Below are 57671 nucleotides of genomic sequence, written 5' to 3'. Positions count from 1 at the left end.
ACTAGGCTATGCAATCATTCAAAACTATAAAACCCTTTGGGGTTGCTTAAAATTGCCTTTTATTCTTGCTTTTATTGCTTTGAAACACAGGCAAGAAGCAAGATTTTATGCGCACATCATTGCTAAATCCCCTCATTTAAAACTCCCTCCTTTGAAATCTTATGATGACTATAAAAGCGCAATCTACGAAAAGCAAACTTTCTCTTATCGTTTGGGTGCAAGCTTAATTCAAGCCTGCAAAACAATCCACAAAGGCGGAATGATAGAATTTTATAAACAAGCCAAAAAACTACAAAAAGAATCGCGGGAAAAGAATGCGCCTAAAATCCTTTCTTAGTCTAGCATTTTTTGTCTTTTTGCTTTGTGTTTTGCTTCGGCTTTATTATCCTTTTGTGCTTAGTGCCTATCCACAATATTTTTACAATCAAGCCCCTTTGCTCAACACGCACGATGGCTATTTCTACGCACAAGGCGCAAAAGAACTTTTAAAACTTTATCAAGAATTTCAGCAATCTTTTGCTTTGGAGTTTGGGCAATCTCCTATTTGGCATCTTCCAAATTTTTTGCAAGATTTTTTTACTCTTTCTATCTCCTCTCATCTGCCCCTTTATAAATCCACAAGCGAGATTCTTTCTATCTTAACCGCATTCCTCACCCTTTGTCTTCCCTTTAATTTGGAGCAAGTCTTATTCATTCTCCCTGCAATCTTTGGAAGTTTGATTGTTTTTCCCCTTATGGCTTTGACGCGCAACTTCGGAGCAATTCCCTGTGCATTAAGCGGATTTTTAAGTGCAATGAGTGTGAGTTATTATAATCGCACAATGTTTGGTTATTATGATACAGATATGCTTATCATTGTTTTAGGTTTGAGTATTGGAGTGATAATCCTACGCACTCTTAGAACACAAAAAGCATTAGATTTTGCGATTCTATTTTCTTTGAGTGCTTTTTCCCTTTTGTATTATTCCCATTTACGCTATGTTTTATTGGGTTATCTTTTAATTTTATTATGTTTTTTCTTGAAAGACTTATACAACAAATCGTCAAAAGAATCCCCAATGCAATGGATTATTTTAGGTTTATTTTTCATCTTAACTTTAGTGATTTTTTTTCCAAAATTCACTTGGGTTTGGATATTTTTAGGATTCTTTTTAGGGTTTTTCTTGGATATTTTACATAAAACCTTTCCAATCCATAAAATTTTATTTTTTCTTTACTTTTTATGTAATCTAAGCCTTTTGCTGTGGAAATTATTACCCAATTTCTTACAGAGCCATTATTTAAGTGATTATCTTGCCGACACCACAAATATAGGATTGCATTATTTAAATGTTTTGGATTCCATTGCGGAGGTTTCAAATATTGATTTTAGCGAGTTTGCTTATCGCATCAGCGGTGGAATCTTTTGGTTTATTTTGGCAATTTTAGGTTATTTTGGATTGATTTTTAAGGACAAAAGATTCACCCTTTTTCTACCCTTTTTGGCTCTAGGTTGTTTTGCTCTTGTGCAAGGCTTGCGTTTTAGCTTTTATGCTGTGCCAATCTCTGCGCTTGGAATGGGATTTTTGTTTTTTAAGATTCAAACAATTTTAGTGAGTTTTCAAAACAGAATCCTAAAATCTCTTTTGCTTGCTTGTTTGGTTTTGCTTGTGATTGCACCGCATTTGTGGCATATTAGAAATTATGTCGTTGCACCAATTTTGGAAGCAAGCGAAGCAGAGATTCTGCTCTCTATCCCTGCCAAAAAGGGAGACTTTGCGCTCACTTGGTGGGACTATGGCTATTATGTGCATTACTTTAGTGATTTGCAAACCTTTGTAGATGGAGGAAGGCATTCAGGAATACAAAATTTTCCTATTAGCCTCGCGCTTAGCACAAATGAAGAGAGAATAAGCTACAATCTAGCCAAAATGCTTTTAACAGGCGAGACTTTGGAATCTCATTTTCAAACATTTGGGATTCCAAAAACATTAGAAAACCTTAAAAACAAACAAAAATGGGAGTATTCTCCTCACGCACTTTATTTCATTTTGCCTTGGAGAATGCTTGAGATTTTCCCCAATGTTATGCGCTTTTCTCAAGTGGATTTAAGTAATGGAAAGCCTCAAAAACTTGATTTTTTTGCACTTTCTCTTGAAGCAACAAAGGATAGGATTTATTTCAAAAACAATATTGCCTTAAATCCAAACACAGGCGAAGTTACTACACAAGACTTACATTTTAGGATTTTTAAAAGCATAGATTTAAAGCAGCATACAACACAAATCTTTGATACACAAAGCTCACTTGTAGCTATCCTTTTACCCAATGGAAAAACTCTACTTTGTGCGAAATCTTATTTGGAAAGTTTTTATTTTAAAGGTTTATTTTTTGAAAACTTGGATAAAAATTTATTCCAAAAAGTGCTAAAAAATGACAAAATAACCATTTACAAATTATTATAAAGGATTCGTATGGAGCTTACGCATTTAGATAAACGACAAAATCCCAAAATGGTTGATGTCTCGGCAAAAGATTCCACACACAGAGAAGCAATCGCAAGGGGCAAAATCACAATGAACTATGAAGCCTTTTGCGCAATTAAAGAACAAAAGGTAAAAAAAGGTGCAGTATTGCAAACAGCAATCATTGCAGCAATTATGGGTGCGAAACGCACAAGTGAGCTGATTCCTATGTGCCACCCACTATTCTTAACAAGTGTTAAATGTGAAACAATAGAAATCGCAAATGAAAATGCGTTTATTTTAGAGGTGCGGGTAAAAACCTATGGACAAACAGGTGTAGAAATGGAAGCCCTAATGGGTGTTAATATCGGTCTCCTTACGATTTATGATATGGTTAAGGCAATAGATAAAACAATGGTTTTAAGCGAGATTTATTTGGTAGAAAAAAGCGGAGGAAAAAGCGGACATTTTGTGCGGCAATGAATCCCAATGAATTTTATCTTTTTGCTGGGATTATGTTCTACTACTTCGTTAGTCTTACTTCTTAAGTATATGGATAAAACTCACAATAATTAAAGAAATACAACCTTTGCCTTGTATCATTTAGTAACGCGCCAACAAGAACAATCCAATCAAATTTACCCCAAAAATAAAAACTTTAAGCCTTATTTTGATACCTTTATAAATCATAATTTAATTTTTGGAGGAAATATGAAAAAGAATATTGTCTTTTTTGAAGCAGTAGGCGGTAGTGACAAAGGTGCAGATGGACACAGAAAAGACACAATGCCAATGGTAAATGCCCTTAAAGCAAAGGGTTGGAATGCAGAAGTTGTGCAACTTACAGATGAAGCGTTACGCGATTCTACAAAAAGAGAGGAAATCTACAAAAAAGTGCGTGATACTGCTGATGGCTATGTTTCTCGTGTAAATCCCGGAAATTTAAAAGAAGAAAAACTTTATTTTGATGTTTTACGCAAACTTTGTGCTGACGGACTTGTGGGTATGCCTCACCCTGACGCAATGATTGGTTATGGCGCAAAAGACGCTTTGACAAAATTAGCAGATACTCCTTTAGTGCCTAGTGATACTTATGCGTATTATGACCCAGCAGAAGCAAAAAGAATCGGGGTAACCTTTAGCGATAAGCACGATTTTAAGAAAACCTTTCCTAAAACTCTAGCAAAAGGCGAAAGGGTTTTAAAGCAAAATCGCGGTTCAACAGGTGAAGGAATTTGGCGCGTGAGACTAGAATCTAGCAGTGATTATAATAAAGTAGAATCCCTCCCATTAGATACAAAAATCATCTGCACAGAGGCAAAAGACAATCACACTGAAGAGCGCAAATTAGGTGAATTTATGGATTTCTGCGAACATTATTTAGTCGGTGACAATGGTATGCTTGTGGATATGACTTTCTTACCACGTATTAAAGAAGGAGAGATTAGAATCCTTATGCTTTACAAAACTCCTGTTTATGTTGTACATAAAAAACCAGCCGAAGGAGGCGACGCGTTTAGTGCAACTCTCTTTAGCGGTGCAAAATATCGCTACGATGAGCCAAAAGATTGGCAAACATTGGTAGATTGGTTCTTAGGACAACTTCCACAAATTAAAAGCAAGTTAGGCAATTACGACTTACCACTCATTTGGACAGCAGATTTTATCTTAGACACAGACGAAAAAGGTGCTGACCGCTATATTTTAGGTGAAATCAACTGCTCTTGTGTAGGCTTTACAAGCCCAGAAGAGTTTATGGCAAAAATTGCGGTAATGGTGGGAGACAATATCGTAGAAATCGTAAGCGAAAAGAAAGCTTAATCTACTTTTCACCTTTAGCATTTGGAATCTTTAAGATTCTAAGTGCTAACCATTCTTTCTTAATAAATCCATTAGGGATTCCAAATTTAAATAACTTCTCGCCTAAAAGAATCCAAAAAAACAAGGTTGATTTTTCGCTTTAATTTTACTAAAATTCTCAAAACTCCATTTTAAGAAGAAAAAATGTTTGCTGGAATAGAATCTCAACTTTATAGCCTTTTGCTTATTGCTATTACAATTATTGCCGTCCTCAATCCTTTTGGCAATCTCCCGCAATTCATCTCTATGACAGACGATTTAGAAACTACAATGCGCCAAAGTCTTTTTCGCAATATCCTCTATGTCGCCTTTGTCATTGTGATTTTATTTTTGCTCACAGGTCCTTTTATTATGACTTTTTTGTTTAAAATAGATTTAAATCATTTGCGCATTGCAGGAGGTTTCTTGCTCATTTTGGTTAGCACAAAGGGATTATTACTACCCTCCCACAAAGAAATGCAACAACACGAAGGCTTAAGCAAAAGTGAATTACTCAATCAAAGCATTGTGCCGATGGCGTTTCCTATGCTTGTAGGTCCAGGGACGCTTTCTACGGTGGTTGTTTTATCAGAAGAAAAGGGGTTAATACTAACAATTTTTGCGGTAGTTGCGGCTTTTGCCTTTATGCTTGGGCTTTTTCATTTTGCGGCTAGCATTGAACGCATATTGGGCAAACTTGTATTACATGTTCTTTCGCGCATTGCACTTGTTTTTATTATGGCGATGGGTGTCAAAATGATTCTCATCGGATTAAAAGCTGTATTTTAAAATGGAATCACACGAGCTATTTTCCACACTCTTTAATGCCTTAAATGCAAAAAACGCACAAGAAAAATGTATGCTAACTCAAGAAATTTGGCAAAACTTTCCAAATTTTCACTTAGAACATCAGCAAGCTATTTTGTCGCTAGGGATTCCGACTTTTGCACATTTTTGTCAAATCATTCCACCCTATAAAGTTCCGCAAGGCAAGTATCTCAAAACAGATTTAAATGTCGCACATCTTTTGCATTCCCTTGCGCACATTGAATTTTCTGCGATTGATTTAGCACTAGATTGCGCCTATCGCTTTAGAAATCTACCACTTACATTTTATCGTGATTGGGTGGAAGTTGCCAACGAGGAAGTGAAGCACTTTTTGGCACTCAATGCACTTTTAGAGACTCTAGGCTTCCGATATGGAGACTTTGGTGTGCATACTTTACTCTTTGATTCTATGAAAAATTGCAATGTTTTATTGGATAGAATCGCGCTCATTCCACGCGGAATGGAAGCGGTGGGCTTAGATGTCAATCCTTTTTTATGTGCCAAAGTTCAAAGTAGTAATCACACTATCAAAAAGGAGCTTTTAGGAGCTTTAGAGATGATTTTACAAGATGAAATTTCGCACGTTTTTAAGGGAAATGTGTGGTTTCATTTCGCGTGCGAACAAGAAAGAATTGCCCCACAACAAAGAGCTTTAAAATACTTTGAGATTCTTAAAAATTATCATTTTTCTTTCCCCAAAGCCAACGCGCAATTTAACATTAATGCGCGTTTGCAAGCAGGCTTTAGTGCAGAGGAAATCAAAATGCTAGAAAATGAAATTTTCCTCTCACAAAATCCGAAATAAACTTTATGCTTCGCCTTTGCAATAGAATTTGTCCTTGCAAAATGAGTAACATTCGTGGCGTGCGTGTAAAGCACTCACCCACAAAGCACAAATCTACCCTTTAGAATCTTGCAGTAGAATCTTATTGACAAATTAAGCTTATAGGCTATTTTGGCTTACGATGACTCCAAATCATCTGCCGACATTACTGCACTTCACAATAACGCAATAAAGAATCTTTGCAAACAAGCATTATTCAATATAATGCGCACCGACTGAAAAATCTCTCTTAAGTGCAGATTCTATAATGTTCTTAGCAGTAAGCAAACGCAAGCGCAAAAGTCTTCCCACTCCACTTTGTAACATTACTTCCACTCCACCTAGAGCTTCATTTAAACCAGATTTCTTGCGAATAATACCTACTTTGTGCCACATTAAATGACGCAAAATCGCTTTGAGATTCTCGTCTTGTTCTTTTTGTAATACTTGCGAATGCAAAGGAAATTCCCTCAATTTAGAATCTTGGATTCTATTTCCTGCCCCATAACTTCCTAAAATCTCTTTGGCACTGCGTCTTGAAAACACCAAGCCCTCTAGCAAAGAATTAGACGCTAAACGATTCGCCCCATGCACACCTGTGCAAGCGCATTCCCCCATAGCATAAAGATTTTGCATACCGATAACCCGCCCTATATTGTCCGTCTCAATCCCTCCCATACAATAATGAAATGCAGGAGAAATCGGGATTTTATCCTTTGGCAATTCATATCCAAGTGCGCTTAAGTTGCGTGCGATATTAGGAAAGCGTTCATAAAAAAACTCTTTAGAAAATGGACTTAAATCCAAATAAACTTCCTTTTGCTCTTGTGGAGCGTTTGGATTTCTTTCTTGCAACTTCATCTTATAGTCAAAAATACTACGCGCGACTTTATCACGCGGGGCTAGCTCACCTGAAGAATCATAATCAAACAAAAAGCGATTCCCCCAAAAATCCACGACCCTAGCCCCCTCGCCTCGCAAAGCTTCACTCAAAAGCATTTTGCGCGCACGGGGAGTTTTCACAAACACGGTGGGGTGAAATTGCAACATTTCCATATCTTTAAGTTTTAAACTATTCTCTAAAATCATTCCATGCAGTTCGCTAGAAATCGTATAAGCATTCGTGTGATATTCAAAAAGCGCACCTACTCCTCCGCTTGCCAAAATTACATGTTTGGCATAAAGATTATAACTTCCGCGCTTAGTTAGCACACTCACACCATAGCAATGATTTCCCTCAATGAGCAATTCCGTAACGGCTGCATTTTTCCACAATGTATGGGAAACTTGTGCTATCAAATGCGAATGCAAAACCCTGCCTGTGCAATCTCCTCCCGCGTGGATAATCCGTGAAGTGCTATGGGCTGCTTCTTTGGTGAAGAGTAAATCGCCTTTTTCGTCCCTGTCAAAAGGAGTTTGACGCTCAATCAAATCCTCTAATACCTCCAAACTTTCCTCACTTAATGTCTTAACTGCCTTTTCATCACACATTCCCGCACCAGCGTTTAGTGTATCTTCTATATGCAAAGGAATATCATTGATATCCTTTGCCACTGCGATTCCACCTTGCGCATAAAAAGTATTGCATTCCCAAGGTTGCTCTTTACAAAGAATTAAAACTTTTAGATTTTTAGGTAGATTCAAAGACGCATACAATCCTGCAACACCAGCCCCTACGATAATCACATCAAAATTAAACATTTCTAAATCCTTATTTTAACTCTTGAAATTCCAATTGTGCATAAATTCTGTTCTCTTTTTGGCTTGTTTTGCTTTTTGGATTGTAAGGGTCATCTTTAAATCCACAACCCACACTTAAAAAACTAAGACAAAAAATCTGTGCTATAATTAAAAAATGAAAAATGTATCGGAAGTCTTGTCTCATCTCTTTAGCACTCCTTGCTATCAAAAATATTACGAAGTCAGCCAACTTAATCAGTTTATTCGCTTGCTTCCTCTTAGCATCAAAAGCGGAATTGCTTTTGGCTATATCAAGAATGACATTTTATTTTTGGCACTCAAACACCCAGCTTTTAAACAAGAATTTTATCATAAAATCTCCCTTCTTAAACAGCTCTTAAAAACTTATCAAAAGGAAAAATCCCATCTTACCAATGTGCAAGACATTAAATGCTTTGTAACCTATAATGCTTACCACAAAGAAGTAGAATTTCGGCAAGAAAATGAAGTCGCGCAGTGCTATGGAGAACTTGCTCACGGAAATTTCATTAATTACGCAAAAGATACCGAAATCTTTGAAATCTTTGAAAATATCCGCCAAGTAATTCTACAAAATCAAAATAAATTTTTGTAAGATTTTTATGGAATCCAAAGAGACAACAATCAAGCCCAAACCGCTCTCCAACAATCTTTTGGAGGTTTTAAAAAAGATTCCAAACCAAAGTGGAGTTTATCATTATTTTGATAGTGAGGGACGATTGCTTTATGTAGGAAAAGCAAAGAATCTTAAAAATCGCGTAAAAAGCTATTTTCGTTTCACTCCTACTCTATCTCCCGCACCCAATTTGAGTGCGCGCATTGCACAAATGGTGCAACAAATCGCGATGATACGTTATCTCATCGTAGAAAATGAAAATGACGCTTTGATTTTGGAAAATTCACTGATTAAACAACTCAAACCCAAATACAATATTCTTTTGCGTGATGATAAAACCTATCCTTACCTATGCGTCAATTCGCAAGAGGATTTCCCCCGCATTATTCTAACAAGAAAAGTTTTGAAAATGCAGGGTTTGCGCTATTTTGGACCTTACTCTAGTGGAGCACGTGATTTACTAGAAAGCCTTTATGAGGTTTTTCCGCTTGTGCAAAAAGAATCTTGCAAGCAAGGTAAAAAAGCTTGTCTCTTTTATCAAATCAAAAGATGTCTTGCACCTTGCGAGGGGCGCATAAATGTAGAATCTTATCATCAAATCTTGCAAAACGCACTTCATTGCATAGAAAATCCCAAAAAAATCCTTGTAAAATTAGAAGAAAAAATGCTGTTTTTATCCAATAATTTGCGTTTTGAAGAAGCTAGAATCTTGCGGGATAGAATCACAAAGATTCAGCAGTTAAACCCTATTTCCTCTGTTGATTTTGCACGATTGGAAGATTTAGATGTGTTTGCTCTTGTTTGTGAAGAAAAACGTGCTGCTTTAGTCAAACTCTTTATGCGCAGTGGCAAGATTGTTTCTAGCGCAACACAAATTATCAAAAGTGAAATTGGTTTTGAGGAAAGTGCAATCTACAAACAAGCAGTGCTAAATTATTACAGCAAGGATTTACCTTTGAAACCAAAGCAAATCTTGATTCCTTTTGATTTGGGAGAAATTGCAAAAGAACTAGAAAATTTCTTGCGACAAAATCTTGGCAAAAAGATTCCTTTGTATTATCCAAAAAGCGGAGAGAAAAAGCGATTGTGCGAACTTGCTTTGCAAAATGGTAAAGAGATTTTGCGTTTGCAAAAAGACGAGGAGGAGGAAGTGCTCGGCGAGATTAAAAAACTCTTTTGCTTACAAAATGTTCCTTTCCGCTTTGAAGTTTTTGACACTTCACATCATACAGGTGCGCAATGCGTTGGGGCGATGATTGTCTATGAAAATGGGGCATTCTGCAAGGAATCTTATCGGCAGTACTTGTTAGAAGGCACAGACGAGTATTCCCAAATGCGTGAAATGCTAGAGCGTAGAATCTCGGATTTTAGCAAAGAATCCCCACCGGATTTATGGGTGCTAGATGGGGGAGCGGGGCAAATCAACTTAGCTAGAACCTTGCTTGATAGTGCGGGGGTAAATTTGGAAGTCATCGGAATCGCAAAAGAAAAAGTGGATAGCAAGGCTTACCGTGCTAAAGGAAGTGCAAGGGATATTCTACGTGATGAAGTCCTGCAAGATTATCGCCTCGCCCCTAGCGATAAGCGTTTGCAATTCATTCAAAAACTGCGCGATGAAGCCCATCGTTTTGCAATTACTTTCCATCAAAAACGAAAACGAAAAACAATGCAACAATCAAAAATTTTGGAAATCAAAGGGATTGGCAAAGCAACACAAAATAAACTTTTGTCTTATTTTGGGAGTTTTGAGGAAATTTATCGTGCCAATTTAGAGGAACTAACAAAAGTGCTACCACCAACTTTAGCACAAGCAGTTTTTCAAACATTGCATTTGAAATAATAATCTTATTAAGAGAAGTTACAACCTAATCACGCACTTTAGATACATTCTTATCTCTTGTATTTCTCTTTTAACTTACGCACTTTGCGGATAAAGGTGAGAAATCCCCCCCCCCCCCGCAGAGATAGAAGTAAGGAATGCTTCTCCTAATTGGTAAGAGAAATAATTTTTGATTTTTAAGGCTTGCTTGTAGTCAGGATAGGATTCTAAAGAGGGAAGCTTTAAGCAAGGGTTGTTTGTGATTTTTTCTTGATATTGTTTTTGTTTGTTTTTGTGTTTTAGTATTGTCCATAGAATCTTAAAAGGGAGTTTTGAGATTCCAAAGAAAGATTTAGAATCTTTAAGGAGGATTTGTCCTAATTGGTAGCTAAGATGGTTTTTGATTCTGTCTTTTGCTGTGCCAAAGAGGAGAGATTCTAAGCGGGCAATACGATGTTTATTTATATTTTCTATTTCCATTTTGGAAGCAAGGTTGCCCATATCTTTTCTTAAATGCCAAATAGAAGTCTGCATATAACTTGATTGCTTATAGTTTGTATTAAATAACTGCAAATTAACAATCTTTGCAGATGTTTTAGCTAAAAGTCGTTTGGTTTCTATTTGCTCTAAAGGCAAAAACAAATGCATAGGAGAACCCCCAAAAGTATCCCAATGCACGTATTCTAGCGATTCTAATACGCGTTCTAGTTTAACAAAATCCTGTGAATAATTCGCTTCCGCATAAATCATTGGACGATTTCTCATAATCAACTCTCTTGCGCCTTGAAGCACACGTGATTCCATTCCTTCTACATCAATCTTAATACAAGAAATTTTCTCTTGCACTTTTAGGCTATCCAAAGTCTTAACGACAATCCCAGCCCCACTTTCCCCTGCGCCACTACTTAGGGACATTCCGCCAAAATTACTTGGAATTTCTTTAGCAAAGTGCATTATCCCCTCGCAATCAGACAATCCAAACTCATTGACTTGAATTTTGTTTTCAAATTCATTCAATGCAATACTTTCTTTAGCTATTTTAGACATTTTCGGATTTGCTTCAAAAGCAATCACTCTCAAGCCATTTGCCGCAAGAAACAAAGAATGGTTACCGATATTCATTCCAATATCTAGCACAAAAGAATCTTTAGGAATTCTTAAAAGCATTGCCTGGAGCATTTCATATTCATAAGGTTCTTTTTGTCTGCTCACATATCCTTGAATGAAATCTGTTTTATAAAAAGGCACATACATTTGATAGCAGATACCCTCTGTCTTTAGGTTTAAAGTGATGATATGTTCTTGCTGCATTTTTATCCTTTTTTAATATATCCCATAAACTCTTCACGCGTTCTATGGTCACTTTTAAATAATCCTCGAATCGCACTTGTCAGCATTATGCTATTCTGCTTTTCCACACCGCGCATTACCATACACATATGTTTTGCCTCTGCAACCACCATTACACCTTTGGGCTGCAAGACTTCCATTAAGGTATCTGCAATTTGTGAAGTCATTTTCTCTTGAATCTGCAACCGCCTAGAATACACCTCCACCAAACGCGCTAACTTTGAGATTCCAACAACTTTGGAATCTGGGATATAACCAATAGAAATTTTGCCAAAAAAGGGCAATAAATGGTGCTCACACACAGAATAAAATTCTATATTTTTAAGCACCACCATTTCATCACAAGCCCCCTCTGTGAATACTCTACCTAGAATCTCCTTTGGGTCGCTTTTATATCCACTATATAAATGTTCCCAGCTTTTCACCACGCGCTTTGGTGTCTCTAATAGTCCCTCGCGATTCCTATCCTCGCCGATATAATCAAAAATACAGCGGATTATTTCCTGTAAATCTTGTTGCATAGGATTCCTTATTGTCTTAATAATGCTTGAATGCGATTCTCAATGCTTGGGTGTGTGCTAAAAAGCTCGTTTGCGCTAAAAATATAAAGCGCAGAACGCGTAGGATTTGTATCACTTTGTGAAAAATCTGATTGTGCATAATTTCCACTAATTTTCTGCAATGCTTTAATCATAGGCTTATTATCACCCATTAAATACGCCGCTCCAGAATCCGCCATATATTCCCTAGAACGACTTAAAAACATCTGCAAAACAAGCGTAAGCAAGGGTAAAACAAATTGCAAAATTAACAGAATTGCTCTTGCAAGATTCGCGCCTTTTTCCCTAGAATTTCCCAAAAATAAATACACTGCATAATTCACGACAAGTAGCATAATATTACTTAAAACGCCAACCATTAAAGTTAAGCGAATGTCTCCGTGCCGAATATGGCTTAACTCGTGTGCCATCACTGCTTTTAACTCCTCGCGCGTAAGATTCCTTACTAGAGTCGTTGTTACCGCAATGAGAGAATTATCTGCATTCCAACCACTTGCAAACGCGTTCATAAAAGGTGCTTCCATAAGAAATAATTTAGGGCGAAACGAAAGATTTGCCACCTCTACTAGCTCATCTAAGATTATGCTCATTTCTCGCTCTTGTGCGTTCGATTCCTTGCCATACAGAATCTCTTTGTATTCGTTTCCACTAAGCAAAATACGTTTAAAATTACGAATTACAAACAAAACAACCAAAGCAGCAATGACTAACAAAACGCAAGTAACTATGGGAAATTCCCTGAAAGTTAAAAGCCTATAAATCCCTTCACTGAAATTTGACGCGTTCATACGCACAATATCCACGAGTAAGCCAATAAAAACAAAAATCAGTAAATAAAGAGCAATCACACATTTTGTTTTAAATTGATTTTCTTTGATGATTTTATCAAACATTTGATTCCTTGTAATAATTTTTCAATCGCCAAATAAAATTTCATTTTCGCAAGATTCCAACTCCTCTTTTGTCTCTTCTATAATCTCACGATGTGCGATTTCTCGTAATAAATTCGTAGCATACGCTCCTTTGGGCAAGAAAAAATTCATCTCCCCTTGTGCTTCTTGTTCTTTATAATAAAAGCTTAAATTTTCCGGGAAAATCCACGCATAACGTCTCTGACCTACACTTTTAATTCTAGAATCCAAAAATTTAGACTCCAAAAATCCCGCTTCCTTTTCACTTACTTTTGTTTTTTTGCCACTTAAAAGTCCTGTAATTGCAGTTTCCTTACGCATAAAACGTCCCGATTCTGCAATTAAATCACTTGTTTCATCTAAAATAAAATTTTTTCCAAAAGGATAATGGCACAAAAAATCCCCATAAAATATTTTAAAAAAATGGGGCTGTTTTTGAAGCATTTTACAATAAGCAATATCGTGAAACTCCAATGGAATCTCATCGCAAGAAAGATAAAACTTCAATGCCTTAGATAGTAAATTTGGAGCGGTAGTCGCAATCAGATGAGAAATATCAATACGCAAAGAAAGCCATTGATTAAAAAGATAACTTTGGTAAGCACTAATAAGAAAGTTTTGTATTTTTTTATTGCGAATCTTGCGCTTTCCCTCTATTATTTCCAAACCTAGCCGATAATTATCACTCTCTTTTCCAAAACGTTGATAACTGAAGTAGTTTGGGATTCCAACCTGCGCCACTCTACTGCATACTTCTAGGATTTTTTGCGCATTAAAAGAATTAAGTTTTTTGATGCGAATGAAAAATTGATTCCCTTTTAAATGTCCAAGTTTTATTTTGTTGTTGTGATAAGTTGCACTTAAAATTTTAATGTTTGAATGGCTGAAAGATTCTATTTTAGGTGCTGCCAAATGTCTAGGTAAGCTAATATATTGAATGCTCAAAGCATTTTTATCTTTTAGTCCTGCATAGCCTATTTCACTTTCTTTAATGCCTAAATGCGCAGAAAGAATCTTTAACATTTCAAAAGTCGTTAGGGATTTTTTGCGTATTTTCAAAATCAAATGCGCACCCTCTCCACCAAAGGAATAGAGAGGGATTTCTTCTACGACAAAATCACGAGGGCTTTGCTTAAAATAAAATCCAATTGGAGAATGCGTAGAAGCAAAAGAAAGATTCATAATAACTTATGCAATTGCGAATCTAATGGCAACCACAACTACCGCAACATCCACCATCGCTATGATGATGCTCTTGATGATGCAAGCCACAAGTTAATTCTTTTTCCGTTGCTTCACGAGAATCCAAAATCGTAACAACAAAATGCAACTCCTTGCCTGCTAAGGGGTGATTATAATCTATAATTACCATTTCATCGTTGAAATCTTTTACAATCACTTGAGCTGTTTCACCATTTTCACCTTGACCAAATAAAGTCATTCCTTGTTGCAAATCAATCCCAACAAATTGGTCTCTTGGAACTTCTTGGACATAATTAGAAAAATACTCGCCATAAGCATTGGCTGGAGCAACAATCACTTCTTGTTTGTCGCCAACAGACATTTGAGCAATTGCTTCCTCTAATCCCTTGATAATTTCTCCTGCACCCATAATAAATTCCAATGGCTTACCACCAATATTGGAATCTAAAACACTATCTGTCCCATTTTCTTTTACTTCATATTCAATACTAACAACCTGATTATTTTCTATCATTTTTTCTCCTGATTTTTAGATAAATTGGATTATTTTAGAAGTTTTTTAGCTTCTTTGGCTTCACTAGAATTTGGATAAAGAGAAATGAGTGTCTCTAAAAAACGTTTCGCATTTTCTTTTTCCTTGATTGCATTAAATGATTTTGCACTATTCAACATTAAACGAGGCATATAATCTGCTTTATCATAGCGCGTAGCACTTGTTTTATAGTAATAAATTGCGTCCTCATACCGCTTTTGTGCAAAGGCAACTTCCCCCAGCAGATAATTTCCACGCGCAGGTTTGTAATTGCCTTTAATAGCAAATTGCAAATATTCCTCGGCTGATTCATAATCTTTGCTTTTGACAAACTCTTCACCCTCTTTGAAAACTTCCGACAATTTTTTATTTTTTAAATCTGTTTTAGATTCTTTATTTTCTTGAGGTTTAGTTTCTTTTGTGTCCTTTTGAATTTGTTCGGATTTGGGCTTTTGCTCCTTAACACTTATTTCAGAATTTTGTGCTTTGGTTGCATTATTTTCTTGAATATTTTCTGTTTCCAAAGGCTTTACTTGCGTGCTATTACTTTCCAAATTTGCAATCACTGCATTGATTTTTGCATTCGTTGTAGCCACTTCTTTGGAATCTTCTGAAGCTTCCTTTAATGCCTCTTTGGGTGTAGAACGACTGACTTGGGATTCCTTGACTGAATTATTTTTTTCTAAAGCAGCAATTTGTCCTTTTAACGCGTCAATTTCGTTTTGCATTTGCGTATTTGTCTTTTGAATCAAAGCACCCAATGCAGAAATACTATTTTTTAATTTATCAATATTTTCATTTTGCAATGCAAAATTAGAATCCACGTGCTTTTTAATATCCATAGATGTGGCATTGCTTTCACCTTGAACTAAAGCAATTTTGCCAGTAAGATTCTGTATTCTTTGTATTTGCCCTTCAAAAATACTTTTTAAGCCCTCTTGAGATTCTTCTACCACCTGAACTCTATTAGAAAGATTAAAAAGTTTTTCATTAATGATTTGAGATTCGCTCTTTGGCGATGTGCTACCACCAGCATTAAAAGCTGATGGTTCTTGCCCGAGCAACAAACTTGCAAGAAATAAGCTTGAGGCAATTAATTTTTGCAACATAAGACCCTATGGCAACATTTTAAAAGTTACTTTTCTATTTTCAGCCCAGCACTCTCTTGTTTTAGCGGTGCAAGTCGGCTTACTTTCGCCATAACTTACAAGTGTAGTTTTGCTTGCTTCAACTCCTTGAGAAACTAGTGCATTTTTCACAGCAACTGCTCTTTTAAGTCCTAACGCATAATTGTATTCATCAGTTCCCCATTCGTCTGTATTTCCTTCAACTCTAACACTCAATGTTCCTGCTGAAATAGAAGTTAATATTTTAGCATCTCTTTCTACCACTGCTTGCATATCTGGACGTATTGTGAATTGATCAAAATTGAAAAACACATTTCTCAAGCCATCTTCTACATAGTTAATTCTCTCTTCAAGATTTACAAAATTGTCTCTATTGTAATCATAGCCACTTCCATCACTTCCATAATATCTGCCATTCTGAACATTCGCGTCAGATTCTACATTGCTTTTGTTGCTACAACCCGTTACCAATAATGCGGCTGCTAATGAGCCTAAAACTAGAAATTTTTTCATTTCTGCTCCCTGATTTTAATTAAAAACGCAAAATTATACCAAAAAAAATGTAATTTAATATAAAACTTTTCTTTACCAATCCATAGATTGAATCGTGCTGCCACTTAGTGGGAAAAGTAAAGTCTTATTGTAATTTAAACGGATAATGCCCAATGCGCTTTGATTTCCTTCGTGTTTGATATACATAATTGTTTCGCCATCTTTAGAAAAACGTGGCAACTGATTCACTCCATTTGCGCTTAAACGACGAATAAAATCGCTTTTTGTAGAAACTAAATAGAGATTAAAAGTATTGCGGTTAAACTCATCACTTGTTTCGCGACTAGAATAAACAATGTAATTACCATACGCACTTGCTGCATTATTATTGCGTCCATGATAAACCATTTGCTCTACTGCTCCGCTCACCTCTCCGCTAAGTGGAATCGCAAAAACATTGGGGTAACCCAATCTGTCAGAAATAAACATCACCCGTTTTTCATCTTCTATGAAATTTCCACTCACATCAATACCGCTGTATTTCGTAAGCTTGGTAATTTGTTTGCTTGGCACATCATAAAGAAAAATATCCGCTTGTTCGTCTGGAGCCATTGTGAGAAGCAATTTAGTAGAATCGCTACTAACATCTGAAGCAACCAACATACCATTGCTTTCTAAAATTTTATGATTTTGTCCATTAGTTAAATCAAATTTAAAAAGTGTAGGCTTATCTAGGTATTTTGTGTAATAAAAAGCAGTTTGTGATTCATTTGCCCATTTAGGAAAAATATTTAATCCTCCGCTAATTAATTGTTTCTTGTAGGTAAGCGTGTAATCACTAGTTAGAATCTCACTTTCTCCGGGCTTAGTATAATGCGACAAAATCACCATTCTTTCCATCCAATCTACTTTTGGAGCTTTAATATAGTCATTAATATCAATCGCCATTTTATGCGCTAAAAAAGGATAAGATTCTGCATTTGCACTTCTGTATTCTTTACTTAGAGCCAACAAACCTGTATTTGCGTCATAAAGTTGTAATCTTGCCTCCAAATTTTCTTTAGTTATTTCTGCATTTACGCGCGCAATGAGGTCAATTTTGCTTTTACGATATTCGTCAAAATTAAGCACCATTGCACTAGAAACAACTTCTGGGGATTCCTGTGTGGCAAAATGTCCCGTAACCTTTAAATCCGCAATCAACATTTTAAAGATTCTTTGACTATATTCCCTTTGCGAATAATCCTTGCCTGTATTTTGAACTAAAATATTAGGGAGATTCCCAAACTTCTTTACAACTTCTAGTGTTGCATCAATCGGTTCTGCAAACGCAAAACTGATACAAAACAATAAAAGATAGATTTTTTTCATCTTACACCTCGGTTTTAAAAGTTACCATTATTTTGGTTTGAGCTCCACCTTCAAAGCGTGGAAATTCTTGCGTGCGCATTATATCCAAAAACTCTTGCAATGCTTTATCAAAATCTAAATTCCCAGATAATTGAATAATAGAATAAGAAAATTGCCCTAGCGAATTAATGGTGATTTGCACTTCTGCCTTATGCTCTTGCAAAGTGCGAATGGGATTCCAATTCTGTGCCAAAATTTCCTGAACTTTAGCATAAAACGCATCATATTCACCCTTAGGAGTAACAAAACTTAAAGTTTTTTGAGTATCTAGGTTGGACATAATCTTTTCTAGCTCATTACTTAATTCTTCACTTTGAGAAGTTTCATTTGCCTTTTTCTTTTTTGCAACTTTGTCATTTTGACTTTGAGGTTTCAATGATTCCTTTTTAACAGGCATTTTGGAATCCACTTGTTTAAAAAGTTCATTAATCCCTACACCAACATTTGCACTCCTAGAGGCACTTTCTTTTTTGATTGGAATATTTTCAACTTTTTTTTCAACTTTTTTTTGAGCAACTTTGATAGTAGGCTTTGGCTTTGTCTCTTCAATTAAATCAATGCTAAAAGTTGTTTCTTTGTAAGCAGCATAAGCTTTAGGCGATTTTTGCACTACGCTAAACTGCCATATCAAGAATACAATTATCAACGCATAGCTGAAAATAGCGATTCCACCGCTTCCAAAAAATAAAATGATTCTAGCCATCAGTAACGAGTGAAACCCTTGTAAAGCCTGTTTGTTTTGCAATTTTTAATACATAGATAACATCATCATATTTAAGATTCTTATCCGCTCTAATATAAACTTGTGTATTCTTATCATAGGCATTTGCAAACATAATAAATGCATCTGGAAAACTATCAAAAGTCAAAATATCATCTTTAAGATAAATATTACGTTTCAAATCCATACGAATTTCAATTTTGGAATCTTCTTGCATCTTTGCACTTTTTGAGCCCTGCGGCAAAGCAATCTCTTCTTGATAAACAATCACAGGAGCGGTTACCATAAGAATAGCCAAGAGCACAAGCATAATATCTACCAATGGTGTAATATTTAAATCTGGCGTCTCGTCCCAATTATAATGTGTTTTCACTTCTTGCCCTATAAGTTTATAAATTTGTTTTTGGAGAGATTAATACATTAATCTGTAATTGCAAATAAGTGTTCAATTCAAAGACTTTGCGTTTTAAAAATAAATTAAAAGAATAAGCTGGAACTGCAGTCAGAATCCCAGCAGCAGTTGCAACAAGTGCTTTAGAAATTACTGGGGCTATCACATCTAAAGTCGCTTTGGAGTTTGTTCCTAGCTTAGAAAAAGCTTCTAAAATTTCAACCACTGTGCCAAATAATCCAATAAAAGGCGCAGTAGAAGCTACGATTCCAAGAAAGGTTAAACCAATCGTTGCGTCTTTAATGGCTTTGTCAAGCGAATATTGCAACATTGGTTCTGTTAGTTTTTTATCAATACCGATGAGATTAGAACCCAAAAGCGAATTTTTTGGTAAGGCATTGCGCCCACTCAATAAAACTTCAAGACATTTTTTTTCATTATTTAATGCTATATTTAGCACAAGATAACGATAAACAAAAGTCCAAACCACTAAGATAAAATATAAAGAGAGCCAAACCAAAACAACTATGGCTGTAACACCATAGTCACTTAGCAAAGTGGTTAGATTCACAGAGAACTCTTTGCAGTATTTTCAATGCGAGAAACTACCATTGAAACTGCAACATTATTGTCTGTTGATTCTTCCAAGAGTTTTTTCGCATTTGCAATTGCTTGCGCAATTTCACCTTCACTGTTTCCGTTAATATCTACCGCCCCTTCAACTAAGACATCAACACTTTTTTCATCTACCTTTGCATAACCCCAATTAATCGCAACAATTTCTTTTTTATTGTCTTTCTTTTCAATTTCAATTACACCCGCACTAAGTGTAGTTACAACTCCAACGTGTCCGGGTAAAACGCCAAACTCTCCCTCACTACCGGGGAGTGTAACGCTTTTGACATCATTGGAAAAAATCTTGCCCTCTGGAGTTACAATATCTAATTTTAAGGTTTCCATCAAAGCTCCTTAGGCATTAGCTTTCATTTTCTCCGCTTTTTCAAGGACCTCATTAATGTTGCCAACCATATAAAAAGCATTTTCTGGAATATGATCATATTTGCCCTCTAAGATACCTTTAAAGCCTTCCAATGTTTCTTGAAGAGTAACATATTTACCCGGACTTCCTGTAAATACTTCCGCAACAAAGAATGGTTGAGATAGGAATTTTTCAATCTTTCTTGCTCTTTCAACGACTTTTTTATCCTCTTCTGAAAGCTCATCCATACCCAAAATAGCAATAATATCTTGCAAATCTTTATATTTTTGAAGCACTTGTTGCACACTTGTTGCAACTTTATAATGCTCTTCACCAACTACTTGAGGGTCAAGAATCCTAGAAGTAGAATCTAACGGATCTACCGCAGGATAAATTCCTTTTTCAGCAATCTTTCTATTTAACACCGTTGTTGCATCAAGGTGAGCAAATACGGAAGCTGGTGCTGGGTCAGTCAAGTCATCTGCTGGCACATAAACTGCTTGAACAGAAGTAATAGAACCTTTTTTGGTGGAAGTAATACGTTCTTGCAATTTACCCATTTCGCTTGCCAATGTGGGTTGATAACCAACAGCAGAAGGGATTCTCCCAAGAAGTGCCGACATTTCTGAACCACTTTGCGCATAACGGAAAATATTATCAATAAACATAAGAACGTCTAATCCTTTTTCATCACGGAAATATTCTGCCATTGTTAAACCTGTAAATGCGATTCTATTTCTTGCACCTGGTGGTTCATTCATCTGACCATAGCACAAGGCAACTTTATCCAAAACTCCCGATTCTTTCATTTCGTGATAAAGATCATTTCCTTCGCGTGTTCTTTCACCAACACCTGCAAATACAGAATAACCACTATGTTTAAAAGCAACATTGTGAATCAACTCCATAATAACGACGGTTTTACCAACACCTGCACCACCAAAAAGTCCAACTTTACCACCTTTAGAATAAGGAGCAAGCAAATCAACCACTTTGATGCCTGTTTCAAACATTTCTGTTTTTGTGCTTTGGTCTTCAAAGCTTGGAGCTGTTCTGTGGATAGACCATTTTTCAGGATTTTTTAGTTCTTCTCCTCCATCTACTACTTCACCAATTACATTGAAAATTCTTCCTAAAACCTGCTCACCTACTGGCACAGTAATAGGATTACCTCTTGCAACAACTTTCTCACCTCTTGTAAGTCCTTCTGTCATATCCATAGCAATTGCACGCACTCTATTATCTCCAATATGTGCTGCAACTTCTAAAACTAATTTGTGATTCCGCCCATCTACTGCGAAATCAATATCTAACGCCTCATTGATTGCTGGTAGATAAGAATCAAAATCTACATCTACAACAGGACCCATTACTTGAATGATTTTTCCTACCATATTTTCTGACATTTAATATACTCCTTATTTCATTGACTCAACGCCAGTATTAATTTCAACTAACTCTGTCGTAATTGCTTGTTGTCTTGCTTTATTGTAGGCAATTGTAAGAGTTCTAGCCATCTCTCCTGCATTATTTGTTGCCGCATCCATTGCCTGCATGCGCGCACTGTGTTCTGCTGCCAAGGAATCCACAAGTGCATAATACATACTAAACTCTACATATTTGTTTGCCAATTCGTGCAGAATCTCGTTTTCCTGTTCATTTGGTTCTACCTCCAAAATAGAAGAGCATTCTTCCGTCAGAACAATACCCTCAATAGGTAAAAGTTGAGAAACTTTCATTTCTTGTGAAATCATATTCTTGAATCCATTATGAACCAAAATCACTTTGGAAGTAATACCGTTAAGATAATCTGCTACCGCCTTATTGATAAATTCTGCTGCTTGAGCATATTGCGGTGTAGCACTCAAACCCACCACACTATCTAGCACTTCAATTTCATTAAATTTATAATACTCTACTGCTTTTTTACCAATTACGCGCAAACGCACTTTCATATTTTTAACCTTGTGCTCTGCAATAATCCGATTCACTTCTTTAATGGTATTAATATTGAATCCACCACATAAACCTTTATCGGCTGTAACTAGCACAATATCTACAATTTTAGATTCTTCATTGCCCGCACTAAAATAAGGATTATCTTGCACATTCTCACCGCTCACGACTTTTACTTTAATTTCTGACAAGACCTCTACAATTTTATTTGCATACATTTTAGAACGTCTCGCCATTTCATCGGCTTTTTTAAGCTTAGAAGTAGAAACAAGCTTCATTGCACGCGTAGTTTTTTGAGTATTTAAAACGCTTGAAATCTGTTTTCTAATATCTTTCAGGTTGTTTCCCATAACAAACTCCCTATTTTACACCGCAAAACTAGATTTAAATTCTTCTAATGCTTTACAAAGAGTTTCTTCAATATCTTTATCTAACATTTTTTTAGAGCGAATATCTTCAAAAATTTGTGGATATTTAGCCTCTAAGAATGGATATAAATCAGCTTCAAATTTTGTAATATTTGCTGTTGCAATGTCGTCCATATAACCTCTTGCACCAGCAAAAATAATTACTACTTGACGTTCAATTGGTAGCGGAGAATAAGGAGGTTGTTTCAATACTTCAACCATTCTTTGACCTCTATCCAATTGCTTTCTACTTGATTCATCTAAATCAGAAGCGAACTGCGCAAATGCTTGCAATTCACGATATTGAGCCAAATCAAGTCTTAAAGTTCCTGAAACTTGTTTTGTTGCTTTAATCTGTGCTGCACCGCCTACGCGTGAAACAGATAAACCGACATTGATTGCAGGACGAATTCCAGAGTTAAACAAATCTGTTTCTAGAAAAATTTGACCATCTGTAATAGAAATAACATTTGTTGGAATATACGCCGCCACATCTCCCGCTTGTGTTTCAATAATTGGCAATGCAGTAAGCGAACCAGCTCCAAGTTCATCACTCACTTTTGCTGCACGTTCCAATAATCTTGAGTGCAAGTAAAATACATCACCGGGGAATGCTTCACGACCTGGAGGACGTCTAAGAATCAAAGACATTTCACGATAGGCAACAGCATGCTTACTTAAATCATCATAAACAATTAACGCGTGTCTTCCATTGTCTCTAAAATACTCACCCATTGTTACACCAGCATAAGGAGCTAGATATTGCATTGCAGCAGAATCGGAAGCAGGCGCATTAACAATAATAGTATATTCCATTGCACCATGTTCTTCCAATTTTCTGACTACTTGCGCAATTGTAGATTCTTTCTGACCAATTGCAACATAAATACAAACAACATCTTGCCCTTTTTGATTAATAATTGTATCAATTGCAACTGTTGTTTTGCCCGTTTGTCTATCACCAATAATTAGCTCTCTTTGTCCGCGTCCAATTGGAACGAGTGCATCAATTGCTTTTAAACCTGTTTGGAGTGGCTCATGCACTGATTTTCTAGCCATAATTCCGGGTGCTTTTTCTTCCATAAAACGATACTCTTTCGTATCAATTGCACCTTTACCATCAATTGGCTCACCAAGAGCATTAACAACGCGGCCCATTAGTCCATTACCCACAGGAACACGCAAAAGCTTACCAAGACGTTTAACGGAAGAACCTTCTTTGATTTCTTTGCCAGCTCCTAAGACGACAACACCAACACTACCTTCCTCCAAGCTTGAAGCCAAACCTTTATCGCCTGTTTCAAATTCAACCATTTCATAGCTCATTGCATTTTTTAGTCCATAAACCTTTGCAACACCATCAGCATACGCAATCACTTTACCTGTTTCGGCGATATTTAAATCAAGTTCAAAATTATCAATTCTTTCTTTGATGATTGAACTAATTTCATCTGCTTGTAACTTTGCTACCACTATTACTCCTTATTTAAAATTAAAATGCTTTTAAAATATGATTTCTTAAATCACTTGCAAATTTCTCTTGAGAAAAAGAAACTTCAACACCTAAATCTTCCACTACTAATCTGATTCCAGCATTTGCTACAATTTGCTGCTTCAACAAAAGATTAACACCAAGTTTTTTGCTAAATTTATCTTGAATCTCTTTCAACTTTACTTCATCGTAGCTCTCACTCACAATAAGTTGTGCAATGTATTCTTTATTTAGAGTAGCTAAATAAGAAGTTAATTCCCTATAAAGCTCCTCAAATAAATCTAACCGCTTATGTTCTGCTAAAATTTTAATAAAATTAGCAAATTTTGCATTGAAATCATTATCTAAAATATTTTCCAGAACAAATTCAGTTTTTTTCTTTTGTTCAACATATGGGGATTCTACAATTTCTCTAAATTTTGCAACCTTATAAGCCCCAGCAAGTTTCCCTAGAGATTCTGCAATGTCTCTTAATTCGGCTTCAGAAGCAGTTTTAGCTAATGCCTTAATATATCGTTTTGCAATTAAATCTTTCATTTACGCTGCCTTTTTGAGTAAAGATTGCATTAAAACATCTTTGCTTAAAGCAATAGAATCTTTGTTTAAGAATTCAGATAAGATTTCATCTACAATCAACTTTTCAGCTTTTCTTTGCTCAAACGCAATATGGTCATTGTATTGACGCACCAAATTCTCCAGCTCATTTTTTGTGTTTTCTTCAATTTTTTGCACAATAATTGCAGATTCTTTATGTGCGGATTCTACAATATCTTTTGCGGTTTTTTTTGCTTCCTCTAGCTGATTTAGTGCCTTTTGTTTTGCTTTTTTAGAATCCTGTAATTTCTCTTGAATCTTAGCCAAAGAGTTTGCGATACTATCTCTACGAGCTTTAAAAATATCTTTAATTGCATTTGCTGCAAAATAATAGACTAGCGCAAAGAAAATAATAAAATTGATTGTTCTTTCAATTATATCATATTCTCCACTCCCTTCTGCTGCAAAGAGTATCCCAGGTGCAAACAATAAAGCCAACCAATAAACATTTGTTCTCATTATCCGCTCCTTTTTATAACTTCTCAAGCTTAACTTTTAAGCTTTCTTTAAAAAGTGGAATCTCGGATTCTAAAGAAGCCTTTAATCTAGCTTTTTCTTCTTCCAAACCTACAACAAATGCACTATATTTTTGAGCTAATTCATCTTTCTTTTGAGAAATTTTCATTTCAGCGGTTTGCTTTGCGCTGTCTTGTGCTTTGTTTTTAATCAAAGCTGCTTCAGCTCTAGCATTTTGCAAGATTTCATTTGCTTCTTTTTGTAAAGCCTTAATATCTGCTGTATTGCCCTCTATTCCTTCGCCATCTTTCTTGATAGAAGCATCACGTGTATCCATAAAACCAAGTAAAGGCTTATAGAGTATGCGATTAAGTAAATATACCAAAACAAGAAAAACAACAAAAACTAGTGCCATTACCCAAGGAGTTGGGATAATAGTCATTTGCACTCCTTTCTTTTTATCTAAAATATATTTTATTTTACCACGACTTTTTCTAAGTTTTTCTTAAAAACTATGATTCGGTAAAATTTTGCTAAACTTTTCTACCTCCTCATCGTTACCAAACTCTACAATTAATTTATTTTTAAATAAATTCGCACTAATAGATTTTGACTGCAATGTCTTACAAATCTTCTTCAGTTGAGAGATAGAATTGGGATTGAGACTATTTACTACTCTTAAATCTTTTACTTCTTTAAAATCTTTGATATTTTTTGCATCTTCTTTGAATTTTTTGGCAATCTTTTCTGTCTCATGCACACTTAGTTTTTGTCCTATAATAGAATTTGCAATCAATGTTTGCTGTTCTTTTGGCAATGTTACAAGCACTTTTGCATGTCCTTGAGAAATTTTATTTTCCAAAATTAAACTTTGCACTTCTTCGCCTAATTCTAAAAGACGCAAAGTGTTTGTAATTTGCGCACGAGATTTCGAAAGTCGTCTTGCAACCTCTTCGTGTGTAATACCATAATCCTCAATTAATTCCCTATAAGATTGCGCAAGGTCAATGGGATTCAAATCTTCTCTTTGGATATTTTCAATCAAAGCCAATTCGCGCAACTTTTCTTCTTGCACATCTACAATAATAGCTTTAATACTATCTTTTTTTGCTAATTTGCTTGCACGCAATCTACGTTCGCCCGCAATCAAGAAATAATAATCTGGAGATTTGCTATCCTCATAAACCAAAATAGGCTGCAATAAACCATGTTCCTCAATGGAAGTAGCAAGCTCTTGCAAACTAGTAGCATCAAAAACCTTACGTGGCTGCAATGGATTAGGTTTAATTTTATCTATATCAATCTCTACTACCAATCCAGAATTATCACTTGAAGCATTTTGATAAGCTTCCTCTACTTCACCTAATATAGCACTTAATCCGCGTCCTAAGCCTACATTTTTTTTTGCCATTAAGCCCTCTTTTCTAAGATTGCTCGCGCTAAACTTTGATATGCAATATTTCCCTGTGAGCGCACATCATACAAAATCACAGGCTTTCCAAAACTTGGAGATTCCGCAAGTTTGATATTTCTAGGAATCGCAATCGCGTCCTTAGAATCATCTTCTTTAATGAGTTGCCCATTAAAATGCTGTAATAAATCCGCATAAACTTGACGAGAAAGATTATTTTGCGCACTATACATTGTAGGCAACAATCCTTTGATTTCCAAAGTAGGATTAATCTCTTTTCTCAATAATTTGATTGTATTCAGCAATTGTGCCAAACCCTCCAATGCAAAAAACTCACACTGAATCGGAATAATGACAGAATGCGCTGCACTTAATGCATTGATTGTCAATGGTCCAAGTGCTGGTGGAGAATCTATGATAACATAATCATAAACATCCATTACATCTTCAATTTTCTTTTTCAGAATCAATTCACGTCCATTGCGTTTTTGACTATAAAATTCTTTCTCAATTCCTACTAAACCAATATTTGAGGGTGCTAAATAAAGAGTGGGAATTGAAGTTTTTTGAATGATTTGCGAAATCTTCTTTGTTCCAATTAAAACATGATAAATATTAAATTCAATGCTATTACGATGGAATCCCAAACTTGTTGTAGCATTTGCTTGCGGATCTACATCCACTAAAAGTACTTTTTTTTCTTCCACTGCAAGTGAAGCAGCAAGATTGACAGCGGTTGTTGTCTTGCCTACTCCACCCTTTTGATTTGCAATACAAATCACTTCACACATTCTTTTGCTCCACTATCTCAAACTATAAATCTTTTCACCCTCAATAAGAATTGCACCATCTTCACAAAGCGAAGCATTGCAAAGAGAGATAAGTTTTCCGTTGTAATGAAAAGTATGATTAAAATTATTTGTAAATTCTAGCGAATATTTACTAAAAATTTGCTTCCAACTAGATTTTTTTTTGTCGTTTTCCAATCTCCTTATAAAAGATTCTAAAATTTTTTCTTTAGAAATTTTTATATCCAATCCACAAAATCCTTGATTCGTAACCTCCAAATTCAATCCAATTCCACAAATCATTACATCTCTTAGCCTTGCACATAAAACCCCTCCTACTTTTTGCTTACCTATATACAAGTCATTAGGCCATTTTAGCCAAACTCGCGACCCCTCTTCTTGCAATACTTCTTTAAAGATGAACCCCATATAAATTGAAGTAGATTCTAAAGGCAAATCTTGCGGTAATGTTTCCATTGGAAGCGCAAAAGAAAAGTATAATCCCTCTTTGACATTTTCCCAAAGATTCCCCCGACTGCCGATTCCGCCACTTTGCCTCTTTGCAACGACCATTATAGGCGGTTTCAATTCGCCCTTGCGGATTCCCTCATTCAAAAAAATTTGTGTAGATTCTATGCAATCAAATTCTAAAATCTGCATTTATTCCAAAATATCGCCTATTTTTAGACGTTTTCCTTGTAAATATTGATAGGCACTCATAGTCTTTTTTGAAGGTGCTTGCAGAGATTCTATCCAAATACTTCCCATCTTGCACCCTACCCTTATTCGTTCCTTTGTGATTTGCAGAATCTCTCCCTCAATATTTTCACTGACAGATTCCGCAATTTTTATTCCTTTTAATTTCAATCCACTTGGCAAATAAATCTCTGGCCACCCCTCATAGGCACGTGCTTTTCTAGCCAAAGAATCCGCATTATCAAAGAGGATTTCTCCCCATTCTTTTTTGATTTTTTTACAATAACTTGCATCTGCGCCAATTTGCTCCAAGGGCATTATAGACTCCCATCTTTCCAAGTATTCCAATATCAAATCTGCGGCAACTTTTGCAATCTCTACAAATAACTCTCTAGCGTTTTGAAGAGAGTTTTGAAAAACTTTAAAACCCAAAATATCTCCACAATCCAATCCCTCACTCATCTGCATTGCAGTAACACCAAAATATTTTTCATCTTTTAAAATACTTTGCTGAATCGGGCTTGCACCGCGAAATTGTGGCAAAATGGAAGCGTGCAGATTAATACAAGGCGCAAGATTCAGAATCTTTTGGGGGAGAATCTTGCCATAAGCTGCGACAATGATTTTATCACAAGCAAAGCTTTTTAATATCTCTGTAAAGTCATCATCTAATTTATGAGGTTGCAAGATTGGAATATTAGAATTCTTTTGTAGCAATAATTTTTTTGTTGCAGGCATTTGCAAATGTAAATTTCTTCCCGCTTTTTTATCCTCTTGACACACCAATGCACACACTTCATAATGAACCAATAGAGATTCCAAAATGATTGCCGCATAATCTGGCGTTCCCATAAAAATTATTCGCATACACTTCCTTACTAACTCTTAATAAAACAAGAATAGTAGCGAATTTATATTTAATTTTAATAAATTTCAATCAAATCAAACTCTTTGATAATAGTCTTTTTGGGTTTGAAAGGCTCGGCAAACTCATTGCCCACTTGATAGATTGGTAAAAGTGTAGAATCATAACTCACGGAATCCTCTCCATAGGCATAATAATCCTGCGATTCTAATTGAGTTTGTGTGGCATTTTGGGATTTCTCCCAAGTTTTTGACTGCGTTGTTTGAGTATTATACGATATTTTGAATCTATTTTCTTGAGCTTCTTTACCTTTAAAATAAGATTCTAATTGTTTCACACGAATAGCAACTTCTTGATAATATTTTTCAGCCTGTAAATTTGCCTGCTCATTTTTCTGCCAACTATACCCTTTGTTATAAGATTTAATAATATTTTTCCAATTCCCCTTATGTTCTTTTTGCCAATATTTAAGTTCTATGATTGCAATCTGTTCTGCAAAAGCATCGTTTTCAACCAACATTGCACCTACCATATTTTGAGTAAAACCATTTTGTTTGAGTTGTGGGTAACGATTAATTACGCCGGGAATATAAGCGTGAAAATTTCCGGCACTTGGGTCTTGGAAGTTCATTTTATAAACACCCGCACAAGACTCCTGCCAAGCAATCGCTGCAAGCGTTAAACCAAAACCATCTTGTTCACCCGCAAGATATGAGCGCAACAAAACTTGCTTTTGCGATTCTGAAAATTGGGCTAAAGGGACACACGAGTTTTTGAATTCTACTTGTGGCAAGGCAAAACTAAAGTTTATAAAAATCAATATAATCCAAATCAACCTTTGCATAAAAACTCCTTTATTTAGAGTTGCAGCAAATTTTGTTCCTTATTTTATTAGATTTGCGATTCTTAGTTCAAAAGTCGCAATCGTGCCATTGGTGTCCAAACGATTTTGAAGAGAAATGCTCCCTCCCAAAGCGTTAGCTGCATTTTTTGCAAGAAACAACCCGAGCCCCGCACCACTCTTATTTCCCGAGCGTTTAAAGGGTGCATAAATATCTTCTAGTTCAGAATCAATCCCACAACCCTCGTCCATTACAACGATTCTTAGAATCTCTTGATGAACAATTTGACTTGTCATCAAAACGCTTTTGCCCTTAGGAGTAAATTTAAACGCATTTTGTAAAAAATTCTGCACAATTTGCGTTAAAAGAGTCGGTTTAATCGTAACCAAAAGTTCCCCTGTTTCAAGTTTGCAAATAAATTGTTTATTTTCTTTTTTGCTAAGAATTTGGAAATTATCTGCAATATTTTGTAAAATTTTATGAATATCTACGAGGCTAGATTTCTCAAACTGCGCACTTTCTTGTCTCCCCAAATCAAGCAAGGTTTTAATGATTGCATTCATTTCATTAATGCTTTGAATATTCTCCTTTAAAGCATTAATATATACTTCTTTCTCTCTTTCTTTAATAAGCGTTACTTCGCATTTGGTCTTAATCACCGCCAAAGGGGTTTTAAGCTCGTGTGCGATTCCGATAAATAGCTGTTTTTGTCCTCCAAAATAGCTTTTAATTCTATCCAAAAGATTATTGATAGAAAGCACCAAAGGATGAAATTCTAGCGGCAAACTCTCACTATTAAGAGATTCCAAATCGTGTTCTTTAAGCTTGCCAAGCGTAGTAGAAAGATTCTGTATAGGCTTATAAAGAATATTTGAAAAAGCAAGCGCAAAGAGCTGAATCAAAATCAAAGCAAAAAAAATCACCAAAACAATACTGCGCAAGAGGGAATCTAAAAAGCCAACTTCTTGCGTGATATCCTTTGTAATTTTCAATGCTTTATTAACTCTATAAGGAGAAGAAATAGAAAAATAAACATTCCCTTGAGATTCTATTTTTGTATAAAAATCTTGATGAATCTTTTTATCTAAAACCTCAATGAGCCAAGTTTCTTTTTGGAGCGGATTGAGATTTTGCACATAAAAACTTTGCCCAACATTATAATTGATATTGTTTTTTAAAATATGATTTAATTGATTTTGGAGGCTTTGTTTAATGTTTCCATAGGTATTAAAATAAAGATAAGCATAAAGTGCAACAGAAAATATCGCCAAAAGGGCGATAAAAGAGATTGTGATTTGTTTAGTATAATCTCCTCTTATACTCCTTTTGGATAGCAAAATCTGTAACCTCTTCGTCTTACTGTTTCAATCGTAGCAATATTAAGCGGTTTGTCCATTTTTTGACGGATTTGATTAATCGCGACTTCAATAACATTAGGAGTTACAAGCTCTGGCTCTTCCCAAATAGCATCTAACAACTGCTCTTTTGAAACAATTTGGTCGCGATGACGCGCAAGATGTGTTAGCACTTCAAAAGGTTTGCCTTTTAGTTCAATCTCTTGATTTTTATAAGTTATTTTTTCTTCATCAGGATTAATCACTAAGTCTTCAATTTCAATTAAATTTGTTCCACCAAAACGCAAACGAGCTTCAATTCTTGCAACCAATACATTAAAATCGAAAGGTTTAGCCAAAAAATCATCTGCTCCGGCTCGTAGTGCTTCCACTTCACTTTCTGCATCATCACGTGCAGAAATAATTACAACAGCAGTGCGTGGGGATTTATTTTTTACCTGATTAATAATTTCAAGTCCGCTACCATCAGGCAACATCCAATCTGCAAGCACTAAATCATAATTACGAATGCTGATATAATATTCTCCGTCTTTTAAATTTTCTGCCACATCGGTTTGATAATTAAATTCATTCAAACCTTCTGTGATTGTCTTATTAAGACTGATTTCATCTTCAACGATTAAAATTCGCATTCCTTTTTCCTTATTCTTAAATTAAAAATTAGCGACATTGTAACATAATTTTAGCTATTTTTAATAAATTTTTATAAAAGATTAAAAATATTTAATATTTCAAAAGAGATTCTATTTTGCCAAGTGTAAAGGATTGATTTTGTATAAAATTTTTCTTTTCAATAACCTTATTTGCTGCTTTAAAAATTTCTCATAGGAAACAAGAAAACAATAAAAATCTGTTGTAGTTGGAGCAATCCCTAAGCGATTCCATAAATTGAATCTATCCTCTGCTTTGCGATAAGCATTAGGATATTTGCCCGAGCAGTCAATGATTCTTATCTCTCCGTGAGATAAAATAAAATTACTTGTTTGAATATCCCCCATTACCATATTATGACGATGCAATTCCTCTACTTTAGCTTTAATCTTGGTTTTTATCTCATCATTCAAAATAATATTGGAAATACATTCTCCTTCAATATACTCCAAAATCATTATAAAAATATTAGAATAATTAAAAACTTTTTTCTCCGCTAAAAGATAAAAATCATTTACACCTACAAAACCATCACCGCGAATGCGTTGTGTTTCTTTTAATAAATTTAAATAATAATCGCCCTTGAAAAAAGATTTTATAAACCGCTCTTTTTTCTTGCTTTGGGGAGAAAAAATTTTAACAATATACTTCTTATTAATCCCCCCCCCCCCCGCTAGAAGCAATCAAAAATACCTGCGATTCTTTAGTATTTTTAAAAACTTGGATAATCTTTAGGCAATCGTTTAAATAATCGTTAAAAATATTTTCATAAATTGCTTTGTTCTCTTTAAGATAAACTTGGTAACCGCTAATTGTCTTGCTAAAAATCATTGCTATAATGGGCTTTGAAATATTATCGTAGTCCTACACCCTACGCTTCTTTAGAATATCGGCAATCAAAAATGAAAGCTCTACTGCTTGACTTGCATTAAGACGCGGGTCGCATTGCGTGTTATAGTTACAACCTAAATTTTCTTCTGTAATTGCTTGCATACCACCTACACATTCTGTAACATCTTCTCCTGTCATTTCCAAATGCACGCCTCCAGCGTAAGTACCAATACTTCTGTGTATCTCAAAAAACGCTTTCATTTCATCTAAAATACTATCAAAAGATCGTGTTTTATAGCCATTGCTAGCCTTGATAGTGTTGCCGTGCATTGGGTCAATGCTCCAAACAATTTCTCGCCCTTCCTTTTTGATGGATTCCAATAGTTTTGGCAATTTATCCTTGATGACTTCTGCACCCATACGAATGATGAAATTTAAACGTCCCTCTTCATTTTGAGGATTTAGAATCTCGCAAATACCCAAAATATCTTCCCTGCTTGCTTGAGGTCCAATTTTCACACCCAATGGATTTTCTACACCACGCAAAAACTCTAAATGTGCGCCATCAAGATTCCTTGTCCGCTCACCAATCCACAACATATGTGCTGAACAATCATACCATTTATTTGTTAAATGGTCTTTTCGCGTCAAAGCCTCCTCATAATTTAATAATAAGGCTTCGTGCGAAGTAAAAAACTCTGTTTCGTGGAGAGTGGGAGTATTTTGCGCAGTGATTCCACAAGCCTCCATAAAAGCTAGGGCTTGTGTAATTTTATCTGCCATATTTTGGAATCGTTCGCTTTGCGCACTATTGACAAAATTAAGATTCCATTTTTGCACTTGATTTAAATCTGCTAAACCTCCTTGCGCAAAGGCGCGAATCAAGTTAAGCGTAGCTGCGGATTGATTATATGCCTGCAAGATTCGTTTAGGATCTGCTTCTCTTGCAGCCTTCTCAAAGGCAATACCATTGATAATATCCCCACGATAACTAGGCAATGTGATGCCATTAGAAGTTTCTGTATCGCTTGAACGCGGCTTGGCAAATTGTCCTGCCAATCTCCCGACCTTTACAATTGGACAAGCTCCCGCATAGGTTAGCACAACCGCCATTTGCAAGATGACTTTGAATAAATCCCGAATACGAATCGCATTAAAATCTGCAAAACTCTCCGCACAATCGCCACCTTGAAGCAAAAATGCCTCACCTTTGGAAACTTTTGCCAAACGAGATTTAAGAGTTCTTGCCTCACCAGCAAAAACCAAAGGAGGATATTTGCTAAGTTTTTTTTCAATGGCTTCTAGCGCATTTAAATCTTCATAAATGGGTTGCTGAAGGGCAATTTTGTCTCTCCAACTCTTTGGATTCCAATTTGTATTTTGCATTGATTTTCCTAATACATTAAAATTAAAAATAAATTGGCAATTCTACCCAACAAAAAATAAAACAACCCTTACCGAATCCTACTTACCTAGATAAACTTGTCTTGGACGCGTGATTCTAGCGTGTGGATTTTTAATGTGTTCCATCACTTGCGCACACCAACCCGGCATTCTACCAATCACAAACATTGGAGTAAAAAGCTGCACAGGAATCTTTAATGCAGTCAAAATGATTCCACTATAAAAATCTACATTGGGATAAAGATTTCTTTCTTTGAAATAATCGTCATTCAAAGCGACTTCTTCTAGTTTCTCCGCAATTTCGCTTAAACGCGCATTCATTGTAATACCTTTTTTGTTTAACTCATCTTTTAAAGCCTTAATAGCTTTTGCGCGAGGGTCATAGCTCTTATAAACACGATGTCCAAACCCCATTAATCTAAAGGAATCACTTTTATCCTTTGCTTTTGCGACAAACTTATCTACATTTTTTACATCGCCAATTTGCTCTAACTGCACCAAAACTTTCTCATTTGCTCCACCGTGTGCAGGTCCCCAAAGTGCATTGATTCCAGCAGAAATTGCCGCATAAGGATGCACGCCTGTGGAAGCGACATTGCGCACTGTTGTTGTAGAAGCATTTTGTCCGTGGTCTGCGTGGAGGGTAAAGATTTTATCCAACGCCTCTACCTCAAGTGCGGAGATTTCTTCCTCTCCTTTCAGAGTATATTTAAGTCTTCCTCCAGGATACGCACGCAACATATAGAGGAAATTCTCTACATAGCTACGACTTACATCGGGATAAATCAAAGGTGCACCAATAGAATTACGATAGGAAAAAGCAACCAAAGTCGTAATTTTTGCGATGATTCTACGTGCCATTGTTTGATAATCTTCCTCGTCGTCCATTTCCTTGTGGTCAAAATGGAAAGTAGAAAGTGCTGCAACAGCAGAACTTAAGTTTGCCATAGGGTGTCCTCCATCAGGAAATGCGCTAAAGATATTAATCAAACCCTCGTGCAAAAAAGCTCTATGACGCAACTCTAAATCAAATTCTTTGGATTCTTGTTCATTCTTTGGAGCTTCTCCTGTGATAAGCAATTTTGCCACATCTGTAAATTTATATTTTTCAACAATCTCTTCAACTGGGATTCCTTTGTAAAGTAATTGCCCATTTTTACCATCTATATAGCTAATTGTGGATTCACAACCTGCGGTTGAACCATACCCGGGGTCGTAAGAAAAAATATTCGCACGTTCGAATAATTTGCTAAAATCTACTGCCTTAGGACCGCGCGTGCAGTTAATAAGGTCAAAATCAAACTTTTCACCTGTTTCATTGTTGATTAATGTAATCGTTCCCATACATACTCCTTAAAAAAATCAAATTCTATCTATTTTAACGAACTTTTTTAAAAAAGTGTAAAAAAAATTTAAATTTTTGCAAAAATTTTAAAATTTGCTATTTTTTTACACATTTAATTATAAATAATATCTATTTCACTTTTTGGTTGAAAGTCAAAAATATGAGATTCTATTGTGGAATTGACTTTGATATTCTCAAATAAAATTTCAATTTTATTGTTTAAAGAATCCTTGAAACTAATTTGTTTTGGGATTCCATTCTCCAAATATAAATCATATTTTTGCTTCAAAATCACTGCCTCGTAGTGATTTTCTGTAATTTTTTGCGCATTTTGCAGTAAATAAAGCAAATTCATATTTTCTTGTAGTCGCGTAAAAATTGCTTGTTTTAACTTCGGCTCATAGATAATCATTGTTCCCTCTTGGATAAAAATCTCTTTAGGAATCGGGCTAGTATAACTCCACCGCACACTTGCAGGTGCAAGTGCTTGGATTTTGCCTTTATAGACAATTTGATTTTGTGCATTCTCTTCAAAGGAATACAAAGTTTGTGTAAAATCCGCGCTAAAAGATTGGATTTCTTTCAAGGATTGCGCATTTGCAAAAGTTGCGAAAAACAGCATTACGATTCCGCTTTTAAATAGAATCTCAAGGTAAAATTGAAACAATTTATACATTAAATGCCTTTTAATGCTTAGAGTCTTTGTGCAGAAAATACAATCCCACAGCAAGTGCCAAAATAGAAATCGCAAAAAACAGCATATCTTGCGTATTTTTCATTCCCATATTCAGCACTTTAGAGAAAAATGCTACAATCAAAGCCATTACGATGACTTTTGCGAGCTTATCTTTTAATTGGTCTAGGGTATGAATCTCTAGCACTTTGGAATTATTTTCATCTTTAATTTGAATCTTTGCGATAAACAATTCATAAAGCCCAAAGGAAAAAATCAACAGCACCACTGCAATCAAATACAAATCCACTGCCATAATAATTACATTTAGCAAAAGATGATGAATATCCGCGTCTGCCCCCAATGAACCAATATAATACAAATAGGTTTGCTTTGCGACTTTGAGTATATCTACACTCGCAACGATAAACAATAAAATAGAACCAACAAGAGATAAAATGACGGCTAAAATAATAAAAAGCCGCGCATTCCACATTAATTTTTCAAAAATATCTTTCAAGCAAATCCTTTTTAGAACCTAAATTCATTAATTTTATTCTCCATTTCTACCGCTCGGCTTTCTAACTCATTAGAAACTGATGAGATTCTATTCATCTCACTTGCGATTCCTTGAAGATTTTGATTAAGCGTTTTATTGTTTTCTAAAAGCATTTCAGTATCCTTACTTAGCACTGAAGAGCTGTCAATCGTTTCTTGCGCTAGAGTGCTGATAATTTTGATTTTTTCTACCACAGAGGAAATTGTTTCTTGAATACTTTGTGATTCTTCTACAATATGATAAAAGCTTTTTGCATTTTGTGTAATTTGACTACTTACTCCGCTGATAGACTGCACGATTGTATTGATAATTGCGTCAATCTCGTTAAGAGACTTTTGCGTCCTTTCTGCAAGTTGTCGCACTTCATCAGCCACCACAGCGAATCCTCTGCCGTGTTCTCCCGCACGCGCCGCTTCAATCGCAGCATTCAAAGCCAAAAGATTCGTTTGCGAGGCAATATCATCAATCGCGCCTAAGATTCCTTTAATATTTTGCGCTTCTTTGTCTAGCAAAGAAACATTATGCACCAAATCTTCTTGCATTTGTGCGTCTTGTGAGATGTTTTGGGTGAAATTCGCAATCGTATGGGACGCATTGTCTAATTCCTCTTTTGCCGCAAGCACATCGTGCATTGTCGCATTGGTTTTTTGGATATTATCCTCTAGCTTTTTCCCTACTTCTTTACCAGTTATTTCCGTCTGATTGGACAACTCAAACCCCTCTTGTGTGCGTCCTGAAACTTCTTTAGCACTATCAAGCAAATTCTTGGAAGTTTGCAAATTTTCTTTGCTTTGTGGAGCTAATTGTAAGAAAATTTGCCGAATTGCCTCAAGAAAATCATTCATTGCTTGTTGGATTACGCCTATTTCATCGGAACTTTTTGTAACCACAAATTTTTTACTGATGTCTTTTGTATTCTTTAATTCAACTAGATATTTTCGCATTAAACGAATCCTAAAGGTAATACTATGCGCAATCAAATAACCTACTACCAAAGTAAGGATTACTACAACACTTGCAATACTAAGCATAAACCAAAAGCTAAAAAAATTTGCTTTTTCAATCTTTGTAATTTGTTCCATTAAGCCTTTTGCTAATCTATCTTCAACATTTTTTAGTAGATTGATTTTCTGTGTAATAGTGCCAAACCAATAAGTTGCTTTAACCCCAAATCCCCCATCTATAAAATGTTCCATTGCAATTTTACGCATTCTTTCCACTTCAGAAAAACTCTTATCTTCAGTTATTTTAAGATAATACTGATAATCTCCGCTACTTGCATAACGTTTAAAATCTTCTAAGAAAATATTTTGCGCAATCGTTAAAGCGATAAAACGATTATAAATACCTGCTGCAAACTTATCCGCTCCAAAGGTATTAGAAAGCACGGCGCGTTCTTGTCCTGCATTTTCTTTTGCATTCAAAAAATTCACATAGGCGAGGAGATTCCTTGTGATTTGGTCATTTGTGCTAATATTGATAATTTCCACAATGGATTGAATATTAGAAGCAATCGTGCCTGTGTAATAACCCAAAATATCTCCCACTTTAACATTTAAGGAATCCACTCCCTGCCGAATCCCATTGATTTGCCCCATTCTATCAAGAGAAATTTTTAAAGAATCTTGAATATTTTTTGGATAAGTTTGCAAATTAAACTCCTGCAAAAAATCGTGCAATTCTTTGATTTTTTCGTCGCTTAATTTTCGTTGATTTTGTAGAGCCTCTTTGAAGTCTTGACCTTTTGAACCCAAAAATCCAGCCGAAGTTCCGCGCTCTTTTTGCAATTCGTGAATCACGAGAGAAATCTTAGTTGCTAATGTTACACCATGCTTTAGCAACGCAGATTCCTGTGCAATCCGATAACGTTCGCTGACTAAAACAAGCGAAAAGGCAATTAGGGTAATCAGAGGAATTAACATCAAGCAAATTAATTTAACCCCAACTTTTAGATTATTTAAAATAAACATTATTTCTCCTTATTTTGCAGACTTGGCATTCAAATTCCGCCTTTTAATCATTTGATTTCAAGAGTAATTCTACAATTTTTTCTCAAAAATAAATCCGATTTAAATCAAATTCAATCAAATATTAAGTCTTTATTTAATTTTAGCAGAATTTTTATACAATATATTTCAATATTTCACAAATTGCACTAAGGAGAATTTATGAGAAAACATTTATTGTGCAGTTTCATTGCTTTGATAGCTTGCATGTCTTTTAGTGCCTGCTCTTCTACTGCTCTTACAAATCGTTCGCAATTAATGCTTTTGAATAGCCAAGAAGAAATCGCATTAGGAGAACAAAGTGCAAAACAAGTTTTACAACAATCCAAAGTCAGCAATAACCAAAAACAAGCACAAATGATTCAGCGCGTTGGACAAAGAATCGCAGATGTCGCGGAGCGTCCGGATTTTGTTTGGGAATTTTATCTTTTAGAGGACGAGCAAGTTAATGCCTTTTGTTTGCCTGGGGGTAAGGTGTTTGTTTATACAGGATTAATGCCCCTTGTTGCAAGTGATGATGAACTTGCTGTCGTATTATCTCACGAGATTGCCCACACGATTCTGCGACACGGAGCAGAACGAATGAGTATGCAGACGCTTCAACAAATCGGAGGGGGATTATTGGGGGTTATCATAGGTTCTGCAGCACCTGGATATAGCAATCTTTTCAATCAAGCTTACAGCATAGGAAGCAATGTAGGCGTAATGTTGCCTTTTAGTCGTTCTCACGAGCTAGAAGCGGATAAAGCGGGTATTCTTTTAATGCAAAAAGCAGGTTACAATCCCAAAGCCGCTATTAGCTTTTGGCAGAAAATGTCAAAAAATGGCGAGAAAAACCCTTCTGACTTCCTCTCTACTCACCCAAACGATTCCAAGCGAATCGCAGAAATTGAAAAATTGCTTGCACAGCAAGAGCAAAAGAAATAACTCACCTGCGTCCTTGCGGGTAAGTTTTGCATTTGCTACTGCGTCTTTTACAGACGAGATTTTATATGATTATGGCTTACTTTGTCATTTACTACGTTCATTTCTCGCAAAGGCACATTTATATTGTTTTAGAGATTCCATTGTGCTAACAAAGTCAAAAAAACATTTTGGAGCGATTCTACCTCACTCAAACGCACACGCTCGTTAATGGAATGAATGCTATCGTTGCACACGCCACATTCCACTACGCTCACTCCATATTCCGCAAAATACCGCGCATCACTTGTGCCACCACTTGTGCTAAACTCCGGAGCAAAGCCGTTTTTGGATTCTAAAACCTTTGCGATTCTTTGCACAATGCGGCTTTGTTTGTTTGTCAAAAAAGGCTTAGAACTTTGATTTAATTCCAAAGAATGCGGAATCTTGGAGAGTAAGTTTTCTAAATATTGGCGCAAATCCTCTAAACTTGTCTGCGTAGAATTTCGCACATTAAACATTATTTTTAAGTCATTAGGCGTAACATTCACGACTTCCAACCCCCCGCGAATATCCGTAATCACAAGCTTACTTGGCTCAAACTCCGCACTTCCTTTGTCTAGCTCATATCCTGCGATTTGTGAAAGGTAGGGCGCAATCAGCTCCACAGGATTCACGCATTTTTTAGGATACGCCACATGCCCTTGTTTGCCAAATACTCTTAAGATTCCATTGATAGAGCCACGTCTTCCGACTTTTATCATATCGCCAAATTTCGCCACGCTTGTAGGCTCGGCAACGATTGCAAAATCAGGCAGCAAATCCCTCTCTTTAAGGCATTCTAAAGTATATTTTGTCCCAAAAATCGCCGCTCCCTCCTCATCGCTTGTAAGAAGCACCGATAAAATCCCCTTAAAGCCTTGTAATCTTGTAGAATCGCTAGAATCCTGCTCTTGTGTCGTTGCAAGACTTGATTCATCAAGTTGTGGTAATCCATAGTCTGAAACTTCGCTTGTTGTGTTTTGCGATTCCGCATTTGCGCCCTTAGTAGAGGCTTGTAAGTTTTGCGATTCCACACAATCCACAAACTCCCGAATCGCACACAAAAAAGCCGCCACCCCCGCTTTCATATCCTGCGCACCCCTGCCATAGAGGAATCCCTCCTTTATGGTGGGGCTAAAAGGCTCACTCGCCCAACCCTCGCCCGGTGGCACAACATCAATATGCCCCGCAAAGCACAAATGTGTTTTTTTGCTCCTATGAGATTCTGCATTTTGCGCACTTAAATCCTTATACAAAAAAAGATTCTTTACTCTCTCTTTGTCAAACTCCAAAACCTCAAAATCGTGTAAAATCTCTTTAATATACGCGTAGATTCCACATTCTTGCGGCGTGATTGTGGGATAAGTGATGAGCTGCTTTAAAACCTCTATACTCTTTGTTTTGTTTGTTTGCATTGGAATCCTTATCATTTAATTTCTGCAATTTGCGATTTTATCTCTATATGATTTTTGCATTTTCCTAAATCCCTCTTCTTGCATATTACAATGTATTCCTCATTCATTGTGCGTGAGAGAACCCCAGCTTTGTTTGTTGGGGAATTTTGAAGTGGCATTGATTTGTTAGAAATTTTTCGCTTAATGGTTTGTAAATGCGTAAAGCCATTGTTGCAAAAAACTTCAGCGATAAATCTATCGGTAGGAAGTTCTATATTTTTTACTCTACGATTGCCCACGATAAAAAACACTTTGCCACCAAGATTTATAGAATCTATGAGGTTTTGAATGCTAGATTCTAAATCAAAATAAAAACTTGAAATTTCTAAAGCCCTTTTTTTATCTATTGTAGAAATTTCCAAAATATAATCTTTAATTAAACCTGTCTCATAAAGTTTTTTAGCCCTTATTCCACCTATAAGTTTAGAATCTAACTTCCTGGGATCTTTAAAGCCTAGCCACTCATTAATAAAAGTGCTAAATTGTCCATACGCCACAGTGGTTCTAGAATCCCCATAAGGTGGGCTTGTTAGCAAGGTATCAAATTTTTGCTTTGAATTTTGAAAATTTGTATTACTAAGATGAAGACTAATTTTTTGCAATTTGGGTTGATAAAACTGCAAATAATCTCTCACGAGAGATTCTATATTTTTGGTAAAAATAGCATACACATTGGGCTTATAATTTTCATAATCTTTCATTCTAAAGAGTTTAAATTCATTATTGCGAGTATAGCTACATTCCCGCAAAGTCTCGCTAAAAGCAAGTATAAAGAGATTTTGCACACTTTTGTCCTCTAAATTTTTAAGATAAGAAAAAATCAGTTTTAAATCCCGCTGTGCATTTTTCTCTATCCAAAAATCAAGATTTGTGATATTTGTTAGGGGATTAGAATCTAAAGGCGATTCATTTTTAGATTCTATGTGATGCAAGAGTTTCTCTTTTTCTTTAATAAGATAGGAATATTCTATATAAGACATTCTCGCCTTTGAAATCATTATTGCTAGAGGATTTAAATCAAAACCCATAAAATGCTTAATCCCATATTCTAAACCACTCACAAAACTGCTTCCGCTCCCACAAAATGGGTCTAAAAGATTACTTTTCTTGGCTTTAAATTCCTTAAGCAATTCAAGCCCAATTTGAGGAAGCATTGTTGCGGGATATTTATGCAAATTAGGATACATTGATGCATAAGACTGCCCTAAAAAGTCGTATTTGGAATTATAAATAGCTGGATATTGTTCTTTAGAATCTTTAAGGTTGTATTCTGATACAAATCCTGCATTAAGATAAGATTTTTCTAAAAGTGTCATTGAAGATTCTCGCCAATATAATCAATAAGATAACTTAAGGGCTTAATAAAATCACCCGTTTGTATATTTTTGCCAATAAAAGCACAATCAAAAAATTTAAACATTCCTCTATGTTGAGGATTATTAATTTCATTATAAAAATTCACAGTAGCGAAACATACAAGCGGTGAAATGGGAGGATTGTAAGAAATATCATATTTTTCTTTAATACTAGATTCTGTGTTGGCAATCTCCATTAAAAGCTTCCACTTATAAGTTTGTCCAGCTCTCTCTCGTAAAGAAGTCTTAAGGGATAATATTAAACTTTTATGCAATTTCGCATTAGAATCTAAACTATAAATCACTAAATCTACATCAGGCTTTTGTGTCTCCTCTCCTACTTTGATATAAAATAAATCTTGCCATTGTGGAATAGAAGAAATTTTAGAAGTAATAAAAATATTCTGTTTTATGCTGCCTTGTTCTTTATTTTTAAGAAACACCCAAACAATGAGATTTGAAAACGCACTTCCAGCGATACTTTTTCTCGCTTGTGAAGCGTCTTTAATCTCACCTTTTTGGATTCTTTTTTGAATGAGATTCCCTACCTCATCTTTGCAATCTACAAGATAACCATAGAGATGATTAAAAATTTCTTGCAAACTCAATGTTTTAGTAGAAATATCCACATTGATTTTTACAATCATAGGTTGCATATAGTATTTAGATTCTATTTCTTTCAAGGTTTTTATTTCATCTTTGTTTAACATTCTCATTCCCCTTTGAATAAAAATATTCTTTCACCATTCCTACCCCTTCATCACAATAAAACTCGCAAAATTTACCCAGCGGAAAAGCGTCTCCACGCAAGAAAATCCCGCGTTTAAAAACATTGCGCGATTCTCTGCCTCACTATAAGGCACAAGCACATTCTCCAACGCCTCACGCTTTTTAGCAATCTCAAAATCACTATATCCCTGCTTCTTTTTGTTTGCTAAATAATATTGAATCATCTTAAAATCTAGCTCTTTATGCTCCACCATTACCTTTTCAGAGACGATGAAAACACCCTTAGGATTGAGACAATCATAAATCTTTTGCACCAACTTTTCGCGCTGAAGCGGGCGGATAAATTGCAAAGTGTAATTCGCTATTACCACATCACTTTTAGGAAAATCTACTTCCAAAATATCGCCACAGATGAGGTTTGCACACATTTCATACGCACTTAATTTATTCTGTGCTATCTCTAACATAGATTCTGCATTATCTATTCCATAGAGATTCAGCGGAAACTCCGCCTTAGAAGCTATTTCCACGAGCATTGCCCCTGTGCTTGTGCCTAAATCTAGCAAGGTAGAATCGGGCTTTAAATACATTAACGTAAAATCTGCACAAAGCCCTAAAACTTCCTTATAATAAGGGATTGAACGGCTTACCATATCATCAAACACGCCCGCAACTTTAGCGTCAAATTCAAATTGTTTTTGAGGATTCTCTGTAAAAATCTTATCCATTGTTTATTCCTTTGGCGTTTGCGATTCTATGACTTTATTGCGACTTTGGAATCTCTTATTTGTATCGCTTGCATTCTCCACATTCTCTTTGGATTCTCTATTTTCACATTTCAAAGCCTTATAAGCCCGTTGAATATCTCGCTGAATCTGCTCTTTTAACTCGCTTAAATGCTCAAAATGCTTGTTTTCGCGCAAGTATTTCACAAGAAAGAATCCCGCTTCCTTTTGCTGCACCTCTAGCTTCATTCCAAGCAAATGCCCCTCAATCGCAAAAGATTTATCCGTGCTTAGACGATTACCGATGAAAATTACTGCGGGATATTTTAGGGATTCCGCACTTTGTGCGCCTAATTGCACAAACCCCGCATACACTCCCTCCTTTGGGAGCAAAAATCCATCGTTTTGCAGGTTAATGGTCGCGACAAGTTCCTTTGCACCAATCCCCTGCCCCCGCACGATTCCACCGCGAATCTCAAAGGGACGCCCTAGCAGTTTGTTTGCCTGCTTTAAATTACCATTAATCAACAACTCTTTGATTAACCCGCTATGCACAGAGAGTTTTTTATAAAACACCTCATCAACCACAATTACTCTCCCTTGAAATCTCTTTTGCAAGTCAAAAGTATAGTAATGCCGCTCCTTGCCAAAACGAAAATCATATCCTACAACCAAACATTCTAAATTAGGCAGAATCTCCAACAAAAACTCTACAAACTCCTTGTCGCTTTTGCTGCGGACATATTCTAAAGGTAGTGAAAAAATCGGATAGGAAGCATAAAATGCGCGATATTTTTGAGGTAGTAACTCGCCTTGATTGTTTTCAATGCACAAAATCGCGCCTTTATCGCCTAATTTTTCAAAAAGAACTTGGTGTGCGCTGTGCATTCCATCAAATTTCCCAAGCGCAAGACTTGTGATATTACGCGCTAGGCTTGGCTGTTTGGCAAGCGATAAAAAACTCAACATTTCCTTCCTTTCCTCTCACTTTAGATTCCTCACAAACTAGAATCCTAAAGCCCTTATTTTCCAAAAGCGCAAGTGTCTGCTCTAATGCTACTTTCGCGCTTTTTGATTCCATTAACACGCCCTTTTTATTGCGTTTTGCTTCCACTCCCACTTCAAATTGTGGTTTAAAAAGCAAAATCAAAAGCCCACTTGCTAATGCCTTGATTGCACTTAAAATATCCTTGATAGAAATAAAAGAAACATCGCAAACCACAAGCGGAAAAGTTTGCAATGCTTGATTTTCTCTCGCAAAATTACGAATATCTGTGCGCTCATAGAATCTCACGCGCGGATTCTCTCTTAAACTCTTATGCAGCTGATTGCTCCCCACATCTACGCACACGAGAGATTCCACACCTAATCTTAACAACACTTCGCTAAATCCGCCCGTGCTTGCGCCTATGTCTAGGGCATTCAACCGATGAAAATTCTGCTTTAAGTAGGGATTGGATTCCAAGAAACAATGCAGTTTCTCCCCTGCACGACTCACAAAGCACAAAGATTCTAAAAAGGAAATGGAATCGCAAGAGGAAACTTCACAAGAAACCCTCTTGCATACTTTATCATTCACGCAAACTTTACCCTTTTTGATGAGACTTTGTGCCTTGTTGCGTGATTCACATAAACCTAATTTCACACAAGCAATATCCAATCGTATTTTTTGTATAGTTTGCAAATCTTGCAATTACTTTCCTTTTAAATCCTCTTTACTTAAGCCTTTAAAGCCAAATTTTAAGAAATTTTCACCAAATTTTGGGTGGCTTAACACGAGTGTTAAACTATCTTGTATGCGTTTATTTTGCGGCGCAAATTTAACCAAATAGTATTCCCCCCAACGCATAGCATTTTGCTTCATTAACCCCTGTAAATCTTTGCTTTGCAGTCGGGTAATTTTTATTGGGGATTCTCCATTGCTTAAAGTCAAATGATAGCCGTTTTCCAAGAATCCTAAGGAATTCTGCTCGCTTTGATACACATCTACAAAAAATACTTCTCCATTTTCGTGTAGATAATTTTTCTCATCATAGGAATTTAAATGCACCGCAATTAAAACAATCCGCGTAATCTCATCAAAGACTAGCTCACTTTTGCGTGTTGCTTGAATATAAGATTCTTCAGGTTTAGAGGGAATTAATTTAGATTTCAAAGATTCCATTTTAGTGCAACCATTCAAAATCAATAAAATACCGATTAAGATTCCACCAAAAAAGAATCGCAACAAATGCTTTAGACACATAATTGAACACCGATTTCATAATAAGTAAAGCCGAGCTCTTTAAGTCTTTTGGCATTGTATTGATTGCGTCCATCAAAAATGATAGGTGTTTTCAAACGCTCTTTGATTTCCAAAAAATCCGGACTTCTAAACTCTTTCCATTCTGTAACTAGCACGAGACAATCACAATTTTCTAATGCGTCATATTTGTTTTTGGCATATAAAATATTTGGAATCCCTTTGAGATAAAATTGCTGCGCTTCTTGCATTGCCTTAGGGTCATATGCTTTTACCACCGCACCGCGTGCAATTAATTCATTAATGAGAACAATAGAAGTTGCCTCACGCATATCGTCTGTTTCTGGCTTGAAACTAAGCCCCCAAACACAAATTTGCCTTTCACTTAAATCATTGCCAAAATGCTGCACGATTTTTTTACCCAAGATTCGCTTTTGCTCATAATTGACTTGTTCTACTGCGCAAATCACCTTAGGATTCATTCCATTTTCTAATGCAATTCTTGATAAAGCTTTTACATCTTTTGGAAAACAACTCCCCCCATAGCCACAACCCGGATAAATAAAATTATATCCTATGCGCTTATCACTCCCGATTCCAACACGAACATCATTTACATTTGCGCCCACCGCCTCGCAAATATTTGCAATCTCATTGATAAAACTAATTTTCGTTGCTAGCATTGCGTTTGCTGCATACTTTGTCATCTCTGCGCTTTTAATATCCATTACAATAAATCTGTCGCGACTACGGCAAAAAGGAGCGTAAAGCTCTTTTAAACGCTCCTTTACCCACTCTTCCTCTGCACCAATGACAACGCGGTCTGGCTTAAGAAAATCATTAATCGCATCTCCCTCCTTTAAAAACTCTGGATTGCTTGCAACTCCAAATGGAATCTTTTTCTTACGTGCTTTAAGCGCTTCATTAATCGTTACTTGAACCTTTTGTGCAGTGCCAACTGGAACGGTGGATTTATCTACGACAATAAGTTGCGATTCCATTGTTTCGCCAATTTCTTTTGCGGCTTGAAGCACATATTGTAAATCCGCACTGCCATCTTCACCCATAGGTGTGCCTACTGCGATAAATACAATTTCACAATTTTTTAATGCCTCTTGTAAGGAAGTAGTGAAATATAAATTACCATTTTGATAGTTTTTATTTACAAGTTCTTCTAAACCCGGCTCATAAATAGGAATCTCACCGGATTTGAGTTGTGCAATTTTGGATTCTACCACATCTACACAAACAACTCTATTTCCCATTTCGGCAAAACAAGTCCCGCTTACTAATCCCACATATCCTGTGCCAATCATTGCTATATTCATCAAGATTACCTTTGAAATTCATAAAACTTTCGCATTTTAGCATAATCTTACTCCAAATAATATAACCGCAAAGGAAACTTAAAGCAAAATAAATTTATAATTTTATTGTTTAGACTTTATAAAGACTTGCGAGGTTGGATTATGGCGCGACATCTCTTAGAAACTAAAGACTTTAATAAAAACGAAGTGGAACAAATTTTGGATTTAGCTCAAAGCTTTTTAGAATCTAAACCTAGAAATAGCTTAAATGGGCATATTATTATTACAATCTTTTTTGAAAACTCTACCCGCACGCTCTCTAGCTTTGAAGTTGCAACTAAAAGATTAGGTGGAAGTGTGGTGCGTTTAGATGTCTCTCGTAGCTCTACTGCAAAAGGAGAAACGCTTTTTGACACCGCAGCAAATCTCAATGCAATGAATCCAAGCGCAATTATCGTCCGACATAGAAACTCTGGCGTGCCAAACATTCTTTCTCAATATGTTTCTTGCTCTATTATCAATGGAGGCGATGGCGCGCACGCGCACCCAACACAAGCACTTTTAGATTTGCTTACCTTACGCAAACATTTGGGCAACCTAGAGGGTAAAAAAATTGCGATTGTGGGTGATATTCGTAATTCGCGTGTGGCTAATAGCAACATTGAACTTTTAGGCAGATTTGGAATGGAAGTGATTTTGGTAGGTCCTCCGCATTTTATTCCGAAAACTTCCTTGCGCCATTGCTTATTTTTAAAAGAAGTCATTGATGAAGTTGATGCAGTGATGAGTTTGCGCACACAAACAGAGCGGCACGATTGCCCGATATATTCAAGCTTAAAAGACTATGCAAGTGATTATTGTATTACGCAAGAAATTTTTGGTAATCGCGATATTATCTTGTTACACCCCGGACCTGTGCATCGCAATATTGATATTAGTGATGCAATGCTAAAAGACCCACGCTGTAAAATATTAGAACAAGTAACAAATGGTGTCGCAATTCGTATGGCGGTTTTAGAAACACTCATTATGCACGATAGTAGCTCAAAGATTCCAAAAAACTTCCCTTACTTTTAATGGAATCTCTAATCTTAGAACTTAGCACGCTTTTTATTGTCGGTTTCATTGGTGCTTTGACACCTGGACCGGATATTTTGTTTGTGCTTAGAAACACCATTAGTTTTGGCACTAAGGCTGGTTTTTCTAGCTTATTTGGCATTTTTTGTGGTTGGCTTGTTTTTATCAGTTTGATTTATTTTGGCTTTGCCCATCTGATAAATGGTGCGTTATCTCAAGGAATCCTAAGCTGTATTGGTGGATTCTATTTATTTTATGTTGCTTTTGCGCTTTTAAGAAAACCGAAAAATACCATTGATTTTCATTTACATTTACAAACAAGCAAAACTTTCTTTTATGATTTTATTCTCAAAGGGTTTTTACTGAATCTCTCCAATCCCAAAGCTATCCTCTTTTTTGCTGTTATTATTACACCTTTTATGAATCAATATTTAGAGATTAGTCTTTTAGTCTTGCTCTGTGGATTATTTTTTACTTTTATTCTTGTGATTATGCTGGGTGTATTTTTTAGAAAATTCATCAACAACACATTTTTTGATAAAATTGATAAAATTTGTGGAATCGTTTTTATTCTTTTTGGGATTCTACTTTTTATCTCAAGTTATCAAAGTTTTCAACTTGTGTTTTTCAATGAAATTTAACACATTAAATCTTGACAAGTTTATCTTTTTAGATTAAAATTTTCTCATCACTTCATTCAAAGAGAAGTTATAAGGAACTGCATAAAGGACTTCAGGGATTTTAACATCCGTTTTTCCACAATTTTTAAATTTTTCAAGAAACCTCTTTGCAAGGAATCCTAAACAAAATTAAGGCGACAAATGAGCGAAAACAATTCAAACAAAAAAGAACACAAAACCCGCACTCATACACCCGTTGAGGGCTATACGATTGAAGATTTACGCGCAAAATCCATTAATAAACTTGCAGAAATCGCAAAATCTTTGGGTATTGAAAATCCACAAGAATTTTTGCGTCAAGATTTGATTTTTGAGATTTTAAAAACACAAGTTAGCAAGGGTGGATTTATCCTATTTACAGGAATCTTAGAGATTACAAGTGAGGGGTATGGATTCTTACGTGCCATTGATGAAAATTTCTCCGGCTCGCAAAATGATGCTTATGTAAGTAGCACACAGATTCGTAGATTTACTCTAAGAAATGGAGATATTATCACAGGACAAGTTCGCTCTCCAAAAGACCAAGAAAGATATTATGCCCTTTTAAAGGTAGAAGCAATCAATTATCAATCTCCAGAGGAGATGAAAAATCGCCCACTTTTTGATAATCTTACGCCTCTCTTTCCAACCGAACAAATCAAATTAGAATACAATAGCTTTAAAATCACAGGTAGAATGTTGGATTTATTTGCTCCTATTGGAAAAGGACAACGTGCATTGATTGTCGCACCTCCAAGAACGGGTAAAACAGAGCTAATGAAAGAGCTTGCCTATGGAATCACCCAAAATCACCCAGAGGTAGAATTGATCGTCTTACTCGTAGATGAACGTCCAGAGGAAGTTACTGATATGGAAAGAAGTGTGAAAGGTGAAGTTTATAGCTCCACCTTTGATATGCCCGCCAACAACCATACGCGCGTAGCAGAACTTGTCGTAGAGAAAGCAAAAAGAATGGTAGAAATGGGCAAAGATGTCGTGATTTTACTAGATTCCATTACGCGTCTTGCAAGAGCTTATAACACTGCTACACCTAGCAGCGGTAAAGTGCTTAGTGGTGGGGTTGATGCAAACGCCTTGCACAAACCCAAACGATTCTTTGGAGCAGCAAGAAATATTGAACAGGGCGGAAGTCTAACGATTATCGCAACTGCACTGATTGAAACAGGCTCTAGAATGGACGAAGTGATTTTTGAGGAATTTAAAGGCACAGGAAATAGTGAAATTGTCTTGGCGCGTCATATTGCAGAGCGCAGAATTTATCCCGCAATGGATATTCTAAAAAGTGGCACACGCAAAGAAGAATTACTCTTAGGTAGCGACAAATTACAAAAAGTTTGGGTATTGCGCAATGCGATTCATCAAATGAATAATGAGATTGACGCTCTGACTTTTCTTTATTCCCAAATGCAAAAATCCAAAGACAATGAAGAATTTTTAAATATGATGAATAACGATGCAAAAGATTAAAATATGATTCCACAAAGAATTGGTGTATTTGATAGCGGCGCAGGGGGTATAAGTGTCCTAAAAAGTCTTATCCATTCCCACAACTTCAGCGAAATCATCTATTATGGAGATACTGCACGTGTCCCCTATGGTGTGCGCAGCGCAGAAACTATTGCACAATATTCCCTAGAAGCACTAGAATTTTTTAAAACTTTTGATTTGGATTTACTTGTTATTGCTTGCAACACCGTGAGTGCTTATGGCTTGAAAGCTATGCAAGCAGTTGCACCCTATCCTATTGTTGGTGTGATTGAGCCGGGAGTTTTAGCACTTAAAAATAAAATCCCCAATAAAGCTTCCAAAATCTTGATTTTAGGCACAAAAGCGACGATTCAAAGCAAGCTTTATAGTGAGCTTTTAGCATTTGAGGGTTATCATAACACTTTTGGGCTTGCCACTAGCCTTTTTGTTCCTATTGTGGAAGAAGGCATTTTTGAGGGTGAAATCTTGAAATCAACAATGAAACATTACTTTACCCTCTATTCCCAAACGCCAGAAGCCATTATTTTAGGCTGCACACATTTCCCTTTAATTGCAGATTCCATTTCACATTATTATCATCACAACCCCTTGCTCATTCATTCGGGAGAAGCCATTATGGAATACCTGCAAAACTCTTATATTTTAAAGTCTTTTGAGAATCCTCCAAAAGTAACTTTCTATGCAAGTGATAGCGTGGAAAAACTAGAAAAAATCGCTAAAATTTGGCTTGCAAAATAAATTCTATTTCTAAACATTATCACTTGATTTTGCAATGATTTGCGAGGTTTTTGCCATAAAATCTACAAAAAAAGCTAAATTTTATTTTTATTTTGATATTTTATATCTTTTACAACTAAAGATTTAGAATCTAATGATGAATTCAAACTTCCAAAGGAGATTCTATGCGAAAAGCATGGATAAAAGCAAGAGAAAAAGATAAAATCAAAACGCAATTACGCTATGCAAAAAAGGGTGTCATCACGCAAGAAATGGAATATGTCGCCAATCTTGAGCATTTAAGTCCCGAAATCGTGCGTAAAGAAGTGGAGAAAGGGCGGCTTATAATACCTGCAAACATAAATCACACGAATTTAGAACCAATGGGAATTGGAATCGCAACGCGCACTAAGATTAATTCTAATATCGGTAGTTCTGCACTTGCAAGTTCTATTGAAGAGGAAGTGCAAAAAACACTAATTTCCATTAAATATGGAGCGGATACGATTATGGATTTAAGCACAGGGGGAGATTTAGATTCTATCAGAGAAGCAGTAATCCAAAGCTCTAGTGTGCCGATTGGCACAGTGCCAATCTATCAGATTCTACACGATGTGAAAAACGACATTAATGCGCTAGATATTGACACTATGCTAGAAGTAATGGAGAGACAGGCAAGGCAAGGCGTAAGTTATTTCACAATCCATTGCGGATTCCTCCTAGAACATATGCCAAAACTATCCAAACGTAAAATGGGCATTGTCAGTCGTGGTGGTAGCTTAATGGCTTCTTGGATGTTGCATTATCACAAACAAAATCCCTTTTATGAAGCCTTTGATGACATTTTAGATATTTGCCAACGTTACGATGTCTCTTTAAGTCTTGGGGATTCCTTGCGTCCGGGTTGTCTAGCGGATTCTAGTGATGAAGCCCAGCTTGAAGAGCTAAGAGTAATGGGCGAATTAGCCGCAAGAGCTTACGAAAAAGATGTGCAAGTGATGATAGAGGGACCGGGACATACGCCAATGAATGAAATTGAACGCAATGTAGAGTTGCAAAAGGAGCTTTGCCACGAGGCACCTTTTTATGTTTTAGGACCGCTTGTTACAGATATTGCTGCGGGGTATGACCATATCGCTTCAGCCATTGGTGCGGCTATTGCCGCTTGGAAAGGTGTTGCAATGCTATGTTATGTTACCCCTAAGGAGCATTTAGGGCTACCGAATGCAAAAGATGTGCGTGAGGGAATCATTGCTTATAAAATCGCAGCACACGCAGCGGATATTGCGCGTGGGCGCACAAATGCAAGAATCAGAGATGACGCAATGAGCAATGCGCGGTATAATTTTGATTGGAATAGACAATTTGAACTTGCCCTTGACCCAGATAGAGCGCGTGAATATCACGATGAGAGTCTGCCACAAGAGGTATTTAAAGATGCGAAATTCTGCTCAATGTGCGGACCAAAATTTTGCAGCTATAAGATTTCACAAGAAATCGTAGAACAACATCAAGAAAAGGAAAATGTGTGAATCAAGAACAACTCGTTAATTTATTAAAAGAGGTAATCTACCCAAATTTTGAAAAAGATATTGTAACATTTGGCTTTGTTAAGGAAATGCTAGTAGAGGGCGATTCTGTTGCTTTGCGCGTGGAGATTCCCTCTGCGTCCGCTGAAGTAGCACAAAAACTCAAAGATTCCATTACACAAAAGCTCAATGCACGAGGAATTACAAAGATTAATTTGGACATCAAGCAACCTAAACCACAAGCGGAATCCAAACCACAAGGAACAAAAAATCTTGCTCCACAGATTAAAAACTTTGTAATGGTAAGTAGTGGTAAAGGGGGCGTGGGCAAATCCACTACAAGTGTTAATTTAGCAATTGCTTTGGCAATGCAAGGCAAAAAAGTTGCATTGCTAGATGCGGATATTTATGGACCCAATGTGCCAAGAATGCTTGGATTAGAAAAAGAAAAACCCGAAGTTGATCCAAACCTTAAAAAACTGATTCCATTGCAAGCTTTTGGCATTGAAATGATTTCTATGGGAGTGCTTTATGATGAGGGGCAAAGCCTGATTTGGCGGGGACCGATGATTATTCGTGCAATTGAACAAATGTTAAGTGATGTTTTGTGGGGGGATTTGGATATAATGGTGATAGATATGCCTCCGGGCACAGGTGATGCGCAACTCACTCTCGCACAAAGCGTTCCTGTAACAGCTGGAATCTCTGTTTCTACCCCACAAAGAGTTGCGCTTGATGATGGTGCTAGGGCGTTGGATATGTTTTTAAAACTTAAGATTCCTGTTGCTGGGATTATAGAAAATATGAGTGGCTTTATTTGTCCGGGTTGTGGCACAGAATACGATATTTTTGGCAAAGGCACAACAGAACAAGTTGCCAAAGACTTTGACACAAGAACTCTTGCGCAGATTCCTATTGAACCTATCGTGCGTGAGGGTGGCGACAATGGCAAGCCAATCGTATATTTCAAGCCAGATTCTAAATCTGCTAAAGAATATCTAAAGGCTGCCAAAGAATTATGGGAGTTTATAGAGGAAGTCAATGCTAAAAAATTAGCAGATAACAGCGCGATTCAACCTGTGGATAATGGCAAGTCTGCTTGCAGTAGCTAGGCGGATTCCCCCGCTTACCCTACCCCTTTAACAAATGATTCAAAAAGGTATTCATCTTTTCTTGCTTGGTTTGGGATTCGTAGGGTTTGGAATCTTTGGATTCCTTAGAATCTTGAAGTGTTTGTTTGGCTTGTGTGTTGTAAGATTCTTGTTTGCTTAGTGTTTGAAGTTCTTAAACATTAAGAGAATGAAAATCTAAAATCTCTTGAAAGACTTTAAGGAAATGTGTTAAAAAGTTTGCAAACTGCTCTCTATCCTCGTCCCAAACAATCGTATTATTATGCGTATAACCTAAATCTATCAACTCTTGCAAATGGGATTCCACAGAGATTTTACCATTTAACAAATCCCAGAATCTTTGGTCTGTGTCGTAATGAATAAGGTAGTTGTTGAAGGTATTGTTCGTTGCGCTACGCCCTGTGATTTTATTATTATACGCTTGATAATCAGCCATTCTTGTGAATATTCCGCTTCTTTAAAATAGCTAAAATTTCTACTTAATACTCATTAAACATTCCATCAAGCGAGATTTTATCTCCTTGTATAAAGTTTGACAAGATATAATTTTCTATATTTTTTGTGGAAAAATCAATGAATCTAGGCGTTGTAATGCCTAGTTTATGACTGCCAACTATAAATTTGAGTGAGCATTTCCTCTGTGGGAATTAATGCAAAAACATTTTGATAACCATAATCTGTAAAGAATCCTTTAGGTAAAGTATTGATTTCCTCTTTTGAGAGCATTTTATTGCTTTTTGTGAAATCCTCGCCATAGAAGTTTTTAAAAGATTCAAAGGCGTTTTTAGCTGTCTGCATAAAATCTACTTGCGAATAAGCCGCTGGTATGCTAATGGAATCTGTCAGCATAGTTTTTTGATAAATGTTCTCTAATGTATCGTAATGAATCTTGTAATCTAGCGGAATCCCAGCAGCAGCATTAAAATCCTCTCCCATAAAACCCTGTTCGTCCAAAGAATATCCAAATGCGCTTTTATTTTAAAAGGCAATTTCTTTTTGGATTTTAAGGATTTGAGAGTTTTTAGCATTGTGGATTTCCCAAGCTTTATCCAATATCTCCAAAGGCTTATCAGGTAAATTTCTTGTGGGGACTTGGATTTGTTTAACTTGTAAAAGCTCTTCTTCTAATTGTCTAATTTTGGATTCTGTTTCCTCTTTAGTCTCTTTGATTTGCTTGGATACATTTTTATGCAATAATAAACTAAAATCAAAAACACCTAGAGACTCTACCTCTGCTTTTTGATTTATTGCTTGAGAATTGTTAGAATATTGATTAAGCATTGCCGCAAAGGAATGATTGGATTCCTTGCTTTTGATTGCATTGTTTGCAAAAGTGTTTAAATGCTCTACTTTATTTTCTATCCGCATAATTTCTCCTAGAATCTAGTGCATTTTTTGCCCAAAATTGATAAAAATTTGCTACATTTTTTGCTTCTTTTGTGTAGGCTTGATAACGCTTATTACTACCCTCTAAAGTATATAATACATTAATAGGTATATCTATTATTCCAAGAAACGCTTTTGGAGTAGTTATAAATAGATTCAACATAAACTCCGCTGACTTTCCCCCAAGTAACCCCAATGGCATTACCTAACTTTTCTGCTTTGCTAGAGCCTGCAAATTGTCCTTTATTATAAGTATCTCTTTCATAGCGCAATACAGCCATTTTGTCTTTTTCATTTAAGTTATCCCTTGTAAGATTAAGCTGTCCATATACAGTATATCTCATCGTTGCACCATAATTTGAGATTCTTTTGTCTTGACCTCTCTCATAGGTATAAACTCCCCCTACAACTCCTCTTTCCTCCTCTGCGCTTAGAAGTCTTACGCCCTCACTCGTATCACTTATTGCACCATTGGTTAATTTTGCTAAAAAGTCCTCTGCAAAGGTTGTGGTAGAAAGGAATCCTAAGATTGCAAGAATGCCTAAAATCTTTTTTGTTTTCATTCGTTTTTCTTAAATTTAGATTATGAACACTTCATTATAATGATTAAAGGTTAAATTTATCTTTATTTTTTGATTCATTGATTTTTAAATCTCTCCTTTGTTACTTTAAGTAATCCCCTTAAAACTTCTGCCACAAAGTGAGACCAAAGATAGCATCAGGTGCAGCGGAACTCCCACCCAAAGAGGCACTAAGAGAAACTGCGGTATCAGAATTTACACTATAAGTAGAACCTATGCTTAGCGTGGGGATAGAGCGAATCTCGGAGTTTTGGTACCCATTAATCTTTTGCTCTGTTTGGAATCTCTGCTCTGCCCCCAAGTCTAAAGTAATCTTGGGACTTAAAATAATAGACAAATCCCCGCCTACATAAAAGCTGTTTCCATATTCTACCTTTGCAAACTCAAACTTCCTCTTTGCATTATAGCCAAATCCCCCATAGATTCCATAAACCACAGGGTCGCTGTATCCTCTCAAAGTTGCTTGTAGATTTTGGGATTTAAGGTAGAAGTTTTTATCCTCATTGACGAAAGTCTCCCTCTGCACCACTGCACTTTGAAAGCTAATCTGTGGCACAAAATCCGCAACACTATTAAAAGTATAGATTAACCCAAGCCACAAGGAATTAAACGACCATTTGTTATTATGAGAATATTCACCTGTGAAAAAGTTTGTATATTCTTGTCTCGCATAGCTTCCATTACCCGAAACAAGCAAATCAAATTTCGGGTGTAAGGTATAAATAAAGGTTTGATTAAGGCTTAGTTGCTTCGTATCATTCCAAATCGTTGGGTCGCCTGTAATACTTAGGTTTGGATACATTGTATAAGAGTTTGCATTCCCAGAGCTTAGAAGCGAAACATTTGTAATACTCCTAAGCCCAATTTGTTTTTTAAAAAGACTATCAATACTCAATTCATCTGACGCCAAAAGTGGCGAAACACAAGCTAGAATCCCTAACAATATTTTCTTAAACATTTAAACCCTCCGAATCTAAAATATCCCATATTGTAACAAAGTAGCAATTTTTATTCCAAAATTCAATAAATCATTCGTGAGAATCTTAAATTTTTGTTAAAATAGCCGATGTTGTAAGTAGAATAATTTTACAAGGAGGAAACAATGTTAAAGAAAATTCTTAGTATTGCGGTAATGAGTAGTTTATTTTCAAGTGGTGCATTGGCAGAGGATTTGTTGGCAAAAATAACCAATGGTGCATTAAGTGATACAAGTAAGGGTGTAAGGCTCTTAAGCGCAGAGGAGGAAAAGCAGGTTGTAGGGGGGTATGTGGTAGCAGACTTTGGCTCTGGAAATGAATGGTATGGAATAGCATTATATACAGCAAATGAATTACAAAAAGGGGGTTTATGCGGTTTAGGCATTGAAAATTGCGCTGCGCCAAGTGCTGGAAGATTGCAAGACTATGCAGAAATTGTGAATAACACAATAGGCTTTTTCCCTGTTTATATAGTAAGAAGAAGCATTAAGGTTTCCGATTTGGGACGCCCTTATGTTCTTTTTAATTATCAAGTCGGAATGCTTGATACAAATATGCAACTTTACAAGTTTGGCTCTACAACCTCAAGCATTTATTTAAAAAACAATTTGGTAATTAAGGAGCTACAAAATCATTTTAAAACAAGATTTGAATCTAATCTTGGTGGTTGGTATGCAAGATAATCTTAATTATCTTAAATAACGCAAAGTGAGGTGCTAAATGATTATAAGTCAAACTCGCAATTATGATAATTTTATGCAAGATAATAAGGCATTGCAACAAACCTCTAATGCCAATCAAATTGCAAATCAGAAACACAATTTGACTTCCAATAAAACAGAGGCGGTTAAAGAAGTGCTAGGTTATGGTGTAGATAGTGAGGGATTCTTTACGAGTGATTTAAATGAAGCAGCAGGGATTCCAAAGGATTATAAAATCTATGCAAAGGACATTGAAAACTTTGTAAATTATCATCAAAACAGAAGCGATATTCTCGCTACACACAATCAGGTGGATATTGCCAAGAGCCTAGCAAATGCGTATAAAGCTTTTTCTCAACTCATTCCACAAAGCCAAAGCCCGAGCTTCTCTAACAAAGAGTTAGAGAATATGCCCTATGCTTTCAAAATGGATAGCAATTATAATGTTACACAAACCTACACTTATGCAGAATATCAAAGCGCATTAAACAAAGATGAGAGCGGAATATTACTTACCTTTAATACCTTTGATAGTAGAGGTTTTAGCAAAATC

At 36.1% G+C, this 57671-nt stretch carries 63 protein-coding genes and 1 pseudogene (2 of these 64 cut by a window edge); 18 read left to right on the top strand and 46 right to left on the bottom strand.

The genetic code is table 11. The annotated features are described in order from the left end of the window. From CQA43_RS00605 to CQA43_RS00580, 6 genes are all read left to right on the top strand, one after another. Window positions 1-337, top strand: partial view of a glycosyltransferase gene (locus CQA43_RS00605; RefSeq protein WP_342767845.1) — the 3' end only. The gene continues 953 nt to the left of window position 1, outside the view; 337 of the gene's 1290 nt are visible here — the last part of the coding sequence; its start codon lies beyond the left edge, outside the window; the stop codon is at window positions 335-337. After that, window positions 315-2444: an STT3 domain-containing protein gene (locus CQA43_RS00600; RefSeq protein WP_115550680.1), complete on the top strand. Its 2130-nt coding sequence runs from the start codon at window positions 315-317 to the stop codon at window positions 2442-2444. Before CQA43_RS00605 ends, CQA43_RS00600 begins: the two co-directional genes overlap by 23 nt. Window positions 2445-2453: 9 nt before the next feature. Then, a complete protein-coding gene (moaC, locus tag CQA43_RS00595) occupies window positions 2454-2927 on the top strand; it encodes a cyclic pyranopterin monophosphate synthase MoaC (protein WP_115550679.1) in 474 nt (157 codons plus the stop codon). Window positions 2928-3155: 228 nt separating this feature from the next. Continuing rightward, complete coding sequence (locus tag CQA43_RS00590) at window positions 3156-4265, top strand: Cj0069 family protein (protein ID WP_115550924.1); 1110 nt, start codon at window positions 3156-3158, stop codon at window positions 4263-4265. 183 nt (window positions 4266-4448) lie between these two features. Then, a complete protein-coding gene (locus tag CQA43_RS00585; protein WP_115550678.1) occupies window positions 4449-5072 on the top strand; it encodes a MarC family protein in 624 nt (207 codons plus the stop codon). Between the two features lies 1 nt (window position 5073). Next, window positions 5074-5916, top strand: coding sequence for a ferritin-like domain-containing protein (locus CQA43_RS00580; RefSeq protein ID WP_115550677.1), 843 nt, complete (start codon window positions 5074-5076; stop codon window positions 5914-5916). A gap of 231 nt (window positions 5917-6147) precedes the next feature. On the opposite strand, the gene CQA43_RS00575 is transcribed toward CQA43_RS00580, so the two are convergent. Beyond that, window positions 6148-7635 (bottom strand): L-aspartate oxidase, encoded by a 1488-nt coding sequence (locus CQA43_RS00575; RefSeq protein ID WP_115550676.1) that lies wholly within the window; start codon window positions 7633-7635, stop codon window positions 6148-6150. 154 nt (window positions 7636-7789) lie between these two features. Here CQA43_RS00575 and CQA43_RS00570 point away from each other — a divergent pair, with 154 nt between their 5' ends. Both CQA43_RS00570 and uvrC read left to right on the top strand, forming a co-directional pair. Continuing rightward, window positions 7790-8248: a hypothetical protein gene (locus CQA43_RS00570; RefSeq protein ID WP_115550675.1), complete on the top strand. Its 459-nt coding sequence runs from the start codon at window positions 7790-7792 to the stop codon at window positions 8246-8248. 7 nt (window positions 8249-8255) lie between these two features. Continuing rightward, window positions 8256-10109, top strand: coding sequence for an excinuclease ABC subunit UvrC (uvrC, locus tag CQA43_RS00565; protein WP_115550674.1), 1854 nt, complete (start codon window positions 8256-8258; stop codon window positions 10107-10109). Window positions 10110-10184: 75 nt separating this feature from the next. Here uvrC and CQA43_RS00560 read toward each other — a convergent pair whose 3' ends face one another. From CQA43_RS00560 to CQA43_RS09815, 32 genes are all read right to left on the bottom strand, one after another. Beyond that, on the bottom strand, window positions 10185-11399 hold the full coding sequence (locus CQA43_RS00560) for an FkbM family methyltransferase (RefSeq protein WP_115550673.1): 1215 nt from the start codon (window positions 11397-11399) through the stop codon (window positions 10185-10187). Between the two features lie 2 nt (window positions 11400-11401). Further along, window positions 11402-11959: a GTP cyclohydrolase I FolE gene (gene folE, locus CQA43_RS00555; RefSeq protein ID WP_115550672.1), complete on the bottom strand. Its 558-nt coding sequence runs from the start codon at window positions 11957-11959 to the stop codon at window positions 11402-11404. 8 nt (window positions 11960-11967) lie between these two features. Continuing rightward, window positions 11968-12891: a zinc metalloprotease HtpX gene (htpX, locus tag CQA43_RS00550; protein WP_115550671.1), complete on the bottom strand. Its 924-nt coding sequence runs from the start codon at window positions 12889-12891 to the stop codon at window positions 11968-11970. Window positions 12892-12912: 21 nt separating this feature from the next. After that, window positions 12913-14091, bottom strand: coding sequence for a tRNA pseudouridine(13) synthase TruD (truD, locus tag CQA43_RS00545; protein ID WP_115550670.1), 1179 nt, complete (start codon window positions 14089-14091; stop codon window positions 12913-12915). A 22-nt stretch (window positions 14092-14113) separates the two neighbouring features. Continuing rightward, window positions 14114-14626, bottom strand: coding sequence for an FKBP-type peptidyl-prolyl cis-trans isomerase (locus CQA43_RS00540; protein WP_115550669.1), 513 nt, complete (start codon window positions 14624-14626; stop codon window positions 14114-14116). 29 nt (window positions 14627-14655) lie between these two features. After that, window positions 14656-15753 (bottom strand): tetratricopeptide repeat protein, encoded by a 1098-nt coding sequence (locus CQA43_RS00535; RefSeq protein WP_115550668.1) that lies wholly within the window; start codon window positions 15751-15753, stop codon window positions 14656-14658. A gap of 6 nt (window positions 15754-15759) precedes the next feature. After that, the gene (locus tag CQA43_RS00530; protein WP_115550667.1) at window positions 15760-16284 is read right to left on the bottom strand and encodes an OmpA family protein; all 525 of its coding nucleotides are present in this window, start codon (window positions 16282-16284) and stop codon (window positions 15760-15762) included. A 72-nt stretch (window positions 16285-16356) separates the two neighbouring features. Beyond that, window positions 16357-17634 carry a Tol-Pal system protein TolB gene (gene tolB / locus CQA43_RS00525; protein WP_115550666.1) on the bottom strand — a complete coding sequence of 426 codons (1278 nt, stop codon included), beginning with the start codon at window positions 17632-17634 and terminating at the stop codon, window positions 16357-16359. 1 nt (window position 17635) lies between these two features. Beyond that, window positions 17636-18376: an energy transducer TonB gene (locus tag CQA43_RS00520; RefSeq protein WP_115550665.1), complete on the bottom strand. Its 741-nt coding sequence runs from the start codon at window positions 18374-18376 to the stop codon at window positions 17636-17638. Further along, entirely contained in the window at window positions 18369-18767 is a 399-nt protein-coding gene (locus tag CQA43_RS00515) for a biopolymer transporter ExbD (protein WP_115550664.1), read from the bottom strand. Before CQA43_RS00515 ends, CQA43_RS00520 begins: the two co-directional genes overlap by 8 nt. 16 nt (window positions 18768-18783) lie before the next feature. Continuing rightward, complete coding sequence (locus tag CQA43_RS00510; RefSeq protein WP_115550663.1) at window positions 18784-19356, bottom strand: MotA/TolQ/ExbB proton channel family protein; 573 nt, start codon at window positions 19354-19356, stop codon at window positions 18784-18786. Next, window positions 19353-19745 (bottom strand): ATP synthase F1 subunit epsilon, encoded by a 393-nt coding sequence (atpC, locus tag CQA43_RS00505; protein ID WP_115550662.1) that lies wholly within the window; start codon window positions 19743-19745, stop codon window positions 19353-19355. Before atpC ends, CQA43_RS00510 begins: the two co-directional genes overlap by 4 nt. Before the next feature lie 9 nt (window positions 19746-19754). After that, window positions 19755-21158, bottom strand: coding sequence for a F0F1 ATP synthase subunit beta (gene atpD, locus CQA43_RS00500; protein ID WP_115550923.1), 1404 nt, complete (start codon window positions 21156-21158; stop codon window positions 19755-19757). 24 nt (window positions 21159-21182) lie between these two features. Continuing rightward, on the bottom strand, window positions 21183-22070 hold the full coding sequence (gene atpG, locus CQA43_RS00495; protein WP_115550661.1) for an ATP synthase F1 subunit gamma: 888 nt from the start codon (window positions 22068-22070) through the stop codon (window positions 21183-21185). A 15-nt stretch (window positions 22071-22085) separates the two neighbouring features. Beyond that, window positions 22086-23600, bottom strand: coding sequence for a F0F1 ATP synthase subunit alpha (atpA, locus tag CQA43_RS00490; RefSeq protein ID WP_115550660.1), 1515 nt, complete (start codon window positions 23598-23600; stop codon window positions 22086-22088). Between the two features lie 19 nt (window positions 23601-23619). Continuing rightward, window positions 23620-24156 (bottom strand): F0F1 ATP synthase subunit delta, encoded by a 537-nt coding sequence (locus CQA43_RS00485; protein ID WP_115550659.1) that lies wholly within the window; start codon window positions 24154-24156, stop codon window positions 23620-23622. Next, the gene (locus CQA43_RS00480) at window positions 24157-24672 is read right to left on the bottom strand and encodes a F0F1 ATP synthase subunit B (RefSeq protein ID WP_115550658.1); all 516 of its coding nucleotides are present in this window, start codon (window positions 24670-24672) and stop codon (window positions 24157-24159) included. Window positions 24673-24685: 13 nt separating this feature from the next. Next, window positions 24686-25111, bottom strand: coding sequence for a F0F1 ATP synthase subunit B family protein (locus CQA43_RS00475; protein ID WP_115550657.1), 426 nt, complete (start codon window positions 25109-25111; stop codon window positions 24686-24688). Window positions 25112-25174: 63 nt separating this feature from the next. Continuing rightward, window positions 25175-26080 carry a ParB/RepB/Spo0J family partition protein gene (locus CQA43_RS00470; protein ID WP_115550656.1) on the bottom strand — a complete coding sequence of 302 codons (906 nt, stop codon included), beginning with the start codon at window positions 26078-26080 and terminating at the stop codon, window positions 25175-25177. Beyond that, window positions 26080-26871, bottom strand: a complete 792-nt coding sequence (locus tag CQA43_RS00465; RefSeq protein ID WP_115550655.1) for a ParA family protein — start codon at window positions 26869-26871, stop codon at window positions 26080-26082. The genes CQA43_RS00470 and CQA43_RS00465 overlap by 1 nt, the downstream gene beginning before the upstream one ends. A gap of 12 nt (window positions 26872-26883) precedes the next feature. Then, on the bottom strand, window positions 26884-27528 hold the full coding sequence (locus CQA43_RS00460; protein WP_115550654.1) for a biotin--[acetyl-CoA-carboxylase] ligase: 645 nt from the start codon (window positions 27526-27528) through the stop codon (window positions 26884-26886). Further along, a complete protein-coding gene (locus CQA43_RS00455) occupies window positions 27529-28431 on the bottom strand; it encodes a methionyl-tRNA formyltransferase (RefSeq protein WP_115550653.1) in 903 nt (300 codons plus the stop codon). Window positions 28432-28487: 56 nt separating this feature from the next. Then, window positions 28488-29273, bottom strand: a complete 786-nt coding sequence (locus CQA43_RS00450; RefSeq protein WP_245944168.1) for a hypothetical protein — start codon at window positions 29271-29273, stop codon at window positions 28488-28490. Window positions 29274-29312: 39 nt separating this feature from the next. Further along, complete coding sequence (locus CQA43_RS00445) at window positions 29313-30608, bottom strand: sensor histidine kinase (protein WP_245944167.1); 1296 nt, start codon at window positions 30606-30608, stop codon at window positions 29313-29315. Beyond that, the gene (gene hsrA, locus CQA43_RS00440) at window positions 30587-31258 is read right to left on the bottom strand and encodes a homeostatic response regulator transcription factor HsrA (protein ID WP_115550652.1); all 672 of its coding nucleotides are present in this window, start codon (window positions 31256-31258) and stop codon (window positions 30587-30589) included. Before hsrA ends, CQA43_RS00445 begins: the two co-directional genes overlap by 22 nt. A gap of 111 nt (window positions 31259-31369) precedes the next feature. Beyond that, complete coding sequence (locus tag CQA43_RS00435) at window positions 31370-31960, bottom strand: lipopolysaccharide core heptose(II) kinase RfaY (RefSeq protein ID WP_220271589.1); 591 nt, start codon at window positions 31958-31960, stop codon at window positions 31370-31372. Next, window positions 31932-32108: a lipopolysaccharide core heptose(II) kinase RfaY gene (locus CQA43_RS09820; protein WP_220271588.1), complete on the bottom strand. Its 177-nt coding sequence runs from the start codon at window positions 32106-32108 to the stop codon at window positions 31932-31934. Before CQA43_RS09820 ends, CQA43_RS00435 begins: the two co-directional genes overlap by 29 nt. 33 nt (window positions 32109-32141) lie before the next feature. After that, window positions 32142-33494, bottom strand: coding sequence for a class II 3-deoxy-7-phosphoheptulonate synthase (locus CQA43_RS00430; RefSeq protein ID WP_115550651.1), 1353 nt, complete (start codon window positions 33492-33494; stop codon window positions 32142-32144). A gap of 78 nt (window positions 33495-33572) precedes the next feature. Then, window positions 33573-34856: a citrate synthase gene (locus CQA43_RS00425; protein WP_115550650.1), complete on the bottom strand. Its 1284-nt coding sequence runs from the start codon at window positions 34854-34856 to the stop codon at window positions 33573-33575. A gap of 113 nt (window positions 34857-34969) precedes the next feature. Next, window positions 34970-35533 (bottom strand): LolA-like outer membrane lipoprotein chaperone, encoded by a 564-nt coding sequence (lolA, locus tag CQA43_RS00420; RefSeq protein WP_245944166.1) that lies wholly within the window; start codon window positions 35531-35533, stop codon window positions 34970-34972. A gap of 10 nt (window positions 35534-35543) precedes the next feature. Beyond that, window positions 35544-36026 (bottom strand): YqhA family protein, encoded by a 483-nt coding sequence (locus CQA43_RS00415; protein WP_115550919.1) that lies wholly within the window; start codon window positions 36024-36026, stop codon window positions 35544-35546. A 35-nt stretch (window positions 36027-36061) separates the two neighbouring features. Next, entirely contained in the window at window positions 36062-38059 is a 1998-nt protein-coding gene (locus tag CQA43_RS09815; RefSeq protein ID WP_115550649.1) for a methyl-accepting chemotaxis protein, read from the bottom strand. 198 nt (window positions 38060-38257) lie between these two features. Between CQA43_RS09815 and CQA43_RS00405 the strand changes: the two genes are divergently transcribed. Continuing rightward, the gene (locus tag CQA43_RS00405) at window positions 38258-39022 is read left to right on the top strand and encodes a M48 family metallopeptidase (protein ID WP_115550648.1); all 765 of its coding nucleotides are present in this window, start codon (window positions 38258-38260) and stop codon (window positions 39020-39022) included. Window positions 39023-39150: 128 nt separating this feature from the next. Here the strand turns inward: CQA43_RS00405 and dapE are convergent, their stop codons facing one another. From dapE to CQA43_RS00365, 8 genes are read right to left on the bottom strand one after another with little or no spacing between them, the layout of a single operon-like run. Beyond that, window positions 39151-40455 carry a succinyl-diaminopimelate desuccinylase gene (gene dapE, locus CQA43_RS00400; RefSeq protein ID WP_245944165.1) on the bottom strand — a complete coding sequence of 435 codons (1305 nt, stop codon included), beginning with the start codon at window positions 40453-40455 and terminating at the stop codon, window positions 39151-39153. Window positions 40456-40466: 11 nt separating this feature from the next. Then, the gene (locus tag CQA43_RS00395) at window positions 40467-41810 is read right to left on the bottom strand and encodes a modification methylase (protein ID WP_245944164.1); all 1344 of its coding nucleotides are present in this window, start codon (window positions 41808-41810) and stop codon (window positions 40467-40469) included. Continuing rightward, the gene (locus CQA43_RS00390) at window positions 41807-42559 is read right to left on the bottom strand and encodes a BsaWI family type II restriction enzyme (protein WP_115550647.1); all 753 of its coding nucleotides are present in this window, start codon (window positions 42557-42559) and stop codon (window positions 41807-41809) included. The genes CQA43_RS00395 and CQA43_RS00390 overlap by 4 nt, the downstream gene beginning before the upstream one ends. A gap of 39 nt (window positions 42560-42598) precedes the next feature. Further along, window positions 42599-43306, bottom strand: a complete 708-nt coding sequence (gene cmoA / locus CQA43_RS00385) for a carboxy-S-adenosyl-L-methionine synthase CmoA (protein WP_115550646.1) — start codon at window positions 43304-43306, stop codon at window positions 42599-42601. Window positions 43307-43309: 3 nt separating this feature from the next. Next, the gene (locus tag CQA43_RS00380) at window positions 43310-44272 is read right to left on the bottom strand and encodes a bifunctional riboflavin kinase/FAD synthetase (RefSeq protein WP_115550645.1); all 963 of its coding nucleotides are present in this window, start codon (window positions 44270-44272) and stop codon (window positions 43310-43312) included. Continuing rightward, window positions 44226-44996 carry a 23S rRNA (cytidine-2'-O)-methyltransferase TlyA gene (gene tlyA / locus CQA43_RS00375; RefSeq protein WP_245944163.1) on the bottom strand — a complete coding sequence of 257 codons (771 nt, stop codon included), beginning with the start codon at window positions 44994-44996 and terminating at the stop codon, window positions 44226-44228. Before tlyA ends, CQA43_RS00380 begins: the two co-directional genes overlap by 47 nt. After that, window positions 44997-45548, bottom strand: coding sequence for a hypothetical protein (locus CQA43_RS00370; protein ID WP_115550644.1), 552 nt, complete (start codon window positions 45546-45548; stop codon window positions 44997-44999). Next, entirely contained in the window at window positions 45539-46873 is a 1335-nt protein-coding gene (locus CQA43_RS00365; protein WP_115550643.1) for a UDP-glucose dehydrogenase family protein, read from the bottom strand. Before CQA43_RS00365 ends, CQA43_RS00370 begins: the two co-directional genes overlap by 10 nt. A 141-nt stretch (window positions 46874-47014) precedes the next feature. Between CQA43_RS00365 and CQA43_RS00360 the strand changes: the two genes are divergently transcribed. The 7 genes from CQA43_RS00360 to CQA43_RS09810 all read left to right on the top strand — a co-directional run bounded on the left by CQA43_RS00360 (window position 47015) and on the right by CQA43_RS09810 (window position 53615). After that, window positions 47015-47929: an aspartate carbamoyltransferase catalytic subunit gene (locus CQA43_RS00360; protein ID WP_115550642.1), complete on the top strand. Its 915-nt coding sequence runs from the start codon at window positions 47015-47017 to the stop codon at window positions 47927-47929. Next, complete coding sequence (locus tag CQA43_RS00355; protein ID WP_115550641.1) at window positions 47929-48570, top strand: LysE family translocator; 642 nt, start codon at window positions 47929-47931, stop codon at window positions 48568-48570. The genes CQA43_RS00360 and CQA43_RS00355 overlap by 1 nt, the downstream gene beginning before the upstream one ends. Window positions 48571-48750: 180 nt before the next feature. Next, complete coding sequence (rho, locus tag CQA43_RS00350) at window positions 48751-50076, top strand: transcription termination factor Rho (protein WP_115550640.1); 1326 nt, start codon at window positions 48751-48753, stop codon at window positions 50074-50076. Between the two features lie 3 nt (window positions 50077-50079). Then, the gene (murI, locus tag CQA43_RS00345) at window positions 50080-50835 is read left to right on the top strand and encodes a glutamate racemase (RefSeq protein WP_115550639.1); all 756 of its coding nucleotides are present in this window, start codon (window positions 50080-50082) and stop codon (window positions 50833-50835) included. Between the two features lie 164 nt (window positions 50836-50999). Further along, complete coding sequence (thiC, locus tag CQA43_RS00340; protein ID WP_115550638.1) at window positions 51000-52346, top strand: phosphomethylpyrimidine synthase ThiC; 1347 nt, start codon at window positions 51000-51002, stop codon at window positions 52344-52346. Further along, entirely contained in the window at window positions 52343-53455 is a 1113-nt protein-coding gene (locus CQA43_RS00335; RefSeq protein WP_115550637.1) for an Mrp/NBP35 family ATP-binding protein, read from the top strand. Before thiC ends, CQA43_RS00335 begins: the two co-directional genes overlap by 4 nt. 34 nt (window positions 53456-53489) lie before the next feature. After that, window positions 53490-53615 carry a hypothetical protein gene (locus CQA43_RS09810; RefSeq protein WP_281270086.1) on the top strand — a complete coding sequence of 42 codons (126 nt, stop codon included), beginning with the start codon at window positions 53490-53492 and terminating at the stop codon, window positions 53613-53615. Window positions 53616-53627: 12 nt separating this feature from the next. On the opposite strand, the gene CQA43_RS00330 is transcribed toward CQA43_RS09810, so the two are convergent. The 5 genes and pseudogenes from CQA43_RS00330 to CQA43_RS00310 form a co-directional block, all read right to left on the bottom strand. Beyond that, window positions 53628-53909, bottom strand: coding sequence for a hypothetical protein (locus tag CQA43_RS00330; protein ID WP_115550636.1), 282 nt, complete (start codon window positions 53907-53909; stop codon window positions 53628-53630). A gap of 164 nt (window positions 53910-54073) precedes the next feature. Continuing rightward, a pseudogene (locus CQA43_RS00325) lies at window positions 54074-54436 on the bottom strand (Cj0814 family flagellar-dependent secreted protein); the annotation flags it as partial. Window positions 54437-54451: 15 nt separating this feature from the next. After that, a complete protein-coding gene (locus CQA43_RS00320) occupies window positions 54452-54841 on the bottom strand; it encodes a hypothetical protein (RefSeq protein ID WP_115550634.1) in 390 nt (129 codons plus the stop codon). Window positions 54842-54960: 119 nt separating this feature from the next. Next, complete coding sequence (locus CQA43_RS00315) at window positions 54961-55422, bottom strand: hypothetical protein (RefSeq protein WP_115550633.1); 462 nt, start codon at window positions 55420-55422, stop codon at window positions 54961-54963. Between the two features lie 118 nt (window positions 55423-55540). Then, window positions 55541-56398 (bottom strand): hypothetical protein, encoded by an 858-nt coding sequence (locus tag CQA43_RS00310; RefSeq protein ID WP_115550632.1) that lies wholly within the window; start codon window positions 56396-56398, stop codon window positions 55541-55543. A 144-nt stretch (window positions 56399-56542) separates the two neighbouring features. Between CQA43_RS00310 and CQA43_RS00305 the strand changes: the two genes are divergently transcribed. Both CQA43_RS00305 and CQA43_RS00300 read left to right on the top strand, forming a co-directional pair. Then, window positions 56543-57100 (top strand): bacteriocin, encoded by a 558-nt coding sequence (locus tag CQA43_RS00305; RefSeq protein WP_115550631.1) that lies wholly within the window; start codon window positions 56543-56545, stop codon window positions 57098-57100. Window positions 57101-57137: 37 nt separating this feature from the next. Beyond that, a protein-coding gene (locus CQA43_RS00300) for a Cj0814 family flagellar-dependent secreted protein (protein ID WP_115550630.1) crosses the window boundary here: on the top strand, window positions 57138-57671 show its 5' end (the start). It continues 759 nt past the right edge of the window; 534 of the gene's 1293 nt are visible here — the first part of the coding sequence; the start codon lies at window positions 57138-57140; the stop codon falls past the right edge of the window.

The organism is Helicobacter ganmani, from assembly GCF_003364315.1.
Lineage (GTDB): Bacteria > Campylobacterota > Campylobacteria > Campylobacterales > Helicobacteraceae > Helicobacter_D > Helicobacter_D ganmani.
The sequence above is the reverse complement of the archived record's forward strand: the minus strand, read 5'-3'. Positions and strand labels throughout refer to the sequence as shown.

Bases quoted from the DNA above. Each gene is read 5' to 3' on its own strand.
- CQA43_RS00600 (WP_115550680.1), top strand. From the start codon at position 315: ATGCGCCTAAAATCCTTTCTTAGTCTAGCATTTTTTGTCTTTTTGCTT.
- moaC (WP_115550679.1), top strand. From the start codon at position 2,454: ATGGAGCTTACGCATTTAGATAAACGACAAAATCCCAAAATGGTTGAT.
- CQA43_RS00590 (WP_115550924.1), top strand. From the start codon at position 3,156: ATGAAAAAGAATATTGTCTTTTTTGAAGCAGTAGGCGGTAGTGACAAA.
- CQA43_RS00585 (WP_115550678.1), top strand. From the start codon at position 4,449: ATGTTTGCTGGAATAGAATCTCAACTTTATAGCCTTTTGCTTATTGCT.
- CQA43_RS00580 (WP_115550677.1), top strand. From the start codon at position 5,074: ATGGAATCACACGAGCTATTTTCCACACTCTTTAATGCCTTAAATGCA.
- CQA43_RS00575 (WP_115550676.1), bottom strand. From the start codon at position 7,635: ATGTTTAATTTTGATGTGATTATCGTAGGGGCTGGTGTTGCAGGATTG.
- CQA43_RS00570 (WP_115550675.1), top strand. From the start codon at position 7,790: ATGAAAAATGTATCGGAAGTCTTGTCTCATCTCTTTAGCACTCCTTGC.
- uvrC (WP_115550674.1), top strand. From the start codon at position 8,256: ATGGAATCCAAAGAGACAACAATCAAGCCCAAACCGCTCTCCAACAAT.
- CQA43_RS00560 (WP_115550673.1), bottom strand. From the start codon at position 11,399: ATGCAGCAAGAACATATCATCACTTTAAACCTAAAGACAGAGGGTATC.
- folE (WP_115550672.1), bottom strand. From the start codon at position 11,959: ATGCAACAAGATTTACAGGAAATAATCCGCTGTATTTTTGATTATATC.
- htpX (WP_115550671.1), bottom strand. From the start codon at position 12,891: ATGTTTGATAAAATCATCAAAGAAAATCAATTTAAAACAAAATGTGTG.
- truD (WP_115550670.1), bottom strand. From the start codon at position 14,091: ATGAATCTTTCTTTTGCTTCTACGCATTCTCCAATTGGATTTTATTTT.
- CQA43_RS00540 (WP_115550669.1), bottom strand. From the start codon at position 14,626: ATGATAGAAAATAATCAGGTTGTTAGTATTGAATATGAAGTAAAAGAA.
- CQA43_RS00535 (WP_115550668.1), bottom strand. From the start codon at position 15,753: ATGTTGCAAAAATTAATTGCCTCAAGCTTATTTCTTGCAAGTTTGTTG.
- CQA43_RS00530 (WP_115550667.1), bottom strand. From the start codon at position 16,284: ATGAAAAAATTTCTAGTTTTAGGCTCATTAGCAGCCGCATTATTGGTA.
- tolB (WP_115550666.1), bottom strand. From the start codon at position 17,634: ATGAAAAAAATCTATCTTTTATTGTTTTGTATCAGTTTTGCGTTTGCA.
- CQA43_RS00520 (WP_115550665.1), bottom strand. From the start codon at position 18,376: ATGGCTAGAATCATTTTATTTTTTGGAAGCGGTGGAATCGCTATTTTC.
- atpC (WP_115550662.1), bottom strand. From the start codon at position 19,745: ATGGAAACCTTAAAATTAGATATTGTAACTCCAGAGGGCAAGATTTTT.
- atpD (WP_115550923.1), bottom strand. From the start codon at position 21,158: ATGGTAGGAAAAATCATTCAAGTAATGGGTCCTGTTGTAGATGTAGAT.
- atpG (WP_115550661.1), bottom strand. From the start codon at position 22,070: ATGGGAAACAACCTGAAAGATATTAGAAAACAGATTTCAAGCGTTTTA.
- CQA43_RS00485 (WP_115550659.1), bottom strand. From the start codon at position 24,156: ATGAAAGATTTAATTGCAAAACGATATATTAAGGCATTAGCTAAAACT.
- CQA43_RS00480 (WP_115550658.1), bottom strand. From the start codon at position 24,672: ATGAGAACAAATGTTTATTGGTTGGCTTTATTGTTTGCACCTGGGATA.
- CQA43_RS00475 (WP_115550657.1), bottom strand. From the start codon at position 25,111: ATGACTATTATCCCAACTCCTTGGGTAATGGCACTAGTTTTTGTTGTT.
- CQA43_RS00470 (WP_115550656.1), bottom strand. From the start codon at position 26,080: ATGGCAAAAAAAAATGTAGGCTTAGGACGCGGATTAAGTGCTATATTA.
- CQA43_RS00465 (WP_115550655.1), bottom strand. From the start codon at position 26,871: ATGTGTGAAGTGATTTGTATTGCAAATCAAAAGGGTGGAGTAGGCAAG.
- CQA43_RS00460 (WP_115550654.1), bottom strand. From the start codon at position 27,528: ATGCAGATTTTAGAATTTGATTGCATAGAATCTACACAAATTTTTTTG.
- CQA43_RS00455 (WP_115550653.1), bottom strand. From the start codon at position 28,431: ATGCGAATAATTTTTATGGGAACGCCAGATTATGCGGCAATCATTTTG.
- CQA43_RS00450 (WP_245944168.1), bottom strand. From the start codon at position 29,273: ATGCAAAGGTTGATTTGGATTATATTGATTTTTATAAACTTTAGTTTT.
- hsrA (WP_115550652.1), bottom strand. From the start codon at position 31,258: ATGCGAATTTTAATCGTTGAAGATGAAATCAGTCTTAATAAGACAATC.
- CQA43_RS09820 (WP_220271588.1), bottom strand. From the start codon at position 32,108: ATGATTTTTAGCAAGACAATTAGCGGTTACCAAGTTTATCTTAAAGAG.
- CQA43_RS00430 (WP_115550651.1), bottom strand. From the start codon at position 33,494: ATGCAAAATACAAATTGGAATCCAAAGAGTTGGAGAGACAAAATTGCC.
- CQA43_RS00425 (WP_115550650.1), bottom strand. From the start codon at position 34,856: ATGGGAACGATTACATTAATCAACAATGAAACAGGTGAAAAGTTTGAT.
- lolA (WP_245944166.1), bottom strand. From the start codon at position 35,533: ATGTATAAATTGTTTCAATTTTACCTTGAGATTCTATTTAAAAGCGGA.
- CQA43_RS00415 (WP_115550919.1), bottom strand. From the start codon at position 36,026: ATGTGGAATGCGCGGCTTTTTATTATTTTAGCCGTCATTTTATCTCTT.
- CQA43_RS09815 (WP_115550649.1), bottom strand. From the start codon at position 38,059: ATGTTTATTTTAAATAATCTAAAAGTTGGGGTTAAATTAATTTGCTTG.
- CQA43_RS00405 (WP_115550648.1), top strand. From the start codon at position 38,258: ATGAGAAAACATTTATTGTGCAGTTTCATTGCTTTGATAGCTTGCATG.
- dapE (WP_245944165.1), bottom strand. From the start codon at position 40,455: ATGCAAACAAACAAAACAAAGAGTATAGAGGTTTTAAAGCAGCTCATC.
- CQA43_RS00395 (WP_245944164.1), bottom strand. From the start codon at position 41,810: ATGACACTTTTAGAAAAATCTTATCTTAATGCAGGATTTGTATCAGAA.
- CQA43_RS00390 (WP_115550647.1), bottom strand. From the start codon at position 42,559: ATGTTAAACAAAGATGAAATAAAAACCTTGAAAGAAATAGAATCTAAA.
- cmoA (WP_115550646.1), bottom strand. From the start codon at position 43,306: ATGGATAAGATTTTTACAGAGAATCCTCAAAAACAATTTGAATTTGAC.
- CQA43_RS00380 (WP_115550645.1), bottom strand. From the start codon at position 44,272: ATGTTGAGTTTTTTATCGCTTGCCAAACAGCCAAGCCTAGCGCGTAAT.
- CQA43_RS00370 (WP_115550644.1), bottom strand. From the start codon at position 45,548: ATGTGTCTAAAGCATTTGTTGCGATTCTTTTTTGGTGGAATCTTAATC.
- CQA43_RS00365 (WP_115550643.1), bottom strand. From the start codon at position 46,873: ATGAATATAGCAATGATTGGCACAGGATATGTGGGATTAGTAAGCGGG.
- CQA43_RS00360 (WP_115550642.1), top strand. From the start codon at position 47,015: ATGGCGCGACATCTCTTAGAAACTAAAGACTTTAATAAAAACGAAGTG.
- CQA43_RS00355 (WP_115550641.1), top strand. From the start codon at position 47,929: ATGGAATCTCTAATCTTAGAACTTAGCACGCTTTTTATTGTCGGTTTC.
- rho (WP_115550640.1), top strand. From the start codon at position 48,751: ATGAGCGAAAACAATTCAAACAAAAAAGAACACAAAACCCGCACTCAT.
- murI (WP_115550639.1), top strand. From the start codon at position 50,080: ATGATTCCACAAAGAATTGGTGTATTTGATAGCGGCGCAGGGGGTATA.
- thiC (WP_115550638.1), top strand. From the start codon at position 51,000: ATGCGAAAAGCATGGATAAAAGCAAGAGAAAAAGATAAAATCAAAACG.
- CQA43_RS09810 (WP_281270086.1), top strand. From the start codon at position 53,490: ATGATTCAAAAAGGTATTCATCTTTTCTTGCTTGGTTTGGGATTCGTA.
- CQA43_RS00330 (WP_115550636.1), bottom strand. From the start codon at position 53,909: ATGGCTGATTATCAAGCGTATAATAATAAAATCACAGGGCGTAGCGCA.
- CQA43_RS00320 (WP_115550634.1), bottom strand. From the start codon at position 54,841: ATGCGGATAGAAAATAAAGTAGAGCATTTAAACACTTTTGCAAACAAT.
- CQA43_RS00315 (WP_115550633.1), bottom strand. From the start codon at position 55,422: ATGAAAACAAAAAAGATTTTAGGCATTCTTGCAATCTTAGGATTCCTT.
- CQA43_RS00310 (WP_115550632.1), bottom strand. From the start codon at position 56,398: ATGTTTAAGAAAATATTGTTAGGGATTCTAGCTTGTGTTTCGCCACTT.
- CQA43_RS00305 (WP_115550631.1), top strand. From the start codon at position 56,543: ATGTTAAAGAAAATTCTTAGTATTGCGGTAATGAGTAGTTTATTTTCA.